We start from the raw sequence: 55194 nt of genomic DNA, 5'->3' as shown, positions 1-55194 counted from the left end.
GCCAGGCCGGTGAGGTCGGACAGGTTGCCGAAGTAGCAGGAGTCGATGTGCGCCAGGTGGCGCAGCAGCTGCACGCGTGCCGGGTGGGCCAGGGCCTTGCACAGGCTGGCCAGCTCGGCTTCGTCCAGGTCGGTGGCGGCGCGCGAGGGGGCGCAGGAAGCGGGGGCGCAGGCTTTGGCCATGGCGGGTGGTGCGGGTTTCTGCGGTGTTCGTCGAATTACGAAGAAATGTAGCAGGCGAATCGAAACCGTCAAGCCCGCTGAGGCAGATCAAGGCCGCGCGGGTGGGGAGCCGCGCACACTGGGCGGATGAAAACCGACGCCACCCCTGCCGATCTCCAGGCCGAGCTGCCCCGCTGGGCCACCCGCTTCCTGTTCTTCACCGGCAAGGGCGGCGTGGGCAAGACCTCGCTGGCCTGTGCCGTGGCCCTGGGCCTGGCGGATGCGGGCCGGCGCGTGCTGCTGGTCAGCACCGACCCGGCCTCCAATCTGGACGAGATGCTGGAGCAGCCGCTTACTCACCAGCCGCGCGCCATCCCCGGCGCACCGGGGCTCTGGGCGCTCAACATCGACCCCGAAGCCGCCGCCGAGGCCTACCGCCAGCGCGTGCTCGCGCAGCTTGACCCGCAGGGCCCGGCGGCCGAGCGCGAACGCCAGCGCGAGCAGGTGCGCGAGCAGCTCTCGGGCGCCTGCACCACCGAGATCGCCGCGTTCGACGAGTTCGTCGGCCTGCTGGCGGGCGACGCCGCCGCTTATGACCATGTGGTGTTCGACACCGCGCCCACCGGCCACACCCTGCGCCTGCTCAGCCTGCCCAAGGCCTGGGCGGGCTTTCTGGAGGGCAATGACCGCGGCGCCTCCTGCCTGGGCCCGCACTCGGGTTTGAAGATGCAGGAGCAGCGCTTCAAGGCCGGCCTGGCTGCCCTTTCCGACGCCAGCCAGACCACCCTGGTGCTGGTGGCGCGTGCCGATGCCGCCGCTCTGCGCGAGGCCGCGCGCACGCAGCAGGAGCTGCTGCAGCTGGGCCTGCGCAACCAGCGCCTGATCGTCAACGCCGTGTTCCGCGCCAGCGCTGCCGACGACGCCACCGCCCAGGCCCTGCAGGCCCAGGGCGAGGCCGCGCTGGCCGGCTGCGCCCCCGCGCTGGCGGCGTTGCCGCGCAGCGAGGTGCCGCTGCGCGCCTTCGACATGCTGGGCCTGGCCGCGCTGCGCGCCCTGCTGCGCCCGGCGGAAGCCATCCCGGCGCCAGCCGCGGCCCTGCCATCTGCCGAACTGCCCGGCCTGGCCGCGCTGGTGGACGAACTGGCCCGCCAGAACCATGGCCTGGTGATGGTGATGGGCAAGGGCGGCGTGGGCAAGACCACGGTGGCCGCCGCCGTGGCCGTGGGCCTGGCGCAGCGCGGCCACACCGTGCACCTGAGCACCACCGACCCCGCGGCGCACCTGGCTGCGACCCTGGGTGGCGAGCTGCCGCACCTGAGCCTGAGCCGCATCGACCCGCAGGCCGAGACCGCGCAGTACATCGACAAGGTGATGGCCCACCGCGGCAAGGACCTGGACGAGGCCGGCCGCGCCCTGTTGCGCGAGGACCTGCAATCGCCCTGCACCGAGGAAGTGGCTGTGTTCCATGCCTTCTCGCGCACCGTGGCGCAGGCGCGTTCGGCCTTCGTGGTGCTGGACACCGCGCCCACCGGGCACACCCTGCTGCTGATGGACGCCACTGGCGCCTACCACCGCCAGATGGCGCGCGAGCTGGGCGGCTCGGCCAAGATCGTCACCCCCTTGATGCGCCTGCAGGACGCCGACTACACGCGCGTGCTGCTGGTGGCCCTGCCCGAGCCCACGCCGGTGTCCGAAGCCGCGGCGCTGCAGGACGATCTGCGCCGCGCCGGCATCGAGCCCTTTGCCTGGGTCATCAACCGCAGCCTGCTGGCCACCGGCACGCAGGACCCGCTGCTGCGCGCACGCTTGCAGGGCGAGGCGCGGCAGATCGAGCGCGTGCGCCAGGGCCTGGCGCGGCGCTGCCATTTGCTGCCCTGGCAGGCGCGGCCGCCGGTGGGCGTGGCGGCGCTGCAGGCCTTGGTCTGAGAGCCTGAAAGCCTTTTGCCCAAGCCTTGCACGCCAAAACGGCCCAGCTCTTCGTTGCAAATGCTCGCCATAGCCCGAGCTATGGCTGCGCTTTGCGCCTCGATCCGGGCCGTTTTGGTGCGCCTTTCGGGCTCGTCCGAAAGGCCCTCAGGCTCTGAGTGACTCCCTTGCCGCGCGTTGCGATAAAAGCAGCAATTGTTGTTGCAGCAGCAAGCCGCCACAATGGCCACGATGAAGGCCGATTTCGATTCCGTCAGCATCCAGCGCCCCGAGCTGGCCGCCAGCTACCTCGGCCTGCTGGCCTCTCAGCCGGGCCGGCCGCTGGCGCTGTTCGGGCCGCGGCGCCTGGGCAAGACCTGGTTCCTGGATCAGGACCTGACGCCGGCCGCACGCGAGCGCGGCTGGCTGCCGGTGTACGCCGACCTGTGGCTGCAGCGCGGGGCGCCGCTGGCCGCCATCAACCACGCGCTGGAAGAGGCGCTGGACGATGCCAGCGTGCCCGCCCAGGCTGCCGGCAAGCTGGCCAAGACGCCGGTGACCAAGCTCAGCGCCCTGGGCGTGAGTGTGGACCTGGGCGCGGCCCCCAGCCGCCGCAAGCTGCCCGAGGCGCCCGAGCTGCGCTTTGACGCCCTGATCCAGCGCCTGCACGCCGCCGCCGGCCGCCCCATCCTGCTGATGCTGGACGAGGCGCAGGCCCTGGCCGAGGGCTCGGCCGCCAGCGCCGAGGCCCTGGCCGGCAGCTTGCGCGCGGTGCTGCACAAGCGCCGCCAGCAGGTGCACGCGGTGCTCACCGGCTCCTCGCCCGACGCGCTGGCCCAGTTGCTGGCCACCGCCGGCGCGCCGATGTACCACTTCGCCCAGGTGCTGAACTTCCCGGCCCTGGGCGACGAATTCCTGAAGGCTCTGGCCGAGCAGTACGGCCGCGTGCACAAGGGCCGCAAGCCGCTGCTGGACGACTTGCGCCAGCTGTTCGAGCGCCTGGGCCACAAGCCGGCACTGATGCGCGACGTCGTCAAGTCCATGTCCGCCGAGGGCGAAACCGATGTGCAGCGGGGCTTTGCCAAGTACCTGGCCGATGAACGCCACGTGGCCGGCTGGCGCGCACTCATCGACACCCTGGGCCCGCTGGAGCGCGGCCTGGCGCGCGCCGTGGCCGCCGGCCAGGCGCCGCTGGGCCAGGCCACGCGCCAGCAGCTCGGCCAGCTGCCCGGCGTGGGTGCCGCCCCCACCGTGGGCAAGGTGCGCGCGGCGCTGGAGCGCCTGCGCAAGCTCGGCGTGCTGACGCGCAGCGGCACGCCGCAGGTCGAGGACCCTTTTCTGCAGGCCTGGCTGCTCGGGCGCCCCCCGGTGTAAACCTGCCCGAGAAAACCTGATGGGGAAGGTCCTTCCTCTAAAAGGAGGTGTGAAAACCCGTGTTGTGGCGGCGCGGTAACCCAAACGTCACGACCCCTCGCTAAGGTGCGCGGCTTCGCAAAAAAGTCGAGGCATGACATGCGGCTGATCGTTTCGAAATGGGCCCTGGCCCTGGGGCTCACCTTGGGCGCGCTGGCGCCGGCACTGGCGCAGACCGCGCTGACCAAGGGCGTGGCGGTCACCAACCTCTCGGCCACCAAGGGCAGTACGCGCGACTTCAGCCTCGTGGTGCCGGCCGGTGCCACGGCCCTGAGCTTCAAGCTCAGCGGCGGCACGGGCGACGCCGACCTCTACGTGCGCCGCGGCTCCCAGGCCACCACCAGCAGCTACGACTGCCTGTCCAACGGCAGCACCAACGCCGAGACCTGCAGCTTCGCCAGCCCCAGCGCCGCCACTTACTACGTGCGCGTGCTGGCTTACAGCAGCTACAGCGGCGCCAGCCTCGTGGCCAACTACACGGCGGCCAGCACCCCGCCCGCCACGGTGACGCTGCAGAACGGCGTGGAGCTGACCGGCCAGGGCGCCGCCGCCGGCGCCTGGCTGCGCTACCGCATCGACGTGCCGGCCGGCGCCACGAACCTCGTCATCAGCAGCAGCGGCGGCACCGGCGCGGCCGATCTGTATGTGCGCGCCGGCGCCGAGCCCAGCAGCACCGCCTACGACTGCCGCCCGCTCGTCAACGGCAACAACGAATCCTGCAGCTGGGCGCAGCCGCAGGCCACCAGCTACTACATCGGGCTGTACGGCTACCAGGCTTTCTCGGGCGTCAGCATCAAGGCCCAGTACACCGCGGCCAGCACGCCGCCGCCGGGTACCGGTGCCACCTGGGACGGCTTTGCCACCTACTACGTGCAGGCCATCGGCAAGACCGGCCTGGCGCTGCGCACCTCGCTGAACCAGCACGCCGCCCTGGGCCACCAGCGCAAGACCTACACGGAAGTGTGGGACGCCATCAAGTACACCGACGAGGACCCGGCCAACAGCGCCAACGTCATCCTGCTGTACACCGGCCGCTCGCAGGCCAAGACCTTCAATGCTTCCGGCAACTCCGACCCCGATGCCTGGAACCGGGAACACGTGTGGCCCAAGAGCCATGGCTTCCCCGACGAGGCGCAGTGGGCGCACACCGACATCCACCACCTGCGCCCGGCCGATGTGACGGTGAACAGCACGCGCGGCAACAAGGACTTCGACTGGGGCGGCAGCGCCATCGGTGAGGCCCCCGGCAACCTGACCGACGCCGACAGCTTCGAGCCGCGCGCCGCGGTGAAGGGCGACATCGCCCGCATGATGTTCTACATGGCGATCCGCTATGAGGGCAACGACGCCACCGGCGTGCCCAATCTGGAACTGGCCGACAACACTGGCACCAGCGGCAACTTCCTGGGCAAGCGCTGCACCCTCGTGACCTGGCACCGCCAGGACCCGGTGGACGCCTTCGAGATCCGCCGCCACGCGCGCATCGTTGAGCGTCAGGGCAACCGCAACCCGTTTGTGGACTACCCGGCCTGGGTGGAAGAGCTGTTCGGCGCAGGCTGCCCGTGAGCCTGGCGGGTGGTGGCCCCGCGGCCGCCACCTGCGCATCCGTTCAAGAGCGGCGCTGCGCTTGCGAGGGCGAGGCGTAGCCGGAGGGCCGCTTCTGCGCCACCATCGGGAAGGACTCGCCGCCGTGGTACGTCACGGTGCCGCACATGAAGTCGCCCTTGGCGGAGAGGCTGCCGTCGAACAGCACATCGCCCTCGCGCGAGGCCACCACCATCTGGATCTTGTGGCCGTCCAGGCTGATCTTGCGCAGCACCACCGGCGCCGTGCGCGCCGGCATCAGCGAGCCGCCGTACTCGGCGCCGACGAAGCCGATCGACATCAGCCCGAAACTGGGGGTGCCGCGCGGCACCATCAAAAAGTCCCAAGAGCCGTGCAGGTTCGGGGCCTCAGCGCCCTCGGCCGCAGCGCCCGCGTCGCAGCTCAGGTTCATCAAGCCGGCGGGCGGGGCCGCAAAGGCAGCGGGGGTGGCGCAGCAGGCGGCCAGGGCCAAGGTCATCAAGGGCTTCAAGTGCAGGGCTCCATGGTCAAGGGGAAGGGCAGGAGGCGCCGACCGGGCCTCTGCGAGCCAATGTAGGCAGGGTGCTGCCGTGCAGACGAGGGCGATGCGACGAAGCGCGGTCCGGGTGCCGCGAGTGAGGGTTGGGGCGGACTTCGGGCCAGCCGGCAGCCGGTGCTGGCCCGCTGAGCTCCCGCTCCCTCAAGCCCGCAGGAAGCCCTCCAGCGCCTGCAAGGCTTTCGGCTCCATCAGCGTCGGCGCATGCCCGCGCCTCGGCACCTCCACGGCCTGCAGCTTCGGCAGCCGGGCCTGCATCTCCGCCACCGTGCCGGCGCTCAGCAGGTCCGACTCCGCCCCGCGCAGCAGCAGCATCGGCGTGGCAGCCGCGGCTTCGAACAGCGGCCACAGCGGTGGCACCGCGCTGCCGCTGGCCAGGCCCTGGGCGATGGCGGGGTCGTAGTCGGGCAGCCACTGGCCGTCCTCGATGCGGTGCGTTTCCAGCACCATGCGCTGCCAGTCCTGCGGCCCGAAGTCCGGGAACACCGGGGCCTGCACGGCGGCGGTGCGCGCCGCCGCCTCGGCCAGGTGGGTGGCCGCGGCCTGGTGGCCGACATAGCCGGCAATGCGCGCCAGGCCCGCGGGCTCCAGCACCGGCCCCACATCGTTCAGTACCAGGGCCTGGATGCGCTGCGGCTGCATGGCGGCCAGCATCACGCCCATCATCCCGCCCAGCGAGGTGCCGATCACCTGCACCTGCGCGATCGCCGCCTGGTCCAGCAGGGTCAGCATGTCGGCCACGTAGCGGTCCGGTCGGTAGCGGCTCGGGTCGGGGTCGTGCGCCGAGAGGCCGCGGCCGCGCTGGTCCGGGCAGAGCAGGCGAAAGCGCGGGGACAGGTGCGCCGCCAGGCGCTCGAAGTCGCGGCCGTTGCGCGTCAGGCCGTGCAGGCACAGCAGCACGGGGGCATCGGCGCGCGGGCCGGGCCAGTCCGTGACGTGCAGGCGCAGGCCGTCGTCGCTGCGGAAGAAGCGGTGCACCCAGTCCATGCGCCTTCTCAGAAGCGGTACGAAGCGCTCAGGCTGACCTGGCGCGGCGCGCCGTAGAAGCCGTCCAGCACGCCCAGCGCGGCGATGTTGTAGCCATCGGTGCGGTAGGCCTTGTCGCCCAGGTTGGTGCCTTGCAGCGCGAAGGTCCAGTGGCGGTCGCGCTCCCAGATCAGGCCGGCGGACCACAGGCTGTAGCCGGGCTGGGCGATGACCTCGCTCAGGTCCGTGGTCGGGTAGACCTTGCTGCGGTAGCTCACGCCGGCGCGGGCGCGCAGTTCGCCGCCCAGGGCGAAGGGCAGGCGGTACTCCACGTCCAGCGCGCCGCTGGTCTTGGGCGTGTTGCTGAACTTCTTCTGGGCAGCCACGTTGACGCCGCGGTCCAGGTACTCGTCGTACTTCGCGTCGATGACCGAGGCGTTGCCGCGCAGCGTGAGGTTGCGCGTCGGGCGCCAGATCATCTCCAGCTCCAGGCCATTGACCGTGGCGCGGCCGGCGTTGGTGAAGTCGCCGAAGAAGCCGGGCTGGCCGTTGGCCTGGGTGAAGCTGGTGAAGACCGAGAGCTGAACGTTTTTGTACTTGTTGTGGAAGACGGCGCTGTTCAGTTCGAGCCGGCCTTCGTCCAGGCGCAGCTTGGCGCCCAGCTCGAAGGAGTCGAGCGTTTCGTCCTCGAAGGGCTTGCTGGACGAGGGCACGGCGGTGACGTTGGCGCGGATGTTGTAGCCGCCGCTCTTGAAGCCGCGCGAGGCGGTGGCGTAGAACTTGGTGTCCTTGCTCAGCTCGTAGCCCAGCGAGAGCTTGGGCGAGGTGTTGCTGACCTTGCGGGTCTTGTCGAAGTCGGACACGGTGGCGATGGGCACCGAGAAGGTGGCGTCCTTGTAGGCGCGGTTCAGCACCACGGCGCGCTTTTCCTCGCTGGTGTAGCGCAGGCCGGTGGAGAGGTTCAGCGCCTCGCTCAGCTCCCACTCCCAGTCCACATAGGCGGCATTGCTCTTCGTGTAGACCTGGCCACGGGTGTCGCCAAAGCTCAGGTTGAAGAAGTTGTTCAGCACCTGACCGCCGGCCTCGCCCTCGAAGCGGTAGAGACCGAACACGCCGCCGCCGGCGCGCGCAAGCTGCAGCTCGTGGCTGCGCGAGCTGTCGCTGTAGAGCGCGCGCACGTCGGCGATCTTGTTGGGCAGGCCGTCGAAGTCGATCGAGGTGTCGGTGTCGGAGCTGCGGTAGGCGCTGATGAGCTTGCCGCTCCAGTCCTGGCCCAGATCAAAGCCCAGCGTGATGGCGTGGCCGCCGGCGTGGGTGTAGTTCTTGTTCGGCATGCCGCTGGCGATGTCGTAGCGGCCGGTGCTGGCGGGCGTGGCGGCGGGGTCGAAGCGGTTCACCGCCATGCGCTGGAAGCCGCGCATGTTGGAGTCGTCACGGGTGCGGTCGGCGCTGACCTGGACGTTCAGCGGCAGGCCTTCAGGGAACCAGCCGGCCTGGATGCGCGCCGCACCGGTGTCCTGGTTGCTCACGTCGGACCCATCGGTGAGGTTCTTGCCGTAGCCGTCGCGGTCGCTCTTGGCCAGGGCCAGGCGGGCACGGAACTGGCCGTCCTCGGTGGCGCCGCCCAGCATGCCCTTGGCCTGCAGCAGGCCGTGGTTGCCCACGGTGAGCGCCACGTTGCCGCTGGTGGCGGTGCCCAGCGCCTTCGATACGTACTTCACCGCGCCGCCAATCGTGTTCTTGCCGTACAGCGTGCCCTGCGGGCCACGCAGCACCTCGATGCGCTCGATGTCGAACACCTCCAGCAGCGCACCCTGCGGGCGGGCCATGTACACATCGTCCAGGTAGATGCCCACGCCCGGGTCCACGCCCCACAGCGGGTCGGCCTGGCCGACGCCGCGGATGAAGGTGGTGAGCGTGCTGTTGCTGCCGCGTGCGGCGTAGATGGTCAGGCTGGGCACCTGGCCTTGCAGGTCGCCAAGGTTGCGCACCGCCAGGCGGTCCAGGCTCTGGGCCGTGAGCGCCGTCACGGCCACGGGCACGTCCTGCAGCGTCTCCTCGCGCTTGCGCGCCGTGACGGTGACCTTCTCCAGCTGCGTGGCTTCATCGGTGGCCGGCGCGGTCTGGGCCAGGGCGGGGGTGCCCAGCAGGGTGGCGGCGGCCAGGGCCAGGGGTTGCAGGCGCAGCAGGGTCATCGGTCGCATGGGGTGGTCTCCGGGGTTCGGTTGGGGTCGGGCGGTGTCGGGTCGCCCGCCGGTTTCTGATGTCGATCGGCTGGGCGCTGGGTGGACAAGCGCAAGCGGCGTGCCCAGTTGGAGTGCGGTGCCTAAAAGCGCGGGAAAACCATCAGCGGGAAGCGTGTTGGAGACCTTCAGAACGCTCACCGGGAGGCCGGCAGGCAAGGGCCTGAGTGATTGCTTGTTTGCTGGGCAGACAGGTGCGCGAGGCTGGTTGTCTGCTTTTCAGGCGCTGACTGATTTGTGGACAGACGAGCCGCATGCGTTGTGCGAAAGACCCCGCCGGGTCTCGGCCCGGCAGCCGACCTACCTTCTTTGCTTCGCCAAAGAAGGTAGGCCAAGAAAGGCGACCCCGATGCCGGCGCCCCCGGCTGCGCCGGGGGTTCCCTGCGGTGCGCGAAGAGCGGGCCCAGGCCCAAAACTCACTTCGCTCACTGCGTTCGCTCCGTTCAGACAGTTGGGCCAAGTCAGTTCACGAGGCGCGCTCACGCGCGCGGGCCCGCTCTTCTGTGCTCCTCGGCTGGGCATAGGGGAGGCTGCCGAACAGCCGAACAGCCGAACCGCCAGCGGTCAGCAGGTGAAAGCGGCGCGTCGGGTGAAGCCCCTGCAGGCGCTCAAGAAGCGGTGGACAGCAAGCCCTACTGCGCCGTCCACCCCCCATCCACCGGCAGCGCCACCCCCGTGATCCCCGCCGCCGCCGGCCCGCACAGGAACACCGCCACCTCGCCGATGTGGCTGGGCGGCAGCAGCGTGAGGTTGGGCTGCTTCTCGCGCAGCAGCTCGCGGATGCCGGCCTGGCGGTCGCCGCCGAAGGCTGCTGCGCGGGCCTCGATCTGGGGTTGGATCAGCGCGGTGTCCGTCCAGCCCGGGCAGATGCAGTTCACGGTGATGCCCTCAGCCGCCGTCTCCAGCGCCACACCCTTGCTCAGGCCCACCAGGCCATGCTTGGCGGCCAGGTAGGCGCTCTTGTTGACGGAGGCCACCAGGCCGTGCACGGAGGCGATGTTGACGATGCGACCCCAGCCGCGCGCACGCATGCCGGGGAGGGCGGCTTTCATGGTGTGGAAGGCGCTACTGAGGTTGATGGCCAGGATGGCGTTCCAGCGCGCGGCGGGGAACTCGGCGATCGGGCAGGTGTGCTGGATGCCGGCGTTGTTGACCAGGATGTCGATCGGCGCCAGCGCCGCCGCGGCGGCGGCCACCAGGCCCGCGGCGGCGGTTTCGTCGGCCAGGTCGGCCTGCACGTAGGCGCAGCGCGCGCCGGTCTGCTCCTGCAGGCGCGCGGCCACGGCCTGGCCTTGCTCGGCGGCTTCGATGCCGTGCAGCACCACCTGCGCGCCGGCGCATGCCAGGGCTTCGGCAATGGCCAGGCCAATGCCTTGCGTGGAACCGGTGACCAGCGCCGTGCGGCCGTTCAGGGACATGGGAACTCCAGATTCAGTGGGCGATCAGAAAGCGCTCGATCAGGCCGAGCTGCTCGGGGGTGTTCAGCGCGGGCGCGTGGCCGCAGCCTTCGATGACCACGCCCAGCGCGCGCGGGCCGCGCACGCGCATGGCCTCGAAGACCTCGGGCGTCAGCAGGTCGGAATCGACGCCGCGCAGCGCCAGCACCGGCAGGCTCAGGCGGTCCCACTCGGCCCAGCGGCGGTAGTCGTCCGGGTGGTGGGTGAACTGCTCCACCATCGCGGGGTCGTAATGCGGGGTCACGCGGCCGTCGGGCAGGCGGCGCACCGAGGTCTCGGTCAGGTGCCGCCATTGCGTGTCGCTCAACCAGCCGTAGGGCGCGTAGATCTGTCGGAAGTAGCCCTCCAGCTCGGTGAGCGTGGCGAAGGCGGGCGGTTGGCCGGCATAGGCGCGGATGCGCGCCAGCGCGGGCTCGGCCAGCTCGGGGCCGACGTCGTTCAGCACCAGGCGGCGGATGCGCCCCTGCAGCGGCCCGGCCGCGGCCACGAGGCCGATGGCGCCGCCCATCGAGGTGCCGACCCAATGCGTCTGCACCACGCCCAGCTGGTCCAGCAGCGCGGTGGCCAGTTCGGCGTAGAAGTCCAGGCAGTACTCGTCGCGCGGCTGCGGGCTCCATTGCGACAGGCCGCGGCCAATCGTGTCCGGGCAGATCACGCGAAAGCGCGGCGCCAGTTGCGCGGCCAGCTCGTCCATGTCCCGCCCCGTGCGGGCCAGGCCATGCCAGGCCACCACGACCTCGGGGTTGGCCGGGTCACCCCAGTCCATGAAGTGCAGCTCACGGCCCAGGCAGCGCAGGTAGCGCGAGTTCATGGCTTGCGTGATCTCAGTTTTCCGACGATGCCGGTGGGGAAGTGATAGACAGAGAGGATGAACAACATGCCCAGCCACAGCAGCCAGCGGTCGGGCGAGGTGATGGCGCCCAGCACCGGCACGTCCGCCAGCGGCCCCTGCGCCAGGCGCATCAGGTCCTGCAGGTAGTTCTGCGCCAGCACGAACAGCACCGAGCCGATGACCGCGCCGTAGACCGTGCCCATGCCGCCGATGACGACGATCAGCAGGATGTCCAGCATGATCTCGAAGGACATCGCCGTCTCCGGCCCCACATAGCGCAGCCACAGCGCCAGCAGCACGCCGGATGCGCAAGCGAACAGCGCGGCCAGCACGTTCGAGAGCGTGCGGTACACCACTGTGCGGTAGCCGATGGCCTCGGCGCGGAAGCTGTTCTCGCGGATGGCCTGCAGCACGCGGCCGAAGGGCGAGTTGACGATGCGCAGCATCAAGAGCACCAGCACGGCCACCGCCAGGCACAGGCCGTAGTAGCTGAGCAGGCGGCCGTCCACCTCCACACCGAACAGGGGTTCATCCAGGAACACCGTGGCCGGGCGCAGCAGCTCGGGCACCTTGAAGTTCAGGCCGTCCTCGCCGCCGGTGAACTCGCTGAGTTGCGAGGCCAGCGTGAGAAAGGCCGAGGCCACGGCCAGCGTGATCATGGCGAAGAAGATCGCCTTGACGCGCAGCGAGGCCAGGCCGATCACCAGCGAGAGCAGCAGGCTGGCCCCCAGCGCCGCGCCCGCGCCGAGCAGCACCGCGTCCCAGCCCGGGCCCATGCGATGGCTCGCAATCGCCACCCCGTAGGCGCCGATGCCGAAGAACAGCGTGTGCGCAAAGCTGACGATGCCGGTGTAGCCCAGCAGCAGGTCGTAGCTGGCCACCAGCACGATGAACACCAGGGTCTTGGCGGCCACGTTCATCGGCTTGGTGCCGGGGAACAGGAAGGGCGTGGCCAAGAGGCCCAGCACGGTGACGATCAAGAGCGCGGCCAGCAGGCGGCTGCGCGGCAGATCGTGCGAAAGCAGGGTCTTGACCATCAGCCGGCCCTTCGCGCCACCGGGTACAGGCCCTCGGGCCGCCACAGCAGCACCGCCACCATCAAGGCGATGTTGGAGAACAGCGCCAGCTTGGGCGCCAGGAAGCCGGTGTAGTTGGCCACCAGGCCCACCAGCAGCGCACCCACGAAGCTGCCGAAGGTGGAGCCCAGGCCGCCAATGATGATGACGATGAAGATCAGCACATTGAGCTGCGCGCCGATCTGCGGCGTCACGCCCTGCTGGTACAGGCCCCAGAGCACGCCGCCCAGGCCCGCCAGCGCCGAGCCGGCGACGAAGGTGCCGATGAACAGCCGGCGGATCGGGTAGCCCAGGCTTTCCACCATCTCGCGGTCCTGCACGCCGGCGCGGATCAGCAGGCCCAGCTTGGTGCGGTTCAGCAGCCACAGCAGGCCCACCAGCACGGTCAGACCGACGACCATGGCCAGCAGGCGGAAGCGCTCCAGCGCCACATCACCGAACAGCAGCGCACCGCGCAGGCCCTCGGGCGGGGTGATGGGCACGAGCTGCGCGCCGTACTGCATCTTCAGCAGCTCCTCGCCGACGATCATGCCGCCCATGGTGATGAGGATCTGCTTCAGGTGCAGGCCGTAGACGGGCCGCACCAGCACGCGCTCAAAGGCCAGGCCCACCGCGCCGGCCACGCCCATGCCCACCAGGCAGGCCGCGCCCACGGCGAGCAGATTGGCCCCCAGATCCGGGCTGTGGACCAGGCCGCTCAAGCTGGAGAGCACCGTGGTGGCCATGAAGGCGCCCAGGGCGATGAAGAGGCCGTGGCCGAAGTTCAAGACGTCCATCAGGCCGAACACCAGCGTCAGGCCCGAGGCCATGATGAAGACGATCAGACCCATGGCCAGCCCGGCGAGCGTCAGCGTGGCCCAGGAGCTGGGGCTGCCGATCAGCGGCAGGGCCAGCAGGGCCAGGCCGGCGAGCAGGGCCAGCGGCGCGATGTCAAAGCGCTCGCGTGGCAGGGCGGCCGGCGCGGTGGTGGTGGTCATTGATGCGCTCCGAGTGAGAGGCCGAGCAGGCGTTGCTGAAGTACTTCGTTCTCGGCCAATTCCTGCATGGCCCCGGTGTGCACCACGCGGCCGTCGTCCATCACGGCCACGCGGTCGCCCAGGGCCTTGGCCATGGCGAAGTTCTGCTCCACCAGCAGCACGGTGGTCTGTTGCTTCTTCAGTTCACCCAGCGCCTCGATGAGGTTCTGCACGATGGCCGGCGCCAGGCCCTTGCTGGGCTCGTCGATCAGCAGCAGGCGGCGCGGCTCGATCAGTGCGCGGGCAATGGCGACCATCTGCTTTTGCCCACCGCTGAGCTTGCCGGCGGGGTATTGCCAGAAGGTCTTCAGCGCGGGGAAGAGGCCGAACAGCCAGGTCAGACGTGCGTCATCCAGGTCCTGCAAACGCTTGGCTTGCCTTGCGGCGAGCAGCAAGTTTTCGGCCACGCTGAGGTCGCTGAAGATGCCCATGGATTCGGGCACATAGGCGATGCCTTGCTGGGCGATCTCGGGGGTGCTTTGCTTGTGCCTGCCGCCGGCGAATTCGATCGTTCCCTGGCTGTGCGGCCACAGGCCCATGATGGTGCGCAGTGTGGTGGTCTTGCCGGCGCCATTGCGGCCCAGCAGCATGGTCACTTGGCCCTCGGGCACCTCCAGGTCGACGCCGTGGAGGATGTGGTACGCGCCGATGTGGGTGTGGACGCCTTGGAGTTTGAGCAGGCTCATTGGGCTTGTGCTTTGAAGTGAGAGCCCGTGGGGTCTTCAACCCCACACCCCGACCCGCATTTCTTTGTCTTGCCAAAGAAACGCGGGGCAAAGAAAGGCGCCAATGCACGCACGCCGCCTAAGGCGGCGCGCGACTGCACGTCCGGCTCACATGGCTCCCACACCCCTCCTGGGACTGCGAAAACCTGCCCGCTAAGCTGGCCGGAGTACCGGCCGTCTAGACCACTGCAAACCATCAAGGGCTCTCTGCGATGAACGGACCCCCAACGAGCAACTGGGTGTCCCAGGGCGCTGGTTGGGGGTGTGTTCTTCGGAGCTCGGAGGCCATGGTCCTCGCTGCCCGGGACGACCGGTACTCCGGGCGCCTTCGTCGTCCTGACCGTCGAAGTCAGAGGAGGGCTCGTGTCAGTGTGAGCCCAAGCACCGCCATCACAGTTCGCCCCTAGGGCGACTGTGCGCATTGGCGCCTTTCTTTGCCCCGCGTTTCTTTGGCGCAGCAAAGAAATGCGGGTCGGGTGCAGGGGTGAAGCCCCTGCGGGCTGCAACGAGCAACAAGCAACCGAGCTCACGCTGCCACTCCAAGATACGCGTTCTGCACCACAGCCGAAGCCATCACAGAAGCAGGCTCGCCATCCGCGACCAAAGCCCCCTGGTGCAACACCACGATCCGATCCGCCAGCTCACGCACCACATCCATCTTGTGTTCCACCAAAAGGATGGTGTGACGCCCCTCGCGCTTCAGATCGCGAATCAGATCCAGCACCACCGGCACCTCATCCACGCTCATGCCCGCGGTGGGTTCATCGAACAGATAGACCTTGGGCTGCAGCGCCATCAACAGCGCCACTTCCAGCTTGCGCTGATCCCCATGCGGCAAGCTCGCCGCCAGGCTGTCAGCACGCGCGGCCAAACGCACGCGCTCCAGCAAGGCCATGGATTCGTCGATCAGCGAACGATGCTGCAGCCACACCGAGAACAGCCGCAGCCCCATCCCGCAACGCGCCTGCACCGCCAAGCGCACGTTCTCCAGCACGGTGAGGTGCGGGAACAGCTGCGTCAGCTGAAACGCCCGCCCCAGCCCCCGGCGCGTGCGCTGCGGCGCGCTCAGCCGCGTCAGGTCCTCACCGTTCAAGAGCACCCGCCCGCCACTGGCGGGCAGCTGCCCGCTGATGAGGTTGAAGTAGGTCGTCTTGCCCGCGCCGTTGGGGCCGACGATGGCCGTCAGCGTGCCGGGCTGGAAGCTGCAGGACACGCGGTCGACGGCCACATGGCCGCCGAAGCGGATCGTCAGGTCTTGGGTTTCGAGCACGTTGGTGAATTCGGGTTTCCAGAGTTCGAGGCGTAGCGAGCGGCCGCGGGACTAGACGCGGGGGGACCCGTGGACCGGAACGTACTTCCTGTACGTGAGGATCCACGGGAGGACCCGCAACGACGGCCTGTGGTCGCGCAGTAGCCGAGCGATCAGGACTTGTTGCGGATCGGGATGCTCATGTCCGCCGGCTTGATCTCCCGCACCAGCTCCGGCACGCCCCACTCGAACGCCGGGTCCACCTTGATCTTGAAATGGAACATCGACTGCATGGCCTGGTGGTCCTCGGCGCGGAACCACATCTCGCCCTTCGGACTCTGGAACTTCATGCCCTTCATGGCGGCCTGCAGCTTGGCGGTCTTGCTGTCGCCGCCGGTCTTTTTCAGCGCCTCGACGATGGCGATGCCGGCCGTCATGCCGCCGGCGGTGAACATGTCGGGCGGGGTCTTGAACTGCTTGTAGTGGTTGGCCACCAGCCACTCGTTGGCCGGGTTCTTGGGCATGCCGAAGTAGTAGTAGGCCGCGCCCTCCATGCCGGGGAAAGCTTTGTATGCCGTCATGGCCGGCAGGATGTTGCCGCCGGTGGCGATCTCGATGCCGTGGCGCTTCAGGTCCAGGTCGGCGATCTTGAAGGGGTTGCCCGCGCCGGCCCAGAGGATGAAGACGATCTTGCGGCCCGGCAGGCCCTTGAGCTTGTCGATCAAACGCTGCGCACCGGCGGTGAAGTCGGTGGTGCTGGTGGGCAGGTATTCCTCGTGCACCAGCTTGGCGGTCTTGAGCGCCTCGCGGAAGGCCTTCACGCCGTCGCGGCCGAAGGCGTAGTCCTGCGCCAGGGTGGCGATGTGGGTGCCGGGCTTGTCCAGCGCCACGGCGTTGGCGATGGCGTCCTGCGAGCTGTTGCGGCCGGTGCGGAAGATGTAGGGGTTCCACTTCTCGCCGGTGATGGAGTCGGCCACGGCGGGCTCCACCAGCAGGATCTTGCCGGCCTCCTCGGCCACCGGTAGCAGGGCCAGGGCCACCGAAGAGCTGGTGGGGCCAACGGCCAGGTCCACCTTGTCGTCCGCGTAGGCGGCGGCCAGCAGGTTCTTGCCCACGTCGGGCTTGCCCTGGTCGTCCTTCTCCAGCACGACGATCTTGCGGCCCGCCACGGTCATCGTGCCGCCGGTGGCGTACTGCAGGCCCAGCAGCAGGCCGGTGTGCGTCTGTTTGCCATAGGCCTCCAGCGGGCCGCTCTTGCTGTAGACATGGGCGATGCGGATGTCCTTGCCCTGGGCCTGGGCGGCGCAGCTGAGGGCAAGCAGGGCGGCGGCAGCCGCGGTATGGGCCAGAGAGCGGCGGTTCAGCATGGGGTCTCCTGAAGGCGGCCCCACGGGGACAGGGCCGGCGCTGGGCGCAAAGGGTGCAAGCCCCGTGCCATTGCGGGTTCACCCGGACTTTGCCGGGCGGCCATGGCCCATCAGGCGCTGGATTGCCCGGATTCCGTACAGGGCCGGTGAACGCGCCAACAGCAGCTGTCCGGAAACCGGACAGCTGCTCAGAGTCCGTACAGCGCCAGCTTCTCGTACAGGGCCGCGCGCGAGATGCGCAGCAGCTTGGCCGTGGCCACCTTGTTGCCCTGGGTGTGGGCCAGGGCGGCGGCGATGGCGCGGCGTTCCAGCTCGGCAATCTGCTCGGGCAGGGGGCGCAGGGCGGCGGCCGGATCGGTGGCGTCGACCGCCGGGGCGCTGATGCGGGCGGGCGCACCCGGCGCCGCAGCGGCGGCCGTGCCGCCTGGAAGCAGGCCGGCGAAATGCCGCGCCTCCAGGCGCAGCGCATCGCTCATCAGGCTGGCCTGCTCCAGCACATTGCGCAGTTCGCGGATGTTGCCGGGCCAGGGCTGCGCGGCCAGCAGGGCCAGGGCGTCGGGCTCCAGCGTGCGCTGCGGCATGCCGGAGCGGCGCGCGATGTCCTCGCCCAGCGCCTCGGCCAGGGCTTCGAGGTCTTCGCGGCGCTCGCGCAGCGGCGGCACGCGGATCGGCAGCACGGCCAGGCGGTAGTACAGGTCGGCACGGAACTCGTTGCGCGCCACCATCGAGGGTAGGTCGCGACTGGTGGCGGCGATGACGCGCAGGTCCACGCGCCGTACGGTGTTGGAGCCCAGGGGCTCGAACTCCTGCTCCTGCAGCACGCGCAGCAGCTTGCTCTGCAGCGCCAGCGGCATGTCGCCGATCTCGTCCAGGAACAGGGTGCCGCCGTCGGCGATGGCGAACTTGCCCTCGCGGCCCTTGCGGTCAGCGCCGGTGAAGGCACCGCCGGCCACGCCGAACAGCTCGGCCTCCAGCAAGGTGTCGGGGATGGCAGCGATGTTCAGGCCCACCAGGGGTTTGCTGGCGCGCGGGCTGGCGGCGTGAATGGCATGGGCCAGCAGCTCCTTGCCGGTGCCGGTCTCGCCCAGCAGCAGCACGCTCGAATCGAGCGCGGCCACCTTGCGCGCCTGGCGCTTCACCTCCTGCGCCGCCGGGCTCACGCCGATGAAGCTGCTGATCGTGTACTTGGGCCGGCGCTGCTCGCTCAGCTGGCGGCGTGCGTCGTCCAGCTGCTGCTGCAGGTGGGCGAACTTCTGCACCACCGGCTGCAGCTTGGTCTGGTCGGCCAGCACCAGGCCGATGGCGCCGATGACCTGGCCCTGCGCGTCGTGCAGGGGCAGGCGGCTCACCACGAAGGTGCCGGCGCGGTTGGTCAGCAGGTCGACGAGGATGGGGCGGTCGCTGTCGATGACCTCGGCCAGCAGGGTGCCGGGCACCACGTCCTCGACGCGGCGGCCGACGAACTCCGATTCATGTGTGAAGCCCAGGGCCGGCAGAAAGTGCTTGTAGCCCTCGCTGATCCAGACGATGCGGTGCTCGCGGTCCAGCAGCATCATGCCGGTGGCGGCCACGGCAAAGTGCTCGAACATGGACTGCGCGGCCAGGCGCAGCACGCCGTCCAGATCGGCCGGCAGGGTGGGGGCGGGGAGGACTGCGGGGTTCACAGGGGCGCATTGAACCCCAGCGCCGCGGCCCCGCCCATCGGGCCTTCGCCCAGGGCAACGGTTGTGCGCCCGCTGTAGCAGTGGGCTCATGCTTCGTTCACGGCCGAAGTGTTCCGACCTGCGCGGCCCGCACAGTGAGGGCCTAGACCCACCCGGAGCCCGCCATGGCCCTCACCTGCTTCATCCGCTACGAGATCGAACCCTTCCGCAAGGAAGACTTCCGCCGCTATGCCCAGGCCTGGCTGCACATCATTCCGCGCCTGGGCGGCCGCCTGCTCGGCTACTGGCTGCCGCACGAAGGCAGCAGCACCGAGGCCTGGGGCCTGATCTCCTTCGATTCCCTGGCCGCGTACGAGGCCTATCGCAGCCGCCTGAAGGCCGACCCGGAGGCACGCGCCAACTTCGAGTTCGCTGCGCGCGAGCGCTTCATCCGTGCCGAGTGGCGCAGCTTTCCCGAACCCGTGCAGGCGGACTGAGCGTGTTCGCCGTGATCTTTGAAGTCGAACCCGCGGCCCCCGGGCGCGAGACCTATCTGACACAGGCGGCCGCGCTACGCGCCGAGCTGGAGCGCGTGCCGGGCTTCCTGTCGGTTGAGCGCTTCGAAAGCCTGAGCCGGCCGGGCCGGCTGCTCTCGCTGAGCTTCTGGCAGGACGAGGCCAGCGTGAAGGCCTGGCGCGAGCAGCCCGAGCACCGCGCCGCCCAGGCGCTGGGCCGTGCCGGCCTGTTCGCCGACTACCGGCTGCGCGTGGCCGAGGTGGTCCGAGACTACGGCCTGCACGACCGCGCCCAAGTGCCTCCCCGATGAACTCGCTTGCCAGCCTGGCCACCCTGATCGCCGACCCCAGCCGCGCCGCCATGCTCAGCCATCTGCTGAGCGGCGAGCTGGCCAGCGCCGGTGAGTTGGCGCGTGCCGCCGGCGTGGGCGCGGCCACCGCCAGCGCGCATCTGCGCAAGCTGCTGGATGCCGGCTGGCTGGTCTGCGAGCCGCGCGGCCGCCATCGCTACTACCGGCTCGCCGATGCCGAGGTGGCGCAGGCCCTGCAGGCCCTGCAACTGGTGGCCGACCGCGGCCGCGCCGAGCAGGCCTGGGCCGGCCAGCCCGCACTGCGCTATGCACGCCGCTGCTACGGCCATCTGGCCGGCCGCCTGGGCGTGTGCCTGGCATCGCAGTGCCTGGAGCGCGGTTGGCTGCGGGCCGAGGAGCCGGGTCTGCTGCTGACCGAGCAAGGCCTGCGCGGCCTGCGGAGCCTGGACATGGACCCCGCCCCCTGGCGGCCGCGGGGGCTGCGCCCGCGCGCCGCGGCACACCCTTGCCTGGACTGGAGCGAACGCCGCGACCACCTCGCCGGCCCCTGGCCGCGTGCCCTGCTGCAGCACGCACTGGCACAGGGCTGGCTGCAGGCCCGTGCGGGCGAACGTGCGCTCGGGCTCAGCCCGCTGGGCGCGGCGCGGCTGAGCGCGGTGTTCGGGCCCCTGCCTTAGGGCAACGCTGAGCAAGTCCCTCGTGCGTCGCGCATCCCTGGCTTGGGCGGGCTGCGGCGTTGCATATGCTCGCCATAGCTGGGGCTATGGCTGTGCTTTGCGCCTTGCATCCCATCCCAAGCCAGGGCGCGCGCCATCACGGGGACTTATTCAGCGTCGCCTTCGGCCAGCGCGTCGTACAGCTGGCAGTAGGCCAGCGTCAGCGGGTGCTTGGGCTCCAGATGCACCAGGGGCAGCGCGCGCTCATGGCTTTCCTTCACCTTCACGCTGCTGTTCAGGAAGGGCTGCAGCACCGGCAGGCCTTCGTCCACCAGCGCCTGCACGGTGCGCTGCGGCAGGCTGGCGCGCGGCTGGAACTGGTTGACGACGATGCCTTCGACCTGCAGGTCGGGGTTGTGATCGGCCTGGATCTCCTGCACGTTCTCCAGCAGTTCGTAGAGCGCGCGGCGGGCGAACTCGTCGCAGTCGAAGGGGATCAGGCAGCCCTGCGCGGCGATCAGCGCCGAGCGGGTATAGAAGTTCAGCGCCGGCGGGGTGTCGATCCAGACCTGGTCGTAATCCGCCTCCAGCTCCTGCAGTGCATCACGCAACTTGTAGATCTTGTGTCGGCTTTCCAGCTTGGTGTGCAGCTCGTCGAGCTCGCCCGAGGCCGGCATCAGGTGCAGGTTCTCGAACGGCGTTTCGGTGATGAAGTCGCCGGGCTTGGCCGGGCGCACGCTGAACTTCAGCGAGCTCTCGAAGAAGGGCGCGCTGCCCGTGCCTTCGGCGGCCGGTGTGTCGCCCATCAGGTAGCGGCTGGAGTTGGCCTGGCGGTCCAGGTCGATCAGCAGCACGCGCTGGCCCTGGGCGGCGGCAATCGCCGCCAGATTCGTCGTGATGGTGGACTTGCCCACCCCGCCCTTCTGGTTGAACACCACGCGTCGCACGGCAGCTCCTGGTCGTTGAAGGGGGTAATTGTGCGCCGCAGCAATTTCGACTGCGGCATGCCCGCGACATGCTCGCTTCCCCTAGGCCGCCTCCTTCCAAAGAAGGAATCAGATAAGCCCACGCGCCACCACCCTGGTGGCCCGGTGCCGGTCTGGGTTCTTTGCACTCCAGGAGGTCGCTGTGAACGAAATTGCGTGGGAACGTCGTTGCGTGCTGGGGGCGCTGCTCGCCCTGGCGGCTCTGCCGGGGGCGCAGGCCCAGTCGGCTGACTTGGTGGCCGTGGTGGCCGCGAACAGCAAGGCACCGCCCAAGCTCAGTGCCGAGGAGCTCAGCGCCATCTTCATGGGCACGGCCAAGAGCTTTCCGAATGGCGAGCGCGCCGTGCCGATCGACCAGAAGGCCGGCACGCCGCCCTACGCCGGCTTCTATCAAAAAGCCGCTGGCAAGACGGAGGCGCAGATGAAGGCCTACTGGTCACGCATCATGTTCACCGGCAAGGGCCAGCCTCCGCAGGAAGGGGGCGACGGCGCCGCGGTGAAGAAGCTCGTGGCCGCCAACCCGAACATGGTGGGCTACATCGAAGCCTCGCTGGTCGACGCCAGCGTGCGCGTGATCGCCGACATCAAGTAAGGAGCCGACCATGCGTGTGCTTGCCACTCTCACCGTCACCGCCGCCCTGCTCGGTGCCAACGCCCCGGCCCTGGCCGAGGGCATGCGTTTCAACTTCAGCGGCTTCGGCCAATACACCGTGGGCAAGGTGCTCTCCGGTGACAAGAAGCCCTTCTCGCTCACCGGCAACTGGAACTGCCCCTGTGCCATCGCCAACTGGGAATACGTGGGCGTCTACGAGAAGGACAAGGGCTGGCAGGCGGATCAGGAATCACTGATCGGCCTGCAGGGCACGCTGCACTTCAGCGACAGCATCTCCGCCACCGCCCAGGTGCTGGCGCGGCCCGGCAACTTCAACTTCCGCCCCACCCTGGACTGGGCCTATGGCTCCTGGGCCGTGAGCGACCACTGGACCGTGCAAGCCGGGCGCAAGCGCATCCCGCTGTACTACTACTCCGACTTCCTCTACATCGGCACCGCCTACCCCTGGGTGCGTCCGCCGCAAGACGTCTACGGCTGGCCCATCTACGCCTACGACGGCGTCAACGCCGCCTACAGCGGCCAGTGGGGCAGCGTGACGGTGGACGCCAACGTCTGGGCCGGCGGCTTCACCCACAACAACGCGCCCTACAACACCAAAATCTATTACGGCGCCAAGACCAACGAGAAGTGGAAGGGCATCCACGGCGCCTACATCACCCTCACCAAAGACGAATGGAACGGCCGCGTGATGGTGATGCGCCACAAGGCCAACACCTGGACGCCGGCCTACGACGACCAGCCCGAGACGGTCTGGGTGCCCAATCTGCAGACCACCATCATTGCCCTCTCGCTGAACTACGACGGCGCCAACTGGCTGCTGCGCAGCGAGCTCAACCGCTTCAAGCAAGACACTTCAAAGGCCCAGTACGACTACTACCTGCTGGGCGTGGGCTACCGCGTGGGCGATTGGACGGCGATGCTGACCCAGTCCAACTACAAGACCAAGGACCTGGGCACCGCCTTCGGCAACCCGCCGCAGGGCATCGAGGCGCGCCGCAGCCGCAGCGTGGCGCTGCGCTACGACCTCAACAAGAACTGGGCGCTTAAAGGCCAGTACGACGTCTCCAAGGACCGCACCACCTGGTACGACTTCTTCGGCGACCACAAGATGCTGACCTTCTCGGCGCAGACCTCGTTCTGAGCGGGCGGCCTCCAAGGCGCCCGGCGGTCCGCGCCTCGTCCACCCCGGGGCTGGCCACGGCCAGCCCCATGCTCTGGCCACGCCGTCGGGCGCTGCTGGGCGGCGCGGGTTGGGTGTTCGGGCTTTCGGGCTTGTCCGGCCTGTTCGGTGCGGCCGGGGCGCAGGAAGCCAGTGCGCGCCTGCGGGTGGCCACCCATTCGCTGCCGCCCTACGTCATCGCGCAGCGCGCGGCGCCGCCCCAGGGCGCCTTGCGCGAGTTCATGGACGCCGAACTGGCGCCACTGCTGGGCGTGCAGTTCGACTGGCTGCCCGTGATGACCGCGCTGCGCGTGCAGCGCAGCCTGCTGGACGGTAGCGCCGAGCTCGCGCCACTGCTCACCCTGTCGGTGGCGGGCCTGCGCGTACTGCAGTTCGCGGCCGAGGCCTCACTCTTCATGGACAGCTTCGTGGCCCTGCGGCCCGGGCACCCGCTGCTGCGGCGCGAACGCGTGCAGGCGGCCGATTTGCTGGGTCAGCACGTGGGCACCGCCCTGGGCCTGCTGCTGCCGCCCGATCTAGAAGGCCTGGACATCCGCTGGGACGTGGTGTCCGCCACCGAGGCGGACCGCGCCATCCTCACGCGCGTGGCGCGTGGTCAGCTCGATGCCGGCTACTTCAGCAACCCCGAGTCGCCGCGCTGGAGCGCCCAGCAGCTGGGCATCCCGCTGCAGCTGCGCCAGCTGGACGTCGCCCGCCGCGCCCTGTTCCCCGCCTTTGCGCGCCATGTCGACCCCGAACTGGTGGCGCGCTACGGCCCGCTGGCGGCGCAGCACTTCGCCACCGAACGCTGGACGCGCACCTTGCAGCGCTGGTTGCAGGGGGTGAGTGCGGCGAGCACACCCGCGCGATCGGCCTGACGGGGGAGGGTCAGGGCGCCCGGGTGGCGGGGGGCCGTCCAGCCGGCCAGGAACTCGGTGCGGGGAGGAAACCAGCCCACCACTTGGTGGTCTTTCCAACACGGGCCCTTGAGCGCGTAGCCTCTCCACCCGGGCCTGAACCGCCGTGCCGCCGCTCAGCAGCAGGCCCAGCAGCGCGCGCCGGCCCAGCGCCCCGGGTGCCATCAGCGGGCGCCGGCCGCGGCCAGGGCCGTCATGTTGACCACGCGGCGCACCGTGCTCGACGGCGTGAGGATGTGCACCGGCTGGGCCGCCCCCAGCAGCACGGGGCCGACGGTGACGCCATGGCCGCCGGTCATCTTCAGCACATTGAAGAGGATGTTGGCGGCGTCCAGATTGGGCAGCAGCAGCAGGTTGGCCTCGCCGCTGAGCGTGGTCTCGGGCAGGAAGTTGCGGCGGATCTCCTCGCTCAGGGCGGCATCGCCGTGCATCTCGCCGTCGCAGGCCACACCCGGGCGCAGGGCCTTGAAGCGTTTCGCGGCTTCGCGCATGCGCTTGGCCGAGGGGCGGGTGGAGCTGCCGAACATCGAGTGCGAGACGAAGGCCACCTTGGGCGGAATGCCGAAGCGGCGCAACTCGTCCACCGCCATCGCGGCGATCTCGGCCAGTTGCTCGGCACTTGGCTCCTCATTGACGAAGGTGTCGGCCAGGAAGAGCGTGCGCTCGTCCAGCAGCAGGGCGTTGACGGTGGCGAAGCAATGCGCGCCCTCGCGCAGGCCGATGACGTCGCGCACATGGTCGAGGTGCTGCTCGAAGCGGCCCACCAGGCCGCAGAGCAGCGCGTCGGCATCACCGCGGCGCAGCAGCATGCTGCCGATCAGGGTGTGCGAGCGGCGCAGCGCGGCCTTGGCCATGCTGGGGGTGACGCCCTCGCGGCCCATCAGGCGCTGGTAGTCCTCCCAGCATTCGCGGTAGCGCGCGTCGTCCTCGGGGTTGACGAGCTCGATGTCGCGGCCCACCTCCAGGCGCAGGCCGGCGCGCGCGATGCGCTGGGCGATCACCGCCGGGCGGCCGATCAGGATCGGCCGGGCCAGGCCTTCGTCCACCACCACCTGGGCGGCGCGCAGCGCGCGCTCGTCCTCGCCCTCGGCATAGATCACGCGGCCCTTGCGCGCCTTGGCGGCGGCAAACACCGGGCGCATCACCAGGCCGGTCTGGTAGACGAAGCGGCTCAGAGATTGGCGGTAGGCCTCCAGGTCCTTGATCGGACGCGTGGCCACGCCGCTGGCGGCGGCCGCCTCGGCCACGGCCGGGGCGATGCGCAGGATCAGGCGCGCGTCAAAGGGCTTGGGAATGATGTACTCGGGCCCGAAGTGCAGCTCCTGCCCGGCATAGGCCGCGGCCACCTCGTCGCTGATCTCGGCCTTGGCCAGTGCGGCGATCTCGCGCACGCAGGCCAGCTTCATTTCCTCGGTGATGCGCGTGGCGCCGCAATCCAGCGCGCCGCGGAAGATGTACGGGAAGCACAGGACGTTGTTGACCTGGTTCGGGTAGTCGCTGCGGCCGGTGGCCATGATGGCGTCGTCGCGCACCTGCTTGACGAGTTCGGGGCGGATCTCCGGCTCGGGGTTGGCCAGCGCCAGGATCACCGGGCGCGCAGCCATCGTGGCCACCATCTCGGGCTTCAGCACCCCGGCGGCCGAGCAGCCCAGGAACACGTCGGCGCCGTGCATGGCATCGGCCAGCGTGCGTGCGGGGGTCTGCTGGCAGTAGCGCTGTTTGCTCTCGTCCAGCTTGGCGGCATCGGCGCGCTCGCTCTGGATCACGCCCTTGGAGTCGATCACATAGATGTGCTCGCGCTTCACGCCCAGGCCCACCATCACGTCCAGGCAGGCAATGGCCGCCGCACCGGCACCGCTGACCACCAGCTTGATCGCACCGATCGGCTTGCCCACCAGCTCCAGCGCATTCAAGAGCGCAGCGCCGCTGATGATGGCGGTGCCATGCTGGTCGTCGTGGAAGACCGGGATGCTCAGGCGCTCCTTGAGCTTGCGCTCGACGTAGAAGCACTCGGGCGCCTTGATGTCCTCGAGGTTGATGCCGCCCAGCGTGGGTTCGAGCGCGGCAATATGCTCGACCAGCTTGTCCGGATCCTTCTCGTTGAGCTCGATGTCGAACACATCGATGCCGGCGAACTTCTTGAACAGGCAGCCCTTGCCCTCCATCACCGGCTTGGCGGCCAGCGGGCCGATGTCGCCCAGGCCCAGCACCGCGGTGCCGTTGGTGACGACGCCGACGAGGTTGCCGCGCGAGGTGTACTCGGCCGCGCAGTTCGGGTCGGCCTCGATGGCCAGGCAGGGATAGGCAACCCCGGGCGAGTAGGCCAGCGAGAGATCGCGCTGGTTCGCCAGCGCCTTGGTCGGCGTCACGGCGATCTTGCCGCGCGAGGGCAGGCGGTGGTAATCGAGGGCGGCTTCGCGCAGCGCGGCTTCCGCGGCGCCGGCTTGGGGCAGGGTGTCGTCGTGCATCGGCGCAGCGTAGCGGAAGCCCATGCGGGCCTCCATGCGCAGGACGCATGAAGCAAAGAGCCCGCGGCAAGGCGGGCTCGGAGGCGAAGGCTGGCTCAACCAGCGGCAGAGGTGGCGCGACCGGCAAGAATCGAACTTGCGACGCGGCCTTCGGAGGGCCGCATGATATCCACTTCACCACGGTCGCAGCGAAGCCGGCCATTCTAGGGGCTAAAGCACGCCGCTATACTTCCGCGCCCTTTTCGAGGGTCCGAAACACAAGAGCCACAAGAGGACGGCATGAGCCACGACACCCACGAAGCCCACGATTCCCACGAAGGCCCCATCAAGACCCCGAAGCAACTGGCCTGGGCCGTGTTCTTCGCCTTCATGGTGCCCATCGTCGTGATCATCCTGCTGGCCAATTACGTGTCCGGGCAGTTCAAGCCGGCCGCCGGCAGTGAAAGCCTGGAAGCCGAGAAGATCGCCGAGCGCCTCAAGCCCATCGGGCATGTGGAAGTGAAGGCCGCGGGCGACATGGCCGCCATGAAGACCGGCGAGCAGGTCTACCAGGCCCAGTGCTCGGCCTGCCACGGCACCGGCGCTGCCGGCGCACCCAAGCTGGCGGACGCCGCCGCCTGGGGCCCGCGCGTGAAGACCGGCTTCGAGGCCCTGCTCAACTCGGCCCTGAAGGGCAAGGGCGCCATGGGCGCCCAGGGTGGCGGCGATTTCTCCGACTTCGAGATCGCCCGCGCCGTGGTCTACATGGCCAACCAGGGCGGCGGCAAGTTCGACGAACCCAAGGCCCCGGCGGCCCCCGCCTCGGCCGCTCAGTAAGTCCAGGCCCATCCGCAAAAGCCGCCCCACCGGGCGGCTTTTTTCATGCCGGCCGCAGCTGGAAGCCGAAGCGCTGCGGCAGTTCGGCGCGGGTAATGTCCTGCGGAATCCATTCGCCGCGTTCGATGCGCTCGGCCGCCAGGCCCATGTCCTGGCTGTGCACCAGGCCCAGGCCGCGCGAGGTGTGCAGGTAGAGCCAGCCCTGCTCGTCCAGCCAGCAGCTCAGGGCCTGCAGTTCTTCGCCGGTATGGGCCTGGATGCGCCCGTCGTCCAGCAGGCGCAGCACCAGGGGCGCGGCCTCCAGCTCCACGTAGACGCGCTGCGGGCCGTTCTGGAAGTACCAAGCGCCTTGCGCGTCGGACTCGTAATTGCGCTGGATGAACTCGCGCAGCTTGTCGTGCCGCACCACGCTGCCCTTGGGGTGGGGGAATGCGCCGGCGCGCTGGCAAGCCTCGTCGCGCATGTACCAGTCGCCGCGTGCATCCAGTGCCAGCCAGCCGCGGCAATCGGGCACGTGGGGCCACTTGGCCAGCGCGGCCTTGACGATGTCATCCATCAGCGTCGTTCCAGCAGCAGGTGCAGCCAATTGCCACGCGGCGGGTGCAGGGCTTCGCTGGGCCAGCGGGCCCAGAAGGCCAGCTTGGTCAACACCTTCTGGCCTAGCGAGCGTGGCGCGGGCGCGCCGATGCCGCCCCCGCAATGAACGCAAGGCTCCTGCTGCGCATAGGTACCGTAGGGGTTGCCGGCCAGGTCCATCAGCCAGGCGCTGAGCGCATTGCTGCGCTCGCGGGTGTGCCCCACCAGATGGTGGGCGGCGACGCGGAACTGGGGGAACAGGGCCGCCAGGCTGCTGGCATTGAAGCGATTGACATGGCCCCAGGGCGGGTTGAAGCCCCCGCAGCGCGCGCAGGTCGTGCGCCCGACGCGCAAGTCCTGCCCGTTGGGCACGCCGATCAACAGCCGGCCGCTGCAGACGCGCTGCAGTTCGTGGCAGGCCTGGTGCAGCAGTTGCGGGGGGATGTGCTCCAGCACCTCGGCGCAGAGCACGAAGTCAAACGCGCCGTCGGGGAAGTCCAGCGCGGTGAGATCGCCCTGCACGGTCAGGACCCCGGGGTGTTCAAACTCCGGCCGCTGCAGGTCGAGCGCCACGACCTCTTGGAAGCGTTCGGCCAGCAGGCGAGAGAAATGCCCGTCGCGGGCGCCGATGTCCAGGGCGCGCCGTCCGGATCCCGGGCTCAGGCTCAACAGGTCGCGTGTGCGTTCTTGTTCGGCCGGGCTGGATCGGTAGGCGCTGAGGGACATGCTCACTCCAGATGCTGTTCCAGCCAGGCACAGACGCTGCCCGGCAGGCCCAGGGCCGAGCCGGGCCAGCGCCCGGTGGGGAAGCCCACATGACCGCCGTGCGCAGGTTGCCACAGCGTGATGGGCGCTTGCTCGTAGCGGCGCGGGGCCGGCATGCTGTGAAAGGGCACGAAGGGGTCGTTGCGCGCATTCAGCACCAGGCTGGGCACGCGCAGGCGCGCCAGCTGCGGGCCGGCGCTGGCGCGGGCGTAGTAGTCGGCGGCGTTGCGAAAGCCATGCAGCGGCGCGGTGACGAGTTCGTCGAACTCGATCAGGCTGCGCGCGCGCGCCAGGGCCGCGCCGTCAAACAGACCGGGGTGCCGTTGCAGCTGCTGCAGGGCCTTGGGGATCATGCTGCGCAGGAAGTAGCGCGTGTAGATGACCCGGTTCAGGCCCTGGTGGATGGCCTGGCTGGCGGCGGCCAGGTCCAGCGGCGCCGAGATGGCGGCGAGCGCGCGCACCGTCTGCCCCGCCTGCTCGCCCGCCTCCTGGGCCCAGCGCAGCAGCGCGTTGCCGCCCAGGCTCACGCCCACCGCCAGCAGGGGGCCGGCGTGGCGGGCGCGCAGCTGGGCCAGCATCCAACCGATCTCGGCAAAGTCGCCCGAGTGGTAGGCGCGCGGCGCGCGGTTCAGCTCGCCCGAGCAGCCGCGGAAATGCGGCAGGGCGCAGCCCCAGCCGAGCTGCTGCGCCTGGCTGGCGAAGGCCTGCGCGTAGTGGCTGGCCGAGCTGCCTTCCAGGCCGTGGAAGAGCACCAGCAGCGGGCGTGTCTGCCGCTCTGGGTCAGGGGCATCGACCCAGTCGCAGTCGATGAAGTCGCCGTCCGGCGAGTCCCAGCGCTCGCGCCGCAGCACGGGCGGCGCCGCATGGTGCAGGCGCGCGAACAGCTTGGGCCAGATGGTCTGCGCGTGGCCGCCGGGCAGCCAGCGCGGGGCGGCGATGCGCGCCGGCCGGCGCAGCCGGTTCAATGCAGCACGCCGCTGCCCGGCGCCAGCTCCGGCTGGTCGTTGGGCTGGCCCGGGCTGGCGTGGTGCAGCACCATGCGCCAGCCTTCGGCGGTCTTCAGGTAGACATTGCTGGCCCACACCCAGGCCACCTGCATGCCTTCGGGGCCGGGCACCAGCACGCGCTCGCGCACCTGGTGCACGGCCAGCTGCTCGGTCTGCAGCTTGCGCACCTCGGTGGGCTGCACGGCCACCGGGCCGCGCGCGAACATGGCCTCGAAATTGGCGCGAATGGCGGTGATGCCCACCAGCAGCGGGCCGCCGGGGTGCAGGCAGCGCACCTCCTCGTCGCCCACCCACAGGGACACCAAGCGTTCCAGGTCGGCGCTCTGCAGGGCCTCGTAGAACTGGGTCTCGATGTCTTCCGGGCTGGCCATCAGCACGGCCAAGGGAGCGCGACGTGGCATGTCAGCTTTCTGATGTGAGGCAGAGGCGACGCTGTGAGCTGGCCCGATCAAGTGCCACCGCGGAGCCGGCTTTGCCGGGCCGCTGGTGGCGCCCCCTGGGGGGAGGTGCCGCAGGCACTTCGGGGGGGACCATGTCAGTGGCCGTGCGGCAGCGCTTCGCCAGCCTTCAATTTGTATTCGGTGCCGCAGTAGGGGCAGCGGCCGCTGTGGCCCTCGTGCGTCAGGTCGATGTAGACCTTGGGGTGGCTGCTCCACAGCGCCATCTTGGGATTGGGGCAGGCAATCACGCCGGGGCCTTGCAGGTCCTGGGCGCTGACTTCGATGACGGCTTGGCTCATGGCGGGTAGGAACTGGGGGAGAACCCGGAATTTTAGGAGCCCGTGCCGGCGGCCTCGGACTGCCAGTCGTAGGCGCGTTCGACCTTCACCACCTGCAGCTCGTAATGCGCGTACCAGTGCGCCCGGCCGCGCTCGCGCGTGGCGGCATGCTCGGCCTGCGCGCGCCAGGCGGTGATGGCCTCCAGGCTGGCCCAGTAGGAGACGGTGATGCCCAGGCCATCGGCGCCGCGCACGCTTCGCACATCGATGAAGCCGGGCTGCTGCTTGACCAGCTCGGCCATGCGCTCGGCGGCGGCGGCATAGCCCTCGTCGCCGGGGCGGCGCTGGCTGGTGAAGATGACGGCGTAGCAGGGATTCGGCAGTTTCAGCATGGGGGCTCAGTCGGACAGGTGGTCGGCCAGCACCTCGACCCAATGCCGCACGGGCTTGGCGTCGCTGAGGTGGCTGATGCAGCCGATGTTGGCGCTGACGATCTGCTCGGCGCCCAGCTCGTCCAGCGCGGCGAGCTTGCGCGCGCGCAGTTCCTGCGCCACCTCGGGCTGCAGGATCGAATAGGTGCCGGCCGAGCCGCAGCACAGATGCGCATCGCGTGGGCGCTGCAGCTGGAAGCCCAGCTGGCGCAGGCCCTGCTCGACCGGATCGGCGCGGCGCTGGCCATGCTGCAGCGTGCAGGGCGGGTGCCAGGCCAGGCTGGGCAGCGGGCCGGGCTTGAGCGCGGCGCGCAGGCGCGGCAGATGGGCGGGGCTGAGCAGCCATTCGCCCAGGTCCTGGGTGCGCTCGGCCACGGCGGCCGCGGCGGCATCGCCGGGCAGGTGGCGGCCGTACTCCTTGACCATCAACCCGCAGCCGCTGGCGTTCGAGACGATGGGCTCGCTGCGCCCCGCGCAGGCGGCCACCAGGGCCTGCATGTCGCGCCTTGCAGCTTCGTGGGCGCCGAGGTGCTCGCGCAGCGCGCCGCAGCAGCCTTCCACGGGCACGCCCTGCACGCCCAGCACCGCCAGCACGCGCTGCGTGGCGGCCTCGATGTTGGGCGCCAGCGCCGGCTGCACGCAGCCGCGCAGCAGCAGCACCTGGCGCGGCTGGGCCTTGGCCGGGCGATGCAGCACACGCTGCCGGCGCGGCACGGCGCGGCGCAGCCGGCCGGGCAGCAGCGGGCGCAGCCACTGGCCCAGGCGCAGCGAAGGGCCGAACAGCGGCGAGGGCAGGAAGCGCGCCAGCAGGGCGCGCAGCAGGCGGGCCTTCAGCGGCCGCGCGGGCGCCTGCGCGTCGGCCAGGCCGCGGCCCAGGTCGATCAGCTCGCCGTAGCGCACGCCCGAGGGGCAGGTGGTCTCGCAGGCGCGGCAGCTCAGGCAGCGGTCCAGGTGCTGCTGGGTGGCGGCGCTGGCGGCTTCGCCCTGCAGCAGCTGGCGCACCAGGGCGATGCGGCCGCGCGGGCTGTCCAGTTCGTTGCCCAGCACCTGGTAGCTCGGGCAGGTGGCGGTGCAGAAGCCGCAGTGCACGCAGGACTGGATCAGGTCGCGCGCGCGCTGCGCCTGGCGGTCCTGGGCAAGTTCGGGGGCCAGTTCGGTGTGCATGCCGGGGCTGGTGGCGGGGAGGCCTGCATCCTAGGCCGTGGCTTTGGCGATTCGGCGCACGCGCTGGCGATTCGTCGCGGCAGGACCCCCGGGCATGACGGGCCTTCCTAGAGTCGCCCCCATTCCAATCTGGAGACCCCGATGAACGTTCTGCGTCGTGCCTTGTTCGCCGCCGGCCTGCTGGCCCTGTCGGTTCCCGTCTGCGCCCAGCGCATCGACACCAACACCCATCAGCCCGTGCTGGCGGGCGAGCCGCTGCAACTGGCGCTGGCCGATCTGCAGCCGGGCCAGACCGTCACGCTGCGCGCCGAGCGCACGGTGCGCACCTTCAGCGGCCCGGTGCGGCGCTTCATGTCCGAGGCCCGCTTCCAGGCCGATGCGCAGGGCCGTGTCGACCTGACAGCGCAGGCGCCGCTGCCCGGCGGCAGCTACGCCGGGGCCGATGTGCGCGGCCTGCTGTGGTCGATGCGGATGCAAGACGGCGAGGTGAAGGAGCCGGTGTTCAACCGCATCCAGTTCCAGCTGCACGACGCCGAAGGCAAGCCCCTGGCCCAGGCCGAGCTGCGCCTGACGCAGGCCCTGCCCGATGTGCAGACCCGCAAGCCGGCCGGCTTCCCTGGCGCCTTGTTCGCCCACCGTGCCGGCGCAGCCAAGCGGCCGGCCTTGATCCTGCTGGGCGGCAGCGAGGGCGGCTCGGCCATCAACCGCGATGCGCCCTTCTGGGCCTCGCAGGGCTATGCGGTGCTGGCCCTGCCCTACTACTCGCCGCGCAGCTGGAGCCCCAGCGGCATGCAGCCGCCCGAGTTGCCGGAGCTGCCGGCGAACTTCGTCGACATCCCGATCGAACGCCTGGAGCAGGCGCGCGCCTGGTTGGCCGAACAGCCCGAGGTCGATGCCACGCGCATCGGCGTGCAGGGCACCAGCAAGGGCGCCGAGTTCGCGCTCATCGCCGGCACCCGGCTGCCGTGGATCAAGGGCATTGCCGCCATCGTGCCCAGCGATGTGGTGTGGGAAGGTTGGGGCGAGGGCGTGGAGCCGGGCAAACGCTCCAGCTTTGCCTGGCAGGGTCAGGCGCTGGACTTCGTGCCCTACAAGGACTTCCAGCAGGAGTTCGCCGGCGCGGCGCTGGGCGAGCCCATCGTCATCCGCCGTCCGCTGGACAAGGGCCGCGCCGCCGCCACGCCGGCGCAGATCGAGAAGGCGCGCATCCCGGTGGAGCGCATCGCCGCGCCGGTCTTTCTGCTCGGCGGCGACGACGACCAGGTCTGGGACAGTGGCCGCATGGCCCAGGCGCTTGCCGATCGCCGCGCCCAGGTACCCGGCCTGAAGACCATGCTGCTGCGCCATGCCGAGGCCGGCCACTTCCTGGGCGGCACCGGCACGGGCCCGACCACGCACTACAACGACGGCTTGATGAAGAACGGCGGCACACCGGCCGCCAACGCGCGCGCCCAGGCCGAAGGCCACGCGGCCCTCAAGGCCTTCTGGGCTGCGACGCTGAACTGATCAGGAAATCTGCCCGGCGCTGAAGCCGGCCGCCAATGCGGCGGGTGGCTGCAGCGCCACTTCCAGCGCCAGGCGCGTGCCGCTCACCAGGCGCTCCAGCGGCAGGGCGGGCTCCGGCCCGCTCAGGCTGGGCAGGTGCAGAAAGCCGCTCGGCACCACGGTGCGGCGCAGCCGGTGCTGCAGGCCGTAGAAGACCTGGTTGCAGACATAGCTGCCGGCCGTGCAGCTCAGTTCGGCCGGGTAGCCGGCCGCCAGCAGGGCCTGCAGCATGGGCTTGAGCGGCAGGGTGGCGAAGTAGGCCGCCGGGCCGCCGGGCACCACCGGCACGTCGATGGGCTGCACGGCGTCGTTGTCGGGGATGCGGGCGTCGATCAGATTGATGGCCACCCGCTCCAGCGAGAGCGCGCGGCGGTTGCTGGCCTGCCCCAGCGCCAGCACCAGGCGCGGCTGCTGGCTCTGGATGGCGTCGTGCAGGGCGCCCAGGGCGCTGCCGAAGCGGCAGGGCAGCTGCAAGGCCCGCACTTTCACGCCGCCCGGAAGCTCCGCACCGTCGAGCGCGCGTGCGGTCTCCCAGGAGCTGTTGACGGGGTCGCCGCCGAAGGGCTCGAAGCCGGTCAGCAGCACGGTGTTGCGGGTCGCCATGACCGGGGATTTTCAACTGCTTGTGCTTACACCACCCCGGCGAAGCTGCTTGGCCGATGGGGTGCCACCGTGGAACCGGCTCTGCCGGGCCACTGGCTGAGGAAAGAGCAAGGCCGGCGTGCCGGCCGCCCCTTTCCGAAGGACTGCGCCCGTCCTGCGGGCGCAGGCTGGATGAGCCCCCGGTGGGAGGCGCCGCAGGCGCTTCGGGGGTGGGCCATTCATTCCGGGCCCAGGCGGCCGGGGTTGAAGATGCCTTTCGGGTCGAAACGCGCCTTCAGGCGCTGGCGGATCTGGCGCTGCAAGCCTTCGGCCGGGGTGAAGACGGGGCAATTCTTGTCCAGCGCGGCATAGAGCGTGGCCTGGCCGCCGACGCGCTCGGCCAGTTCGCGCACCGCGGCGGGTTTCAGCGGCGTCACCAGCCAGCGCAGCGCGCCGCCCCATTCCACCAGCTGCTCGCCCGGCGCGGCCAGCTCGGGGGCGGTGGCCGGCAGGCTCAGGCGCCACACCGAGATGCCGCTGCCGGCCTGCAGCGCGCGCACGGCGCCGGCAAAGAACTCGTCCGTCTGGTGGCGCAGGCCGGCCCAGAAGGCCGCCGCCAGCTCGGCCGGCAGGGCATCGCCCCCCAGGCGGCGTGCGGCGGCCTGCAGGGCCTCGGGCGCGCCGGAAAGGCGCAGCAGCAGCTGGCCGCTCCACCAGGCGCTGGCGCTCAAGGGGAAGCCCTGCAGCGCGGCCTGCTGCATGGCGTACAGGCCGTCCTCCTGCTGCGGCAGGTCGTAGCGCAGCGTCAGGCTGGCGGCGGGCAGCGGGCTGAGCTTGAAGCTGGCCTCGGCGATCAAGCCCAGGGTGCCCATCGCGCCCACCATCAGGCGTGCGGCGTCAAAGCCGGCAACGTTCTTCATCACCGTGCCGCCGAACTTCAGGAGTTGGCCCTGGCCGTCGATCAAGGTCAGGCCCAGCAGGCTGTCGCGCACGCCGCCGGCGTAGGCGCGGGCCGGGCCGGCCAGGCCGGTGGCGATGAGCCCGCCCACCGTGCCCTCGCCGCCAAAGCGCGGCGGCTCGCAGGCCAGCATCTGGCCGTGGCGTGCCAGCAGGTCCTCCAGCTCGGCCAGCGGTGTGGCCGCACCCACGGTGACGACGCGCTCGGCCGGCTCGTAAGCGCGCAGGCCGCGCAGCTCGGGCTCGCGCGTCAGCACCCAGGGCGTGCCGCGCGGGGTTTCGCCGTAGAAGCGCTTGCTGGCCATGCCGACCAGCTCCAGCGCATGGCCTTCGGATGCGGCGGCGCGCACGCGCTCGGCCAGACTGATCAGCGGGTCGGCAGCCATCAGAAGCGTTCGATCTCGGGGTGGGGCAGGCGGCCGCCACGCACCCAGAGCTGGCCGGCCTCGGCGCAGCGGTGCAGCTGCGGAATCGCCTTGCCCGGGTTCAGGCGGCCGTCGGCGTCCCAGCAGCTCTTGATGGCGTGAAAGGCCTCCAGCTCAGCGCGGCTGAACTGCACGCACATGCCGCCGAGCTTCTCGATGCCCACGCCGTGCTCGCCGGTGATGCTGCCGCCCATGGCCACGGCGCGCTCCAGGATCTCGGCGCCAAAGCCCTCGGCGCGGCGGATCTGGTCGGGGTCCTTGGCGTCGAACAGGATCAGCGGGTGCAGATTGCCGTCGCCGGCATGGAAGACGTTGAAGCAGCGCAGATGCCAGCGCTGCTGCAGGCTGGCGATGGCGTTGAGCATCTCGGCCAGGCGGGCGCGCGGGATGGACGCGTCCATGCACAGGTAATCGGGGCTGACGCGGCCGCTGGCCGGGAAGGCGTTCTTGCGCCCGCTCCAGAAGCGCAGGCGCTCGGCCTCGTCGCGGCTTTCATCGATGCGCGTGGCGCCGCAGGCCTGCAGGGTCTGGCGCATGGCGGCGATCTCGGCCTCCACCGCCTCGGGCGTGCCATCGGCCTCGCAGAGCAGGATGGCGGCGGCGCTGAGGTCGTAGCCGGCGTGCACGAAGTCCTCCACGGCGGCGGTCATCGGTCCGTCCATCAGCTCCAGCCCGGCGGGGGTGATGGCGCCGGCCATCAGCGCCGCCACGGCCGCACCGGCCTGGGCCACGTCGGCAAAGCTGGCCAGCAGGCAGCGCGCGGTTTCGGGTTTGGGCGTCAGGCGTACCAGCACCTCGGTGACGAGACACAGCAGCCCCTCACTGCCGATGGCCAAGGCCAGCAGGTCGGGGCCGGCGGCGTCCAGCGCGCCGCGCATCGAACCCAGCTCAATCGGCTCGCCCTCGACCGTGTAGCCGCGCACGCCCAGCACGTTGTGCAGGGTCAGGCCGTACTTCAGGCAGTGCACGCCGCCGGCGTTCTCGGCCACATTGCCGCCGATGGTGCAGGCGATCTGGCTGCTCGGGTCGGGGGCGTAGTACAGGCCGTGGGCCGCCGCGGCCTCGCTGATGGCGAGGTTGCGCACGCCGCATTGCACGCGCGCGGTGCGCGCGGCGGGGTCGATGGCCAGGATGCGGTTCAGGCGCGCCAGGCTGATCGACAGGCCTTCCGGGTGTGGCATGGCGCCGCCCGAAAGCCCGGTGCCGGCGCCACGCGGCACGATGGGCGTACCCAGCTCCTTGCAGACCTGCAGCACGGCGCGCAGCTGCTTCTCGTCTTCAGGGATGGCCACCGCCAGCGGGCGCTCGCGGTAGGCGGTGAAGCCGTCGCTCTCGTAGGGGCCGAAGCCGGCCGCGCGCGCCACCAGGCCGGCCTCGCCCAGGATGGGGCGCAGCCGCGAAAGCAGTTGGCGCTGGCGCTCGGCGCGCTCCATCAAGCCGATTTGCGCGCCGTCTTCTTGGCGGCCTTGGCTGGGCGGCTGGTCGGGCGTTTGGCAGGGCTGGGCGCCAGGGCGGGGCTCGCGGCAGCCGCCTTGGCCGCCGGCTTGCCGGCCGAGCTGCGCGCCATGCCGCCGGCCGCGTCCATCACCGCCTGCGGCACGCTGGCAGCCTTGCGCAGGGTGTCGCCCGCGGCGTCGATGCTCTGCTTGACCAGACTGCTCGCCAGACCCTTGGCGGCCTCGGTGGCGGAATCCTTCATGGCGTTGGCCGCCACCTGGCTGAACTGCTGCGAGAGCGCGTTCCACCACTGCATCGGGTCCACGCCCAGGGCCGGGGCCTCCTTCTTTTCGCCCGCGGCCGCCTTGGCCACCTTGCTGGCGCCCGAAACCGCCCCCTTCACCGCCGCCTTGGCCACCTTCTTGCCCACGTTCGCGGCCTGCAGGGCCGGCTCCATGCCGGGCAGCGTGCCGGGGAAGGCGGAGATGTCCGGCGTGGGCACCTTCAGCACTTCCTTGAGCTCGTGCAGCGGCACGTTCATGGTCTTCAGCGTCGAGAGCGTCATGCGCTGCACCTCCAGCGCCTGGATGGTGGCGGCCAGCATGCGGGCGTTCTGCTCCAGCCAGAACTGCACGGTGCGCAGTTCCTCGATGCGCTTGCCCAGTTCCTCGGGGTTGAGCGTGGGCGCGACCCATTGGCCGATGCCGGGCAGGGCGGTGCCGGCGTTCTTCACCAGACCTTGCAGAAACTCGAAACCGGGCACGAACTTGCTGAAGCTGGCGTCGCTCATGAAAGCTCCTGGGGCAGGGGGTGGGGCGATCCTACGCTGCGGGCCAGTGGCGTAGCAGGTCGAAGCTGGCGCGGGGCAGGCCGGTGGGCGGGGGGTAGCCTTCCACCGTCCACACCCGGGCCTTGGCCAGCAGCTCGATCACCGCGGCGTAGTGGCGGCGGAACAGGCGCTGGTAGCTGCCGTCCTGCAGCGCGCGCTGCAGGCCGAGCGTCAGAGCCTCGTGCAGCCTGCCGTTGCGCTGGGGCACGAAGTAGCAGTCGTCCAGGGGGTACCAGAGCAGGCGCTGGGCCGGCGCGGCCAGCTGTTGGCCTCCGGGGTCGTAGTGCGCCAGCTCGGGGCCGATCTCGTTCACGCCGCGGCTCAGGTAGTCGCACTCGCCCGCCAGCAGCGCGGCATACAGGTGGTCGGTGCTGCGCGTGGGAAGGGTCCGAAATCCCAGGCCTTCCAGCAGCGGACGGTCCACCCACTCGGCGCCGTAGCCCAGGCGCAGGGCCTTGAGCGCGGCCAGATCGGGCAGGGCCTCCAGCTCGGCCAGGCGCTCGCGGCGGCACACCAGGCGGCGCAGGCCCAGCAGGCCGCGACGGATCGGGAAGTCCACCCGGCGCAGGCCGAACTCGGCGTAAGCCTCGGCATGGGCCGGCAGCGGCGCGAAGTCCACATGGCCGTCGCGCAGCTCGCGCACCTGACGGGGCCAAGTGGGCATGGTCAGCAGCTGCAGGGTCTCCGGACGCCCGCCCTTTTTCAGCGCCAGGCGCGCCAGATCGCCCTGGAAAAAGGGCCGCTGGCCGGCAAACACCGGCGGCCCCGGCATGCGCAGCACGCCCTCTGCGGCGGCCGCCAGCGCCCACGCGCCCCCAGCCAGGGCGCAGAGGCTGTGGCGGCGGCTCAGGGCGCTCATGCGCGGATTACAGCAGGCTCAGCAGCCCCACCACGCCCAGGCCCAGCGCGGCCAGCGCATCGCCGGCAATCAGGCCGCCACCCACCAGGGAGGTGGCGCTCATGTCGCTGGGCAGGGCCTCGTCTTCCTTGCTGCGTTTGGCAAAGGTGTTGATGAGGCTGGAGATCACGCCGCCGGCGCCGAACCACAGCGAGGTGGGCAGGTTCACGAAGCCGCCGAAGCTGAAGGCGTAGGGGCTGGGCAGCACCAAGGCGTCGACCGCGAAATCGGTGGCGAAGCCCGCGCGGCCGCGCGCCACGAAGGCCTGGTAGCGCGCGCTGCGCTTGATGAGTTTGCGCAGCAGCTCCACGCCGAAGCCGAAGGCGATGCCCAGCACGATGGCCACCGTCTGGTGCGGGTTGGGTTCGGAGAGGCCGCGCAGCACGCCGACGAATTTGTAGGTCATGGCCGAGGACCACTGCGCCGGCTGCTGATCGGCGCTCATCACCGTCTGGTCCAGGCGCAGGATGGGGTAGGCCGCCATGAAGAGGTTGGCGATGCCCACCGCCAGCAGCGCGCCCACCAGGATGCCACCCACCTGGAAGCGGAACTGCAGCGCGCGGTTGCTGCCCAGGCGCCAGCCGGTGCTGCGGTCCTGCTGCATGTCGCAGCCCACGCTGGTGGCCACCAGCAGCACGGTGGCGGCCATCAGGCCCAGGGCCGGGTCCTTCAGGCCGGTGAGGGCGAACACGATCACGCCCACCACGAAGGCCGAGGAGATCGGGTTGGAGTCGCTGATGCCGACCGAGATGCCGTTGACCATCACGAAGATCGCCACCAGGCCCAAGGCCAGCAGCATCAGCAGGGTGGGCACGCCGAAGAAGGCCTGGCCGCAGAACACCACGGCCAGCGCCCAGGCGCCCACCCAGGCCAGCAGGCGCGGCACGCTGTGGCGCGGGCCGGTGGTCTCGCTGCCGGCTCCCTGTTCGGTGCTGGGGTCCAGCCCGCGCAGCCGGCGCTGGGCCTGCCAGAGGATCAGGCCGATGTCGATGATGGCCGCGCCCAGGATCATGCCGAGCGCGATCAGGAAGGCGATCTTGCGGAAGGGCTCGCCCGCGTTCAGCCAGCCGATCGAGACGAAGGTCGGCGTCAGCGCCCAGAACAGCAGGCCCGAGGTGATGGCCGGGATGGTGATGCGCGCGCCCACGATCAGGCCGGCGCCGAAGGTCGAGAGGCTCATCTCGATGGCCCCCAGCGCTGCCACCTTGGCCGCCGCCACGCCGCCGCCAATGCCCGCGGCCATGCCGCCGAACAGGCGCGTCACCGAGCGGCGCAGCAGCTCGGGGTCGGTGAGCGCGCGCAGGATGTTGGCCACCGCCAAGCCCGAGGGGTAGGTGAGCTTCATGCGCTCCACCAGGATGGGCGTGTACAGCATGCCCACGCCCGCGCCCAGCATGCCGATGCACAGCATGTAGACCACCAGCTGCCAGGTCGGCACCGGGGGCAGGCCCATCCACACGCGCGCCTGCAGCAGGGTGCTCATGGCCATCATGCCGGCCACGCTGGCGGCGGTGGTCTGCATGTAGTTGGCGCCGTGGCGCCCGGCCGGGCCGTAGCCCAGGGTGATGACCGAACCCAGGATGCCCGCCAGCACCTGCCCGCCCACATAGAAGCCGAGCGAGAAGTTCATGTAGCTGGCCGCCACGCCACCCAGCGGGCCCAGCAGCAGCATGCCCACCGCGGCCAGCAGGGTGTAGTAGGCCGGCGTGCCGATGGGGGGCAGCCAGGCCCAGCGGCGGGTGTCGGTGGGGTCGAGGGGGAGCGCGGTCATGGAATCAGCGAGGCATCGAGCAGAGCGGGGCAGTCTGGCGGCGTGACGGAAGGCGCGCCAGCCGAGTTACCCGCAAGGCGGGCGGGGGTTTGGTGAAAACCCGCAACCGATAATCGCGGGCTTTTTCCAGATTCGCCCGTTGCCTCGGGCAGCACGCCCGTGACCGAACGCATCGAACAAGAAGTGCGCCGCCGCCGCACCTTCGCCATCATTTCCCACCCCGACGCCGGCAAGACCACGCTGACCGAGAAGCTGCTGCTGTTCTCGGGCGCGATCCAGATTGCCGGCTCGGTGAAGGCGCGCAAGGCCGCGCGCCATGCCACGTCGGACTGGATGGAGATCGAGAAGCAGCGCGGCATCTCGGTGGCCAGCTCGGTGATGCAGATGGAATACCGCGACTGCGTCATCAACCTGCTCGACACCCCGGGCCACCAGGACTTCAGCGAAGACACCTACCGCGTGCTCACCGCCGTGGACGCCGCGCTGATGGTCATCGACGCCGCCAACGGCGTTGAGCCGCAGACCCGCCGCCTGCTGCAGGTTTGCCGCGCGCGCAACACCCCCATCCTGACCTTCGTCAACAAGATGGACCGCGAGGTCAAGGACCCGCTGGCCCTGATGGACGAGTTGGAGCAGGAGCTCGGCATGACGGTCTGCCCCTTCACCTGGCCGGTGGGCATGGGCAAGCAGTTCGGCGGCGTGATGGACCTGCGGGCCCAGAGCATGCGCGTGTTCGCCCCGGGTGAGGACCGCGCCGGTGGCGACGAAGAGCTCATCACCGACCTGGACAACCCCGCCCACGAGAGCCGCTTCGGCATGGCCTGGGGCCAGGCCCAGGGCGAGCTGGAGCTGGTGCGCGAGGCCGCCACGCCCTTCGAGCACGCCGAGTTCCTGGCCGGCCACCAGACGCCGATGTTCTTCGGCTCGGCCATCAACAACTTCGGCGTGCGCGAGGTGCTGGACGCGCTGGTGGAGCTGGCCCCGCCGCCCGGCGAGCGCGCCAGCCTGCAGCGCGTGGTGCAGCCCACCGAGAAGAAGTTCAGCGGCGTGGTGTTCAAGATCCAGGCCAATATGGACCCGGCGCACCGCGACCGCATCGCCTTCGTGCGCTGTTCGTCAGGCCACTTCGAGCGTGGCATGAAGCTCAAGGTCACGCGCACCGGCAAGGACTTCCGCCCCAACACCGTCGTGTCCTTCCTCTCGCAGCGGCGCGAGCTGGTCGAGGAGGCCTTCGCCGGCGACATCATCGGCATCCCCAACCACGGCGTGCTGCACCTGGGCGACACGCTGACCGAGGGCGAACCGCTGCAGTTCACCGGCCTGCCCTTCTTCGCGCCCGAGATGTTCCGCAACGTCGAGGTGGCCGACCCGCTGAAGACCAAGCAGTTGCGCGCCGGCCTGCAGCAGCTCGGCGAGGAGGGCGCGATCCAGGTCTTCCGCCCGATGGCCGGTTCGGTGCTGATGCTGGGCGCCGTGGGTCAGCTGCAGTTCGAGGTGGTGGCGCACCGCCTGGAGCACGAGTACGGCGTCAAGGCGCGCATCCAGCCCTGCCGCTTCCAGGTGGCGCGCTGGGTGACGGCGGACGATGAGGTGGAGCTCAAGAAGTTCATCGCGGCCAACGACCACCGCATGGCCTACGACGCCGTGGACGCCCCGACCATCCTGGTGGAGTACGCGCCCGAGCTGCGTGCCATCCAGGAGAACTGGCCCAAGATCCATTTCCACGCGCTGCGCGAGCACGCGGGCCTGGTGTTCCAGAAGAAGCTCGATGGCTGAGGCCGGAGCGAGCAGGGTCCTGAGGACCCTGCGACCCCGGCCGAAGGACTGCGCCCGTCTCGCGGGCGCAGGCTGGGGAGCTGGTGGCAAGCCAGCAACGGCGAAGCCTTGAGGGCTTCGCAAGCCTGGCCGAACACAGGCTAAGGACTGTGTGCTGAACTGACTTGTGTGGCTGGCGTCGAGGAATCTCTCCGCCGTTGAGCTTCCTGATCCAGCAACTTCATGAGCTCGCCTGCTTCAGACTCAGGCCTGCTGGGTCCGCATAGGCTCGCCATCCACCATGTGGGCGTGCGATGGAGGACCACAAGGTGTCGGTTGGATTGCGCCCAGGCCTCGTAGCCACAAGCGGCGCCGTCCTCTCGGTGAATCTGCAACAGCTGAGCGGGGGCCACTCCTGCCCCCCAGCTCTTCACCACCTTCACCTGAACGAAGTTCGCGCCGTGCCAGGGTGAAACCTCGCCTAGCAAGTGCTCGGCGGTAAAAGCCAGCGAAGCGCTCCGACGCTCGGTGCGGATGATCTGTACCAGCGCGATCAAGGCTTGTTCGTCAATGGCGGTGCGCACCTGCACGTCCAGTGGCGGCGGCGTCACACAGCTGCACGCCAGAGCTTGGCTGCAGCCTGTCGCAAGCGCCATCAAGGCCACCAGAGCTGTTAACAAGGTCATGTCCTACCCTCGCGAGCAGTACCCACCCACACGCCCAGGCGACCGGCCAACCAGATTGACAGTGCGATAGCGGGGGCGATGACCCATGCCTGGGGCAGCTGCCCGCCCGTCGTCAGCGCGACCACATCCGTTCGCAGCCAGGGTTCGACGGATCGGAGACTCAGCGCGGCACACAGCAGGGCCAGCAGGGCGACACCGCGCGTCGCCGTGGGGCGCGGCAGGGACAGACCGGCGGTGTAGCCAAGCACCAAGGCAGCTGTCCACCAGATGACGATGATGAAGGCCAGGGGGTGGACCTCCCATCGCAACATGTGGATCCACGCTCCCAAGGGGGATGACCAGAAGGGTTCGGCGAAGAACAGGCTATTGATCGTGCCCAGAACCAATCCGACCGCCAGTGCGGTTTGGCCGAAACCGAAGCGCAGCAGTCTCAAGGCAGCTTGCCCATACCTGCGGCAACCGAACGCTCCCAGATGGGTGGCGAGAGTAAACAGGGTGACCATGACGAGCACCGCAAACCAACCTTGTGCACCGGGGGCAGATGGGAAGCCAAGCAGACCCCAAAGACTCAAGCTGCACATGAGCGCGGCGATGGGCAACTCAAGGTAGGCGGCTGGACGCGACCAAAGCGCCAGCAGAGCGCCACCGAGCAGCGCTGCGATCAGAAGGCCCAGGATGCTCGCGCCGAACTGTCGACCGAGTGGGAAGCCCACGATCCAGGCCACGGCGCAACATGAAAGCACCAGCGTCCACAGCGGCGGGTGAATCTTGCCAGCCGATGCCTGCGTGAAGAGCGAGAAGCTTGGCGTCATGTCAAGCGCGATCCGCGAAGCTGAAGGGTGTACGGCCATTGTCGCCATCAGGCGTGGAGATCCCACTGGTCGGCTCTTTTTTCCGCCCAGTCGCGTAGGACGGCGGTGCGTCGCACATCGCTTGGCCGGGTGCAGCACCCCTCCTATCGTTCCGTCACACCGAACCCCGGTGCGAACCACAGGAGCCTCACCATGTACCCCGCCGATGACCTGCAACGCCTGGCCGACCTGCACCGCGATGGCCATCTGAGCGCCGACGAATTCGTCCGCGCCAAGGCGCGCGTGCTGGAAGAGGGCCGCTCCGCCACGCTGCCGCCGCCGATCGCCACCCTGAACCAGTTCCGCCGCAGCCGCAGCGACCGCTGGCTGGCGGGGGTCTGCGGCGGTCTGGAACGCCTGACCGGTCTGGCCTCCTGGGGCTGGCGCATCCTGTTCGTCGTCGGCCTGATGTTCGGCGGCTGCAGCCTGGCGGTCTACGCGGCGCTGTGGCTGTTCGTGGGTGAGGAAGCGCCGCAGGCCCTGAGCCCTGCCGCCGCCCCGACCAGCCCTCCCCCTGCGCAGGCCTGAGGATTGACCTTCGGACCAGGCCGGGCGCCATACTGGCGCCATGCCCGCCCAAGACTTCGCGCGCGCCGAACAACTCGGTTTCGAGCAATGCGCGCGCGCCATGCAGCAGCTCCTGCGCAACGCCCCACCGGGATGGGCCTTTGTGCTGCTGGTGGCCTGGGAGCCGATCGGCCCCCGGCCCCTGCTGATCTGGCTGGCGGCCGCTGCAGTCTTGTGGCTGCTGTGCCAGCTGCAGTTGCACCGCATCCTGGCGCGCGGCGCCCAGCGCGAACGCGATGCCAACGCCCTGGCCCTGGCCGCCGTGCTGGATGGCGCCAGCTGGGGCCTGTGCGCCTGGGCCGTGGCCGGGCACTCGCCGGTGCTGGATGCTTGGCTGATCATCCTGATGTGCGGCGTGGGTGCCATCAGCGCCACGGCCTACCTGACCCATCTGCGTGCCTACGCCTGGCAGCTCGGTGCCTACTGGCTGCCGCTGGCCGCCAGCACGGCCTGGCAGGGCGCGCCGGCCTGGCAGCTGACGGCGGGCAGTCTGCTGTTCTACGTGCTGCTGTTCTGGCTGATGCGGCCGGTGTCGGCGCGGCTCATTGAGGGCCTGCGCCTGCAGATCGACAACGAGCGCATGGCCCAGCAACTGCGCGAGAACCTGGAACGCAAGGCCCACGAGGCCGCCACCGACGCACTGACGGGCCTGGCCAACCGCCGCAGTCTCGATCAGCTGCTCGACGCCTGGCTGCAGCGCCCGCCCACCCAGGAGGGCCTGGCGGTGCTGATGCTGGACATCGACCACTTCAAGGCCGTCAACGACCGTCACGGCCACGGGGTGGGCGATGCCACCCTGAAGACCTTTGCCGAGCGCGTGCGCGCCCAGCTGCGCAGCAGCGACCAATGCGCCCGCTACGGCGGCGAGGAGTTCTGCGTGCTGCTGCCCGGCGCCACGCACGAGAAGGCGCTGGAGATTGCCGAGCGCCTGCGCGCCGCCGTGGCCAGCCAGCCGCTGCTCAGCGAGCCGCTGGTGGACAACACCGTGTCGGTGGGCCTGGCCTGGATGGCCGAGGGCGACGATGCTGCCACGCTGCTGCAGCGCGCCGATGCGGCGTTGTACGAGGCCAAGCGCAGCGGTCGCAACCGGGTGGTGGCAGCGTGAGCGCCGCCGCCGCGCCCGACTTCGCCCCGGGAATCAGCTACAAGGCGCGCTCCTGAGGGGGAGCTTCAAATGTCCACACCCATCCGAGCCCTGGCCCTGGCTGCCGGCCTGCTGCTGAGCACGCTGGCCACGGCCCAGGCGCCGCTGAAACCCGACGACCTGCCCAAGGCCCTGCAGGACTGGCTGCCCTGGGCCTGGCATGGCCACCAGGCCGAGCGCTGCCCCAAGGCCTTTGACGGCCAGGCCGAGCAGCCCTGCGTCTGGCCCGGGCACCTGAACCTCAAGGCCGAGGCCGGCGGCGCCAGCTTCCGCCTGGAGCTGCAGGTGCTGGGCGCGCCGCAGCGCGTGGTCTTGCCGGGCGAGCCGGGCCTGTGGCCGCAGGACGTGAAGGCCGGCAGCCAGGCGCTGGCGGTGAGCGAGATCGAGGGCCGCCCGACCGTCTGGCTGGCGCCCGGCCGCTACAGCGTGGAGGGCCGATTGCCCTGGCGCACGCTGCCGCAGGATCTGCAGCTGCCGGCTGGCCTGGGCAGCCTGGAGGCCAGCCTGAACGGCCAGGCCCTGCGCCAGCGCGTGGACGAGAACGACCGCCTGCTGCTCTCGCCCGGCGCGGGCGCTCAGACCGAAGGCCAAGCCAGCGAGGCGATCCGTACCGTGCGCCGGCTCGACGACGACATCCCCGCCCGCCTCATCACCCAGTTCGGCCTGAGCGTGGCCGGCCGCTCGCGCGAGATCACCCTGCCGCTGGCCCTGCTGCCGGGCTGGCAGGCGCACGAGATCCGCAGCCCGCTGCCGGCCCGCCTGCAGCCGGACGGCAGCCTGCGCGTGCAGGCCCGCCCCGGCCAGTGGACGCTGGAGCTGGAGGCCCGCCACATGGCCCCGCTGGCGAAGCTGGAGCTCCCGCAGGGTGGCGCCAGCGCCGAGGAAGTCTGGAGCTTCGCGGCGCGCAACGAGCTGCGCGTGGTGTCGGTCAGCGGCGGCGCGGCGCTGGATCCGCGCCAGGTCGAGATGCCCGAGGACTGGCGCAGCCTGCCGGCTTACCGCCTATTGCCCGGCGAGGCGTTGCAGTTCGCGCAGACCCGGCGTGGCACCGAGCAGCCCGAGGCCGACGCGCTGCGCCTGAGCCGCACGCTCTGGCTGGATTTCGACGGTGGTGGCTACACGGTGCAGGACCAGATCAGCGGCAAGGCCAGCCGCGCCACCCGCCTGGACATGCCGGCGCCGGGCCTGCTGGGTCGTGCCGCCGTCAACGGTGCGGATCAGACCCTGACCCAGGGCGCCGGCGGCGCGGTGGGCTTTGCGCTGCGCGATGCCAATGTGCAGATCGAAGCCGACAGCCGCATTCAGGCGCGCAGTGCGGCCCTGCTGGCCAGCGGCTGGGCGCAGGACTTTGAATCAGCCAATGCACAGTTGCGTCTGCCGCCCGGCTGGCTGCTGCTGCATGCCAGCGGGGTCGACCATGCGCAGGGCAGCTGGGTGGCTCTATGGACGCTCTGGGATCTGTTCTTCCTGCTGCTGGCCGCGCTGGGGGCCGGCAAGTTGCTGGGCTGGCGCATGGGCTTGCTGACCGGCGTGGCGTTGGGCCTAGCCTGGCACCTGGAAGGCTCGCCGCCGCAGCTGCTGTGGCTGGGCCTGCTGGCCCTGCTGGCGCTGCGTCAGGCCTTGCCCGCCGGGGCGGCCTTGGCGGTGTGGGTGGTGCGGGCGCAGCGGCTGGCAATGGTGTTGCTGGCCCTGCTGATGCTTCGCTTCGGCGTGGACCAGGTGCACTTCGCACTGCATCCGCAGTTGGAGACGACCAGCACCGGCTGGGCTCAGGAGCGGCGGCGGGCCCCTGTGCGACGTGAAGAAGGCGAGGTTGAAGCGAGCGTTGTGGTGTCACCCCCGGCCCCGGCCGCGGAGATGCGATCTCCGGCGCCGTTGGACTCCTTGCAAATGAAGTCCATTGGAGAAGGCAAGCCCAACCCCTATGCCAGCCGGGAGGACCTGACCAAGCAGGACCCGCGTTCGCGCGTCCAGACCGGCCCCGGTCTGCCCAACTGGAGCTGGAAGAACCACGCCCTGCAATGGCAAGGCCCGGTGCAGGCCGGCCAAACGCTCTCACTCTGGCTGCTGCCGCCCTGGGCCCTGAGCGCGCTGCGCGTGCTGGCCCTGCTGCTGCTGGTGGCCGCCGCGCTGCCGCTGGCCACCGGCGCCTGGCCGCAGGCGCAGCAACGCCTGGCCGCCTGGCGGGCGGGGCGCCAGCGTGGCGGCGTGCGCCTTGGGCTGCTGGCTCTGCTGCTGATGCTGGTAGCGCTGCCCGCCCTGGCCGACACCGCCCCGGCGGAAGCGCAGGCCAGCTTCCCGCAACCCAGCGAGGCCCTGCTGGCCGAGCTGCGCGCTAAGCAAAACCCGCCGCCGCCCTGCCTGCCCCGCTGCGCCGAGCTGGCGCGCGGGCTCTTGAGCGCACAGGGTGGCCGCATCCAGCTGCGCCTGGAGGTGCACGCCCAGGCGGCGGTGGCCCTGCCGCTGCCGGGTGAAGGCACGAACTGGGCGCCCGAGCGCATCAGCCTGGACGGCCAGCCGGCCACCACCCGGCGCGACGAACAGGGCCAGCTCTGGCTGCTGGCGCCGGCCGGCGTCAGCCAGGTGCTCTTGGAGATGGATGCCGGCAGCGCGCAGGACGTCGGCATCAACCTGCCGCTGCCACTGCGCGAGCTCAAGACCCAGCTGGAGGGCTGGGCCCTGAGCGGCCTGGATGCGCGCGGCCTGCCCAGCGGCGCGCTGCGCCTGGCGCGGGAGCAGGGTGGCACGCAAGCCACCAAGACCAGCGACAGCGGCACCCCGCGCGACGCCCTGCCGCCGCTGGTGCGGGTGGAGCGCCAGCTGCAGCTGGGCCTGCAATGGCAGGTGCTGACGCGCGTGCAGCGCATCAGCCCCAGCCGCGCGCCGCTGACGGTGCAGATCGCCCTGCTGCCGGGTGAATCCGTCACCGAGGCCGGCGTCCAGGTCCAGGACGGCCAGCTGCTGCTGCAGCTGGGCGGTGCGGACGAAGTGGTGCTGAACAGCACGCTGAAACCCCTGCCGCAGCTGGACTTCCAGGCCAGCGCGCTGCCGCAGCAGATCGAGGTCTGGAGCCTGGCCGCCAGCCCCGCCTGGCAGGTGCAGCTGCAGGGCCTGGCGCCGATCTGGCACCAGCAGGACGGCCGCTGGGCGCCGCAGTGGCAGCCCTGGCCGGGCGAGAAGATGCAGCTGCGCATCAGCAAGCCCCAGGGTGTGGAGGGCCAGACCCTGACGCTGGACGCGTTGCACACCGAGATTGAACCCGGCCAGCGCGCCAGCACCTACAACAGCCAGCTGAACCTGCGCGTCAGCCTGGGGCAGGACCACCGGCTGCAGCTGCCGCCCGGCGCCGAGCTGCTGGAGCTGCAGCTCAACGGCGCGCCGCTGCCGGTGCAGGCACGCGAGGGCGCGATCACCGTGCCGCTGACGCCGGGCCAGCAGCTGCTGAAGCTGCGCTGGCGCCAGCCCGAGGGCATGAGCGGCCTGTTCCGCAGCATGCCGCTGGGCCTGGGCAAGCTGCAGGGCGTGAACGAGCGCCTGGTGCTGGCCGTGCCGCAAGACCGAGTGGCGCTGGCCATGGGCCTGAGCGGCGGCCCGGCCCTGGGGCCGGCGGTGCTGTTCTGGGGCGTGCTGCTGGTGCTGCTGGCGGCGGTGGCCTTCGGTCTGCGCCGGCTGCAGGGCCTGCCGTTGAAGGGCTGGGGCTGGCTGCTGCTGGGCCTGGGCGTGGCGCCGGCCAGCCTCTCCGGCCTGGCGGTCATCCTGGCCTGGTTCCTGATGCTGCGCGCCCGCGAGCGCCTGGCCGCTGTGGAGCTCAAGCGCTGGCAGTTCAACGGCCTGCAGCTGCTGTTGCTGCTGTGGACCCTGTTCACCGTCTCGGCCCTGCTGCACGCGCTGTCGGTGGGCCTGCTCGGCCACCCGGACCTGCTGATCCAGGGCAATGGCTCGACCGCGCAGCAGCTGATCTGGTACGCCGACCGCGTGAGCGGCGGCGCGGAGCGCAGCGCCTGGCTGCTGAGCCTGCCGATCTGGGCCTACCGCGTGGCGATGCTGCTGTGGGCGCTGTGGCTGGCCGCGGCCGTGCTGGGCTGGGTGCGCTGGGCCTGGGGGGCCTTCAGCGCGGGTGGCTTGTGGCGCGCCAAGCCGCGCCTCATCAAGCCCACGGTGGTTGCGGCCGAAGGCGAGGCGCCATGAGGCCGGCCGTGCTGCTGCTGGGGCTGTGCCTGAGCCTGGGCTGCGCGGCGCAGCCGGAGCCCATCCGGCCCGAGGCACAGCCCTGGTTCAGCCCGCCGCAGCTGCCGGGCCTGCGCGCGGCCTGGCTGCTGGGCAGCGAGAAGGGCGCCGGCCCCTACGTGCTGCGGGTGCAGCTGGAGGCGGGCACGCGCATCCCGCCGCACACCCATCCGGACACGCGCCACAGCACGGTGCTGCGGGGCACGCTCTACGTGGGATTTGGCGGGGCGGTGGACGAGGCCCGCTGGGTGGCGGTGCCGGCCGGCGCGCTCTACGTGGCGCCGGCCGGGGTGCCGCATTGGCTCTGGGCCAAGGACGGCGAGGTGGAGTACCAGGAAACGGGCAGCGGGCCCACGGGTACGCTGCCGATCAAGCCTTCATGATCAGTAGCCGGCCGCAGCCGCCTGCTGCAGCAACTCGGCCATCGAGGCCAGCTTCGTGATGTTGCTGCTGAGGGCCGGCACCAGATAGAAGACCTCGCCGTCCTTGGTGCCCACATAGGCCTGGGTGTTGGCGTAGTAGCGGTAGGTGTAGCCCAGCGCGCTGAGCGTGGGCGCACTGGCCGGCGCCGCGTACTGCGGATAGGCGGCTTCCAGGTAGTTGAAGATGCGGTCCGAGTCGGAGCTGGCGGAGGGTTTCGGCAGTTCCTTGACCGAGCGCATCACTACCAGGTTCTCGTTGCGGATGGCGTCGCAGCTCAGGCTGCTCAGGGCCTTGATCAGTGGCAGCTCGCCCATCGCCCCGGCCTGGCTTCCCAGCGCATTCGTGCAGCCGGCGGCATTGACAGTGTTCAGCGCGGCCAGCGCATCCACCGTGGCCATGCCGGGCGTGCTGATGCGGCCGAATACCGTGAAGCCGCCGTTCTGGCCGTCCAGATTGCTGGCGTTGTTGGTCAGGTTGATGAACCACTGGTTGGTGGCGCTGTTGGGATTGCCGCCCAGCTTGGCCATGGCCACCGTGCCGCGCAGGTTCGAGCGCGTGGCGCTGAACTCATTCACCACCGGCGGGTCCTGCGCAATGGCGGAGACACGCGGTGCTGCGCCGTCGCTGAACTTGAAGCCGCCACCCTGCAGCACGAAACCCAGCGACAGGCGGTGGAAGAACACCCCGTCGTAGGCGCCGCGGCGCACGTAATTGAGGAAGTTCGTCACCGTGGCGGGGGCGGCGCTGTCGTAAAGCTGGATGTCGATCGGGCCTTTGTCCGTGGCCACGCGCACGGTGGTGCCCACGGTTTGCGCCGCGGCCGCACCGGCCAGCAGCAGACCAGCCAGCAGCGCGGTGCCGAGGCGCAGCAGGCCTTGGGGAGCCTTTGCGTTCATGCCCGGCTCCTCAGTAGCCGGCGGCAGCCGCCTGCTGCAGCAGCTCGGCCAGCGGGCCGAGGGTCTGGATCTCGGCGCTGACGGCGGGCACCAAGTAGTACACGACGCCGTCCTTGCTGCCCACATGGGCATTGGTGCCGGCGTAGTAGCGGTAGGTGTAGCCCTGGGCCGTCTGCGTGGTCGGGCTGGCCGGGGCGATGTGCTGCGGGTACATCGCCTCCAGGTAGTTCAGCACGCGGTCGGTGTCCGTGCTCGTGGCCTTGGCAGGCAGTTCCTTGGCCCAGCGCATCTGCACCACGTTGACGGCTTTGATGTTGGCGCAGGTCACCGGCACCAGGGGCTGGGCCAGCGGCAGGGTGGCCAGTGCCGTGGCCTGGGGGCCCAGCGTCGTGGTGCAGGCCCGGGCATCTACCGTGGGCAGGGCTGCCAGCGCATCCACGGTCGCCATGCTGGGTGTGCTGATGCGGCCGAACACGGTGTACCCGCCGTTGTTGCTGTCCAGATTGGTGCTGGCGCCCGCACCGTTGTTGGCCAGGTTCACGAACCACTGGCTCGTCGCGCTATTGGGCGCGTTGTCGAGCTTGGCCATGGCGATGGTTCCGCGGACATTCGAGCGCGCGGCGTTGAACTCGTTGTTCACCGGCGCGTCGGTCGGGATGGAGGCCATACGCGGGTTGCTGTCCTCATTGAAACTGAAGCCGCCTCCCTGGATGACGAAGTTTTTTACCGAGCGATGCAGCAGCCCGCCGGTGTAGGCGCCCTTGCGCACATAGCTGAGGAAGTTCGCCACCGTGGCGGGTGCATCGGTGTCGTAGAGCTGGATGTCGATCGGGCCTTTGTCCGTGGCCACGCGCACGATCGTTCCCACGGTGGGCGCGGTTTGCGCCGCGGAGGCGCCCGCCAGCATCACCCCGGCGACCAGGGCCGCCACCTTCAGCGCCATGCGCTTGGCCATCACTTGCTTCATCACGAATTTCCAAACCAGCTGCCGCGCGGCCGGGTGCCGGGCGGGTCAGGGCGCGAATTCTGGCCCAGGGGGCGGGGCAGCAATTCGACACGCACCGCATTTCCCTGCGCCTTGGTGACGTGCATCACCACGGGCAGGAATCGTTCGACCAGCCCGGCATTGGTGCGTGCGTGCTCGGTCCACTCGCTGGCGCTGAATGTCGCTCCCCTGCCAGATTGAGCCACGGCCAGGGCCAGCGGCAGCAGCCACTGGTCGGCCAGCTGCGGCCCCAGGGCCGCGCCGGTCTGCTGGTGGCGCTGCACGGCGCGCGCCACCTCGCGCGCCACGTCCTCGGCGGTGCGGCCCTTCTCACCGAAGGCGCAGAACAGTTCGGTCAGCACCTCATGCTCCAGCCGGGCCCAAAGCGCGTTGCCCGGGCCCTCGTTCTGGCGGCAGGGCAGTACCTCGAGTGCATCACCCGGCCAGTCCAGCTGGCCGGCCAAGGTCTGCAGCTCGCGCTCGGCAATCGAGCGCGGCAGCCCCGGCGCCATCGCCTGGGCGCGGCGCGCCTTCAGTGCGCCCGGTTCGAGCAGATCAAAGGGCTGCAGCGCCGCCGCCGGCGCGATGCGAACCTTCAGGCGCCCGCCACCCGCCGGATAGAAGCCGGCGCGCTGCAGCTCCAGCTCAGCTGGCGCGCCCAGGCGCGCCAGCAGGGGCGCAAAGGCCTGCTCGATGAAGGGGAAGGGCGGCGCCATCGGGTTGTGCGTGCCGCCGCTCAGCTCCAGCTCGCTGGCGCCGCCGGCCAGGGCCAGCGGCAGCCAGACGGTCTGCAGCACCAGCAGGCAGGAGCCGGCGGTGGCGATCTCGAAGCGGTAGGCGCCGGGCTGCACGGGGGCCGGCACGAAGCGCAGTTGCTGCGAACCCAGCTCCGCGCCCTGCACGGTCGCGCCCGGTGCGATGGCCTGGGCGGCCTGCACGCAGGTCAGGTGCTGGCGCATCAGCCCCGGCTTGGGGCGGCGCCCGCGGATGCCGGTCAGGGTGATGGGGGTGCCGGTGAGCAGGGACAGGCTCAGGCTGCTGCGCAGCACCTGGCCGCCGCCTTCGCCGGCGGAGGCGTCGATGTCGATCATTGGGCTTCTTTGAGATTTGGGTGTTTGGTAATCGCCTGGCTCCACAAGGCGGCAAGCTCGACTGATTCGGACTCGCTGGGCGCATACACACTGCGCCGCAGCCGTGCGCTTGCAGCGTGGAGGGCCCGATGCAAATGCTTGGGGATCTCGTTCCGCAGCAGGGTCAACTGCAGGACCATTCGCAGGCCAGCGACAGCTCCAAACACCTGCGCCGCACTCAGAACCTGGGGCCATGCATCGGGATGCTCCCGGCCCAATGCCAGCAGCTGGCTTGTGTCGCACAGCGCATGTCCCCGGCGAATGGCTCGAACGCCCAGCTTGCGAAGTTTGGGTGCTGGGTCTGCCAGTGTCCGGAGTGCCAGGGCGCCCCTTTCCGTGCCTGATGCAGCCTTCAGCGCCAGATGGAAGGCCGACAGGCGTGTGCGGGGCTCCGCATCTGTCTGTAGGGACGAGATCCAGGGTTGGCAGGCGCGCGAATCGACCAGGTAAAGGGTTTCAAGGGCGGCCCCGCGCAGGCCCGAAGGTCTGTCTGAGCAGCTGCCGCTCAGCGCGCTGACGCAGGCCTCACGCAGGCGCTCCTTGAGCGCTGTGTCGGCGTGAAAACAAAGCCACTCGCGCGTTGCCCGGTGCGGCCCCAACGCCAAGGCGACGGCATCGGGCGGAGGGAACTGCCCTTCGGCTTGGCGTTGCCTTAGCACCAGCAGGCGCAGGCGTGGCAAGCGGATCTGGTTCAAAGCGGCCAGCACCTCGGGGCGGCTGCTGAACTCGGAGTCCGCTGCGAGCGCGACTGCCAGCGCGGCGCGCGCCACCACGGCGTCAGGTCCGGTCAGTGCGGCCACAAGGCCCTGGGTGCGTTCTGGGAGCGTGCCGGCGAGCCATCCAGATTGCGCGACCCAGCGGCGAGCAGCCACGCCGTAGCTTGGCATGGCCTGCATCAACGCCCGACGGCGCGAGGGGCTCGAAAAGAAGAAGGTCTGAACCTGCTCGATGAATGCGCGCTGATCCGATCGCCCAGCACGCAGCAGGGCTACGACGGCTGGCAGCTCCTCGATCCAGACCAACTCCAGGTCATCGACGAGCAGGGCGATGGCGGCCGTATTCGCTGCGGTGCGCACGGGGGCGACCCAGTCGTTCAGTCGGGCCAGCACGAAGCGGAGCGCCTGGGCGCGGACTTCGACAGGAAGTCCGGCAATGCGCTTCAGCGCATCTTCCCTGCGATAGCCGTTGGTCGAGGTGCAGTCCTCGATCCAGTGCAGCCACGAGGTGGGCGGGCAGTGAAGTGAACGTGTGAGTTCTGTGGCGGACCCCGCACGCTCGCGCAGTTGCCTCAGCCAGTCCTTGAATGGAAACGAATGCATTGAAGTCAGTCAATCACCGCAGTTGATTCAGCACGCAGTCGGCCAGGAAGGCATCCAGGGCCGCGAACGGCTGCCGCTCGCCTTTGGCGGGCGCCTGCTGCGTCGCCCGTTCCAGCTCGCGGTCGATGAAGGCGCGCAGCGCCGGCCGCGCGGCACCGCGCTCGGCCTCGCCGGCGCGCATCTTTACGGCCAGCAGCTCGTTGATGGCGTCGATCAGCTCGGCTTCATGCAGCACGCTTTCCGCCAGCTCGGCAAACACCATCGGCGGCGCATCGCTGCGCTCGCGCAGCCAGCGCGCCGCCAGCAGCGGACGCAGCACGTACAGGTATTTCTTCAGCCGCACCGTTTCGCCCTTCAGGTGCTCGCGGTCGTTCTTGCGTGCCATCGACACATAGTGGTGGTAGGCCCGGTCGCGCGCAAAGAAGCGCTCGGTCAGTTCGCGCAGTTGCGCGGCGCGTTGGGCGTGCTGGCGGTAGACCACCGGCGAGCGCAGCCACTCCAGCAGCGTGGGGTTGGACTCACCGCCCAGCTCCAGCGCCTTGCGCAGGTCCCAGCCGCTGATGTCCAGCTCGGCGTCGATCGGGCACTCGATGACCTCGCGCTCCGGTCGCACCGTCAGGTAGCGCGCGGGCCGGCGCAGATAGACGAAGCGCACGTCGTAATCGCTGTCTGGCGAGGCGAAGCCCCAGGCGCGGCTGCCAGATTCGCAGGCGTAGAGGATCTGGACCTCGTGCTCGGTTTCGATGCGGGCGAGTTCGTGGTCAATGCGCTCGCGGGTGGCGGGGGCGATGGGGTGGGCGGTGAAGAGCTTGTTGTTCTTCATGTGAGTTCTTGCTAGGCCCGCCGCATAGCGAGCACCTTGTTCATTGCGTGGCCGGCGTCGGTGCGGCGGCCTTCCGCGCATTCGCGCATCGCGGCCTCGCTGGCTTTCCGCAGCGATTCGACATCGCTCCAGCGGCACAGGACCTTGACGGCGGTGACGCGCAAGCCATCCCACTTCGAGTGCAGGGCTGCTTCTGCGCTTGCACGAGCGTTCGGTGTCGGCTCCCGATCGCCGAGCGCTCGCAATGCTTGCACCTCACAACGAAGTCGCAATGCGGCGTCGCCGCTTGCCTCCACCAGCTGCCGCCTTGCGCGGCGGCAGTCGAGGCAGCGTACTGCTTGGGAGGCAATGGGCTTCTGCAACTCCTCGTACCACCACTTCTGCTGCGTGCCGGTCCAGACCGCTTCGGCGCTGCAGTCGCGGCACACAAAGGGACGATCCAGATAGAAGCGAGGCAACAGGCCGTAGGTGTTGTTGTGGGTGAGTTTGGCGGGATCCGCGGGCACGGCGTCGGCCGACACGGCCTGGGTGCGCTGGCCGGGCTTGGCCGTGTTCATCGCCATTGCGCGCTGGTGGCGGCGGGCCTTGATTTCCTGGCGGCGTTGCTTGTTGCTTTTCATACTCACCTGCTCTTCGACGATTGCCGGCCTGCCGTACTGACACCAGCTCC

Annotated in this window: 50 protein-coding genes and 1 tRNA gene (1 of these 51 running past the window's edge); 16 read left to right on the top strand and 35 right to left on the bottom strand. The window is 70.1% G+C overall.

What is annotated here, in order from left to right; all coding sequences use genetic code 11:
* Positions 1–182: the 5' portion of an ArsR/SmtB family transcription factor gene (locus tag I7X39_RS07410; protein ID WP_198110344.1), read on the bottom strand. 139 nt of this gene lie to the left of the window's left edge; only the first 182 of its 321 coding nucleotides appear in the window; the start codon lies at positions 180–182; its stop codon lies beyond the left edge, outside the window.
* A 126-nt stretch (positions 183–308) separates the two neighbouring features.
* Between I7X39_RS07410 and arsA the strand changes: the two genes are divergently transcribed.
* The 3 genes from arsA (at position 309) to I7X39_RS07395 (ending at position 5045) form a co-directional block, all read left to right on the top strand.
* Positions 309–2087, top strand: coding sequence for an arsenical pump-driving ATPase (arsA, locus tag I7X39_RS07405; protein ID WP_198110343.1), 1779 nt, complete (start codon positions 309–311; stop codon positions 2085–2087).
* A gap of 231 nt (positions 2088–2318) precedes the next feature.
* The gene (locus I7X39_RS07400; protein WP_232351802.1) at positions 2319–3440 is read left to right on the top strand and encodes a hypothetical protein; all 1122 of its coding nucleotides are present in this window, start codon (positions 2319–2321) and stop codon (positions 3438–3440) included.
* A gap of 138 nt (positions 3441–3578) precedes the next feature.
* On the top strand, positions 3579–5045 hold the full coding sequence (locus I7X39_RS07395) for an endonuclease (RefSeq protein WP_198110341.1): 1467 nt from the start codon (positions 3579–3581) through the stop codon (positions 5043–5045).
* A 43-nt stretch (positions 5046–5088) separates the two neighbouring features.
* Here the strand turns inward: I7X39_RS07395 and I7X39_RS07390 are convergent, their stop codons facing one another.
* From I7X39_RS07390 to I7X39_RS07340, 11 genes are all read right to left on the bottom strand, one after another.
* Positions 5089–5541: a hypothetical protein gene (locus tag I7X39_RS07390; RefSeq protein ID WP_198110340.1), complete on the bottom strand. Its 453-nt coding sequence runs from the start codon at positions 5539–5541 to the stop codon at positions 5089–5091.
* 201 nt (positions 5542–5742) lie between these two features.
* The gene (locus I7X39_RS07385) at positions 5743–6585 is read right to left on the bottom strand and encodes an alpha/beta fold hydrolase (RefSeq protein ID WP_198110339.1); all 843 of its coding nucleotides are present in this window, start codon (positions 6583–6585) and stop codon (positions 5743–5745) included.
* A gap of 8 nt (positions 6586–6593) precedes the next feature.
* Complete coding sequence (locus I7X39_RS07380) at positions 6594–8768, bottom strand: TonB-dependent receptor (protein ID WP_198110338.1); 2175 nt, start codon at positions 8766–8768, stop codon at positions 6594–6596.
* Between the two features lie 671 nt (positions 8769–9439).
* Positions 9440–10225 (bottom strand): 3-hydroxybutyrate dehydrogenase, encoded by a 786-nt coding sequence (locus tag I7X39_RS07375; protein ID WP_198110337.1) that lies wholly within the window; start codon positions 10223–10225, stop codon positions 9440–9442.
* 13 nt (positions 10226–10238) lie between these two features.
* On the bottom strand, positions 10239–11075 hold the full coding sequence (locus tag I7X39_RS07370; RefSeq protein WP_198110336.1) for an alpha/beta fold hydrolase: 837 nt from the start codon (positions 11073–11075) through the stop codon (positions 10239–10241).
* Positions 11072–12133 (bottom strand): branched-chain amino acid ABC transporter permease, encoded by a 1062-nt coding sequence (locus I7X39_RS07365; protein WP_198110335.1) that lies wholly within the window; start codon positions 12131–12133, stop codon positions 11072–11074. The genes I7X39_RS07370 and I7X39_RS07365 overlap by 4 nt, the downstream gene beginning before the upstream one ends.
* The gene (locus I7X39_RS07360; RefSeq protein WP_198110334.1) at positions 12133–13149 is read right to left on the bottom strand and encodes a branched-chain amino acid ABC transporter permease; all 1017 of its coding nucleotides are present in this window, start codon (positions 13147–13149) and stop codon (positions 12133–12135) included. The genes I7X39_RS07365 and I7X39_RS07360 overlap by 1 nt, the downstream gene beginning before the upstream one ends.
* Positions 13146–13874 (bottom strand): ABC transporter ATP-binding protein, encoded by a 729-nt coding sequence (locus tag I7X39_RS07355; RefSeq protein ID WP_198110333.1) that lies wholly within the window; start codon positions 13872–13874, stop codon positions 13146–13148. The genes I7X39_RS07360 and I7X39_RS07355 overlap by 4 nt, the downstream gene beginning before the upstream one ends.
* A 565-nt stretch (positions 13875–14439) precedes the next feature.
* Positions 14440–15183 (bottom strand): ABC transporter ATP-binding protein, encoded by a 744-nt coding sequence (locus I7X39_RS07350; RefSeq protein ID WP_198110332.1) that lies wholly within the window; start codon positions 15181–15183, stop codon positions 14440–14442.
* A 152-nt stretch (positions 15184–15335) separates the two neighbouring features.
* The gene (locus tag I7X39_RS07345) at positions 15336–16529 is read right to left on the bottom strand and encodes a substrate-binding domain-containing protein (RefSeq protein WP_375140755.1); all 1194 of its coding nucleotides are present in this window, start codon (positions 16527–16529) and stop codon (positions 15336–15338) included.
* A 188-nt stretch (positions 16530–16717) separates the two neighbouring features.
* Entirely contained in the window at positions 16718–18193 is a 1476-nt protein-coding gene (locus tag I7X39_RS07340; RefSeq protein WP_375140754.1) for a sigma-54 interaction domain-containing protein, read from the bottom strand.
* Between the two features lie 164 nt (positions 18194–18357).
* Here I7X39_RS07340 and I7X39_RS07335 point away from each other — a divergent pair, with 164 nt between their 5' ends.
* Genes I7X39_RS07335 through I7X39_RS07325 form a run of 3 tightly spaced genes read left to right on the top strand, consistent with a single transcriptional unit; the run spans position 18358 to position 19675 of the window.
* A complete protein-coding gene (locus I7X39_RS07335; RefSeq protein ID WP_198110330.1) occupies positions 18358–18669 on the top strand; it encodes an NIPSNAP family protein in 312 nt (103 codons plus the stop codon).
* 2 nt (positions 18670–18671) lie between these two features.
* On the top strand, positions 18672–18998 hold the full coding sequence (locus I7X39_RS07330; RefSeq protein WP_198110329.1) for an antibiotic biosynthesis monooxygenase family protein: 327 nt from the start codon (positions 18672–18674) through the stop codon (positions 18996–18998).
* Positions 18995–19675: an ArsR/SmtB family transcription factor gene (locus I7X39_RS07325; RefSeq protein ID WP_198110328.1), complete on the top strand. Its 681-nt coding sequence runs from the start codon at positions 18995–18997 to the stop codon at positions 19673–19675. The genes I7X39_RS07330 and I7X39_RS07325 overlap by 4 nt, the downstream gene beginning before the upstream one ends.
* A 146-nt stretch (positions 19676–19821) precedes the next feature.
* Here the strand turns inward: I7X39_RS07325 and I7X39_RS07320 are convergent, their stop codons facing one another.
* A complete protein-coding gene (locus tag I7X39_RS07320) occupies positions 19822–20601 on the bottom strand; it encodes a ParA family protein (RefSeq protein WP_198110327.1) in 780 nt (259 codons plus the stop codon).
* A 181-nt stretch (positions 20602–20782) separates the two neighbouring features.
* Here I7X39_RS07320 and I7X39_RS07315 point away from each other — a divergent pair, with 181 nt between their 5' ends.
* The 3 genes from I7X39_RS07315 to I7X39_RS07305 all read left to right on the top strand — a co-directional run bounded on the left by I7X39_RS07315 (position 20783) and on the right by I7X39_RS07305 (position 23290).
* Positions 20783–21232 carry a type 2 periplasmic-binding domain-containing protein gene (locus tag I7X39_RS07315; RefSeq protein ID WP_198110326.1) on the top strand — a complete coding sequence of 150 codons (450 nt, stop codon included), beginning with the start codon at positions 20783–20785 and terminating at the stop codon, positions 21230–21232.
* 10 nt (positions 21233–21242) lie between these two features.
* The gene (locus tag I7X39_RS07310; RefSeq protein WP_198110325.1) at positions 21243–22394 is read left to right on the top strand and encodes a porin; all 1152 of its coding nucleotides are present in this window, start codon (positions 21243–21245) and stop codon (positions 22392–22394) included.
* Positions 22395–22462: 68 nt separating this feature from the next.
* Entirely contained in the window at positions 22463–23290 is an 828-nt protein-coding gene (locus I7X39_RS07305) for a hypothetical protein (protein ID WP_198110324.1), read from the top strand.
* A 203-nt stretch (positions 23291–23493) separates the two neighbouring features.
* Here the strand turns inward: I7X39_RS07305 and I7X39_RS07300 are convergent, their stop codons facing one another.
* On the bottom strand, positions 23494–25821 hold the full coding sequence (locus I7X39_RS07300; RefSeq protein WP_310739888.1) for an NADP-dependent malic enzyme: 2328 nt from the start codon (positions 25819–25821) through the stop codon (positions 23494–23496).
* A gap of 88 nt (positions 25822–25909) precedes the next feature.
* A tRNA-Arg gene (locus I7X39_RS07295) sits at positions 25910–25984 on the bottom strand.
* 92 nt (positions 25985–26076) lie between these two features.
* Between I7X39_RS07295 and I7X39_RS07290 the strand changes: the two genes are divergently transcribed.
* The gene (locus I7X39_RS07290) at positions 26077–26613 is read left to right on the top strand and encodes a c-type cytochrome (protein ID WP_198110323.1); all 537 of its coding nucleotides are present in this window, start codon (positions 26077–26079) and stop codon (positions 26611–26613) included.
* Between the two features lie 43 nt (positions 26614–26656).
* Here the strand turns inward: I7X39_RS07290 and I7X39_RS07285 are convergent, their stop codons facing one another.
* The 7 genes from I7X39_RS07285 to glcF all read right to left on the bottom strand — a co-directional run bounded on the left by I7X39_RS07285 (position 26657) and on the right by glcF (position 31274).
* Entirely contained in the window at positions 26657–27169 is a 513-nt protein-coding gene (locus I7X39_RS07285) for a DUF2946 family protein (protein WP_198110322.1), read from the bottom strand.
* Complete coding sequence (locus tag I7X39_RS07280) at positions 27169–27915, bottom strand: class I SAM-dependent methyltransferase (RefSeq protein ID WP_198110321.1); 747 nt, start codon at positions 27913–27915, stop codon at positions 27169–27171. Before I7X39_RS07280 ends, I7X39_RS07285 begins: the two co-directional genes overlap by 1 nt.
* 2 nt (positions 27916–27917) lie before the next feature.
* Positions 27918–28919, bottom strand: a complete 1002-nt coding sequence (locus I7X39_RS07275; protein WP_375140753.1) for a YheT family hydrolase — start codon at positions 28917–28919, stop codon at positions 27918–27920.
* On the bottom strand, positions 28916–29362 hold the full coding sequence (locus I7X39_RS07270) for a YybH family protein (RefSeq protein ID WP_198110320.1): 447 nt from the start codon (positions 29360–29362) through the stop codon (positions 28916–28918). The genes I7X39_RS07275 and I7X39_RS07270 overlap by 4 nt, the downstream gene beginning before the upstream one ends.
* A 134-nt stretch (positions 29363–29496) precedes the next feature.
* Positions 29497–29700 (bottom strand): zinc-finger domain-containing protein, encoded by a 204-nt coding sequence (locus tag I7X39_RS07265; protein ID WP_198110319.1) that lies wholly within the window; start codon positions 29698–29700, stop codon positions 29497–29499.
* Positions 29701–29732: 32 nt separating this feature from the next.
* Complete coding sequence (locus I7X39_RS07260; RefSeq protein ID WP_198110318.1) at positions 29733–30071, bottom strand: antibiotic biosynthesis monooxygenase family protein; 339 nt, start codon at positions 30069–30071, stop codon at positions 29733–29735.
* 6 nt (positions 30072–30077) lie between these two features.
* Positions 30078–31274 carry a glycolate oxidase subunit GlcF gene (glcF, locus tag I7X39_RS07255; RefSeq protein WP_198110317.1) on the bottom strand — a complete coding sequence of 399 codons (1197 nt, stop codon included), beginning with the start codon at positions 31272–31274 and terminating at the stop codon, positions 30078–30080.
* A gap of 141 nt (positions 31275–31415) precedes the next feature.
* Between glcF and I7X39_RS07250 the strand changes: the two genes are divergently transcribed.
* Complete coding sequence (locus I7X39_RS07250) at positions 31416–32780, top strand: acyl-CoA thioesterase/BAAT N-terminal domain-containing protein (protein WP_198110316.1); 1365 nt, start codon at positions 31416–31418, stop codon at positions 32778–32780.
* Here I7X39_RS07250 and pcp read toward each other — a convergent pair whose 3' ends face one another.
* From pcp to I7X39_RS07220, 6 genes are all read right to left on the bottom strand, one after another.
* The gene (gene pcp / locus I7X39_RS07245) at positions 32781–33422 is read right to left on the bottom strand and encodes a pyroglutamyl-peptidase I (RefSeq protein ID WP_198110315.1); all 642 of its coding nucleotides are present in this window, start codon (positions 33420–33422) and stop codon (positions 32781–32783) included. It lies immediately after the preceding gene.
* 218 nt (positions 33423–33640) lie between these two features.
* Complete coding sequence (gene glcE / locus I7X39_RS07240; protein ID WP_198110314.1) at positions 33641–34744, bottom strand: glycolate oxidase subunit GlcE; 1104 nt, start codon at positions 34742–34744, stop codon at positions 33641–33643.
* Positions 34744–36216, bottom strand: a complete 1473-nt coding sequence (locus I7X39_RS07235; RefSeq protein ID WP_198110313.1) for an FAD-linked oxidase C-terminal domain-containing protein — start codon at positions 36214–36216, stop codon at positions 34744–34746. The genes glcE and I7X39_RS07235 overlap by 1 nt, the downstream gene beginning before the upstream one ends.
* Positions 36216–37010, bottom strand: coding sequence for a PhaM family polyhydroxyalkanoate granule multifunctional regulatory protein (locus I7X39_RS07230; protein ID WP_198110312.1), 795 nt, complete (start codon positions 37008–37010; stop codon positions 36216–36218). The genes I7X39_RS07235 and I7X39_RS07230 overlap by 1 nt, the downstream gene beginning before the upstream one ends.
* Before the next feature lie 31 nt (positions 37011–37041).
* The gene (locus tag I7X39_RS07225) at positions 37042–37908 is read right to left on the bottom strand and encodes a transporter substrate-binding domain-containing protein (protein ID WP_198110311.1); all 867 of its coding nucleotides are present in this window, start codon (positions 37906–37908) and stop codon (positions 37042–37044) included.
* Between the two features lie 7 nt (positions 37909–37915).
* Complete coding sequence (locus tag I7X39_RS07220; protein ID WP_198110310.1) at positions 37916–39718, bottom strand: OPT/YSL family transporter; 1803 nt, start codon at positions 39716–39718, stop codon at positions 37916–37918.
* A gap of 159 nt (positions 39719–39877) precedes the next feature.
* Here I7X39_RS07220 and I7X39_RS07215 point away from each other — a divergent pair, with 159 nt between their 5' ends.
* The gene (locus tag I7X39_RS07215) at positions 39878–41494 is read left to right on the top strand and encodes a peptide chain release factor 3 (RefSeq protein ID WP_198110309.1); all 1617 of its coding nucleotides are present in this window, start codon (positions 39878–39880) and stop codon (positions 41492–41494) included.
* Positions 41495–42155: 661 nt separating this feature from the next.
* On the opposite strand, the gene I7X39_RS07210 is transcribed toward I7X39_RS07215, so the two are convergent.
* Entirely contained in the window at positions 42156–42971 is an 816-nt protein-coding gene (locus tag I7X39_RS07210) for a hypothetical protein (protein WP_198110308.1), read from the bottom strand.
* 192 nt (positions 42972–43163) lie between these two features.
* Between I7X39_RS07210 and I7X39_RS07205 the strand changes: the two genes are divergently transcribed.
* The 4 genes from I7X39_RS07205 to I7X39_RS07190 all read left to right on the top strand — a co-directional run bounded on the left by I7X39_RS07205 (position 43164) and on the right by I7X39_RS07190 (position 49331).
* On the top strand, positions 43164–43538 hold the full coding sequence (locus I7X39_RS07205) for a PspC domain-containing protein (protein ID WP_198110307.1): 375 nt from the start codon (positions 43164–43166) through the stop codon (positions 43536–43538).
* Between the two features lie 40 nt (positions 43539–43578).
* Positions 43579–44682: a GGDEF domain-containing protein gene (locus I7X39_RS07200; protein ID WP_198110306.1), complete on the top strand. Its 1104-nt coding sequence runs from the start codon at positions 43579–43581 to the stop codon at positions 44680–44682.
* 69 nt (positions 44683–44751) lie between these two features.
* The gene (locus I7X39_RS07195) at positions 44752–48909 is read left to right on the top strand and encodes a hypothetical protein (RefSeq protein ID WP_198110305.1); all 4158 of its coding nucleotides are present in this window, start codon (positions 44752–44754) and stop codon (positions 48907–48909) included.
* Positions 48906–49331: a cupin domain-containing protein gene (locus I7X39_RS07190; RefSeq protein ID WP_198110304.1), complete on the top strand. Its 426-nt coding sequence runs from the start codon at positions 48906–48908 to the stop codon at positions 49329–49331. Before I7X39_RS07195 ends, I7X39_RS07190 begins: the two co-directional genes overlap by 4 nt.
* Here I7X39_RS07190 and I7X39_RS07185 read toward each other — a convergent pair whose 3' ends face one another.
* From I7X39_RS07185 to I7X39_RS07160, 6 genes are read right to left on the bottom strand one after another with little or no spacing between them, the layout of a single operon-like run.
* Positions 49332–50267, bottom strand: a complete 936-nt coding sequence (locus I7X39_RS07185; protein WP_198110303.1) for a peptidylprolyl isomerase — start codon at positions 50265–50267, stop codon at positions 49332–49334.
* A gap of 10 nt (positions 50268–50277) precedes the next feature.
* Positions 50278–51234, bottom strand: a complete 957-nt coding sequence (locus tag I7X39_RS07180; protein WP_198110302.1) for a peptidylprolyl isomerase — start codon at positions 51232–51234, stop codon at positions 50278–50280.
* Positions 51234–52343 carry an RNA 3'-terminal phosphate cyclase gene (gene rtcA, locus I7X39_RS07175; RefSeq protein WP_198110301.1) on the bottom strand — a complete coding sequence of 370 codons (1110 nt, stop codon included), beginning with the start codon at positions 52341–52343 and terminating at the stop codon, positions 51234–51236. The genes I7X39_RS07180 and rtcA overlap by 1 nt, the downstream gene beginning before the upstream one ends.
* Positions 52340–53701 carry a hypothetical protein gene (locus I7X39_RS07170; protein WP_198110300.1) on the bottom strand — a complete coding sequence of 454 codons (1362 nt, stop codon included), beginning with the start codon at positions 53699–53701 and terminating at the stop codon, positions 52340–52342. Before I7X39_RS07170 ends, rtcA begins: the two co-directional genes overlap by 4 nt.
* Positions 53702–53714: 13 nt before the next feature.
* Positions 53715–54524, bottom strand: coding sequence for a nucleotidyltransferase domain-containing protein (locus I7X39_RS07165; protein ID WP_198110299.1), 810 nt, complete (start codon positions 54522–54524; stop codon positions 53715–53717).
* Positions 54525–54535: 11 nt separating this feature from the next.
* Positions 54536–55144, bottom strand: coding sequence for a zinc-ribbon domain-containing protein (locus tag I7X39_RS07160; RefSeq protein ID WP_198110298.1), 609 nt, complete (start codon positions 55142–55144; stop codon positions 54536–54538).
* Positions 55145–55194 lie beyond the last annotated feature (50 nt).

It is taken from the genome of Inhella proteolytica (assembly GCF_016093275.1).
Lineage (GTDB): Bacteria > Pseudomonadota > Gammaproteobacteria > Burkholderiales > Burkholderiaceae_C > Inhella > Inhella proteolytica.
Note: the sequence above shows the minus strand (reverse complement) of the source record. Positions and strands in the feature narration are given on the sequence as shown.

What these genes read in the sequence shown, in the direction of transcription:
- arsA (WP_198110343.1), top strand. Translation starts at nt 309, where the DNA reads ATGAAAACCGACGCCACCCCTGCCGATCTCCAGGCCGAGCTGCCCCGC.
- I7X39_RS07400 (WP_232351802.1), top strand. Translation starts at nt 2,319, where the DNA reads ATGAAGGCCGATTTCGATTCCGTCAGCATCCAGCGCCCCGAGCTGGCC.
- I7X39_RS07395 (WP_198110341.1), top strand. Translation starts at nt 3,579, where the DNA reads ATGCGGCTGATCGTTTCGAAATGGGCCCTGGCCCTGGGGCTCACCTTG.
- I7X39_RS07390 (WP_198110340.1), bottom strand. Translation starts at nt 5,541, where the DNA reads ATGACCTTGGCCCTGGCCGCCTGCTGCGCCACCCCCGCTGCCTTTGCG.
- I7X39_RS07385 (WP_198110339.1), bottom strand. Translation starts at nt 6,585, where the DNA reads ATGGACTGGGTGCACCGCTTCTTCCGCAGCGACGACGGCCTGCGCCTG.
- I7X39_RS07380 (WP_198110338.1), bottom strand. Translation starts at nt 8,768, where the DNA reads ATGCGACCGATGACCCTGCTGCGCCTGCAACCCCTGGCCCTGGCCGCC.
- I7X39_RS07375 (WP_198110337.1), bottom strand. Translation starts at nt 10,225, where the DNA reads ATGTCCCTGAACGGCCGCACGGCGCTGGTCACCGGTTCCACGCAAGGC.
- I7X39_RS07370 (WP_198110336.1), bottom strand. Translation starts at nt 11,075, where the DNA reads ATGAACTCGCGCTACCTGCGCTGCCTGGGCCGTGAGCTGCACTTCATG.
- I7X39_RS07365 (WP_198110335.1), bottom strand. Translation starts at nt 12,133, where the DNA reads ATGGTCAAGACCCTGCTTTCGCACGATCTGCCGCGCAGCCGCCTGCTG.
- I7X39_RS07360 (WP_198110334.1), bottom strand. Translation starts at nt 13,149, where the DNA reads ATGACCACCACCACCGCGCCGGCCGCCCTGCCACGCGAGCGCTTTGAC.
- I7X39_RS07355 (WP_198110333.1), bottom strand. Translation starts at nt 13,874, where the DNA reads ATGAGCCTGCTCAAACTCCAAGGCGTCCACACCCACATCGGCGCGTAC.
- I7X39_RS07345 (WP_375140755.1), bottom strand. Translation starts at nt 16,529, where the DNA reads ATGCTGAACCGCCGCTCTCTGGCCCATACCGCGGCTGCCGCCGCCCTG.
- I7X39_RS07335 (WP_198110330.1), top strand. Translation starts at nt 18,358, where the DNA reads ATGGCCCTCACCTGCTTCATCCGCTACGAGATCGAACCCTTCCGCAAG.
- I7X39_RS07325 (WP_198110328.1), top strand. Translation starts at nt 18,995, where the DNA reads ATGAACTCGCTTGCCAGCCTGGCCACCCTGATCGCCGACCCCAGCCGC.
- I7X39_RS07310 (WP_198110325.1), top strand. Translation starts at nt 21,243, where the DNA reads ATGCGTGTGCTTGCCACTCTCACCGTCACCGCCGCCCTGCTCGGTGCC.
- I7X39_RS07305 (WP_198110324.1), top strand. Translation starts at nt 22,463, where the DNA reads ATGCTCTGGCCACGCCGTCGGGCGCTGCTGGGCGGCGCGGGTTGGGTG.
- I7X39_RS07300 (WP_310739888.1), bottom strand. Translation starts at nt 25,821, where the DNA reads ATGGGCTTCCGCTACGCTGCGCCGATGCACGACGACACCCTGCCCCAA.
- I7X39_RS07290 (WP_198110323.1), top strand. Translation starts at nt 26,077, where the DNA reads ATGAGCCACGACACCCACGAAGCCCACGATTCCCACGAAGGCCCCATC.
- I7X39_RS07285 (WP_198110322.1), bottom strand. Translation starts at nt 27,169, where the DNA reads ATGGATGACATCGTCAAGGCCGCGCTGGCCAAGTGGCCCCACGTGCCC.
- I7X39_RS07280 (WP_198110321.1), bottom strand. Translation starts at nt 27,915, where the DNA reads ATGTCCCTCAGCGCCTACCGATCCAGCCCGGCCGAACAAGAACGCACA.
- I7X39_RS07270 (WP_198110320.1), bottom strand. Translation starts at nt 29,362, where the DNA reads ATGCCACGTCGCGCTCCCTTGGCCGTGCTGATGGCCAGCCCGGAAGAC.
- I7X39_RS07265 (WP_198110319.1), bottom strand. Translation starts at nt 29,700, where the DNA reads ATGAGCCAAGCCGTCATCGAAGTCAGCGCCCAGGACCTGCAAGGCCCC.
- I7X39_RS07260 (WP_198110318.1), bottom strand. Translation starts at nt 30,071, where the DNA reads ATGCTGAAACTGCCGAATCCCTGCTACGCCGTCATCTTCACCAGCCAG.
- glcF (WP_198110317.1), bottom strand. Translation starts at nt 31,274, where the DNA reads ATGCACACCGAACTGGCCCCCGAACTTGCCCAGGACCGCCAGGCGCAG.
- I7X39_RS07250 (WP_198110316.1), top strand. Translation starts at nt 31,416, where the DNA reads ATGAACGTTCTGCGTCGTGCCTTGTTCGCCGCCGGCCTGCTGGCCCTG.
- pcp (WP_198110315.1), bottom strand. Translation starts at nt 33,422, where the DNA reads ATGGCGACCCGCAACACCGTGCTGCTGACCGGCTTCGAGCCCTTCGGC.
- glcE (WP_198110314.1), bottom strand. Translation starts at nt 34,744, where the DNA reads ATGGCTGCCGACCCGCTGATCAGTCTGGCCGAGCGCGTGCGCGCCGCC.
- I7X39_RS07235 (WP_198110313.1), bottom strand. Translation starts at nt 36,216, where the DNA reads ATGGAGCGCGCCGAGCGCCAGCGCCAACTGCTTTCGCGGCTGCGCCCC.
- I7X39_RS07230 (WP_198110312.1), bottom strand. Translation starts at nt 37,010, where the DNA reads ATGAGCGACGCCAGCTTCAGCAAGTTCGTGCCCGGTTTCGAGTTTCTG.
- I7X39_RS07225 (WP_198110311.1), bottom strand. Translation starts at nt 37,908, where the DNA reads ATGAGCGCCCTGAGCCGCCGCCACAGCCTCTGCGCCCTGGCTGGGGGC.
- I7X39_RS07220 (WP_198110310.1), bottom strand. Translation starts at nt 39,718, where the DNA reads ATGACCGCGCTCCCCCTCGACCCCACCGACACCCGCCGCTGGGCCTGG.
- I7X39_RS07210 (WP_198110308.1), bottom strand. Translation starts at nt 42,971, where the DNA reads ATGACGCCAAGCTTCTCGCTCTTCACGCAGGCATCGGCTGGCAAGATT.
- I7X39_RS07205 (WP_198110307.1), top strand. Translation starts at nt 43,164, where the DNA reads ATGTACCCCGCCGATGACCTGCAACGCCTGGCCGACCTGCACCGCGAT.
- I7X39_RS07200 (WP_198110306.1), top strand. Translation starts at nt 43,579, where the DNA reads ATGCCCGCCCAAGACTTCGCGCGCGCCGAACAACTCGGTTTCGAGCAA.
- I7X39_RS07195 (WP_198110305.1), top strand. Translation starts at nt 44,752, where the DNA reads ATGTCCACACCCATCCGAGCCCTGGCCCTGGCTGCCGGCCTGCTGCTG.
- I7X39_RS07190 (WP_198110304.1), top strand. Translation starts at nt 48,906, where the DNA reads ATGAGGCCGGCCGTGCTGCTGCTGGGGCTGTGCCTGAGCCTGGGCTGC.
- I7X39_RS07185 (WP_198110303.1), bottom strand. Translation starts at nt 50,267, where the DNA reads ATGAACGCAAAGGCTCCCCAAGGCCTGCTGCGCCTCGGCACCGCGCTG.
- I7X39_RS07180 (WP_198110302.1), bottom strand. Translation starts at nt 51,234, where the DNA reads ATGAAGCAAGTGATGGCCAAGCGCATGGCGCTGAAGGTGGCGGCCCTG.
- rtcA (WP_198110301.1), bottom strand. Translation starts at nt 52,343, where the DNA reads ATGATCGACATCGACGCCTCCGCCGGCGAAGGCGGCGGCCAGGTGCTG.
- I7X39_RS07170 (WP_198110300.1), bottom strand. Translation starts at nt 53,701, where the DNA reads ATGCATTCGTTTCCATTCAAGGACTGGCTGAGGCAACTGCGCGAGCGT.
- I7X39_RS07165 (WP_198110299.1), bottom strand. Translation starts at nt 54,524, where the DNA reads ATGAAGAACAACAAGCTCTTCACCGCCCACCCCATCGCCCCCGCCACC.
- I7X39_RS07160 (WP_198110298.1), bottom strand. Translation starts at nt 55,144, where the DNA reads ATGAAAAGCAACAAGCAACGCCGCCAGGAAATCAAGGCCCGCCGCCAC.